This window comes from Polaromonas sp. DSP2-3-2b2, assembly GCF_049895905.1.
In the GTDB taxonomy this organism is placed as follows: domain Bacteria; phylum Pseudomonadota; class Gammaproteobacteria; order Burkholderiales; family Burkholderiaceae_C; genus Polaromonas.
In genome coordinates this window covers 56,762-99,701 of sequence record NZ_JAFCTH010000014.1, presented here as the reverse complement: position 1 = coordinate 99,701, position 42,940 = coordinate 56,762, and the positions used below count along the sequence as shown (strand labels likewise).

The 42,940-nt window shown below is 63.3% G+C and carries 36 protein-coding genes, 2 pseudogenes and 1 riboswitch (1 of these 39 only partly in view); of the genes and pseudogenes, 11 read left to right on the top strand and 27 right to left on the bottom strand.

What is annotated here, in order from left to right:
• Positions 1-104: pseudogene (locus ACP7AD_RS12965) on the top strand (IS1595 family transposase); the annotation flags it as partial.
• A 91-nt stretch (positions 105-195) separates the two neighbouring features.
• On the opposite strand, the gene ruvB reads toward ACP7AD_RS12965, so the two are convergent.
• The 3 genes from ruvB to ruvA form a co-directional block, all read right to left on the bottom strand.
• The gene (gene ruvB / locus ACP7AD_RS12960) at positions 196-1,263 is read right to left on the bottom strand and encodes a Holliday junction branch migration DNA helicase RuvB (protein ID WP_426147988.1); all 1,068 of its coding nucleotides are present in this window, start codon (positions 1,261-1,263) and stop codon (positions 196-198) included.
• 10 nt (positions 1,264-1,273) lie between these two features.
• Positions 1,274-3,220 carry a GmrSD restriction endonuclease domain-containing protein gene (locus ACP7AD_RS12955; RefSeq protein ID WP_426147987.1) on the bottom strand — a complete coding sequence of 649 codons (1,947 nt, stop codon included), beginning with the start codon at positions 3,218-3,220 and terminating at the stop codon, positions 1,274-1,276.
• Positions 3,221-3,299: 79 nt separating this feature from the next.
• Positions 3,300-3,872: a Holliday junction branch migration protein RuvA gene (gene ruvA, locus ACP7AD_RS12950; protein ID WP_426147986.1), complete on the bottom strand. Its 573-nt coding sequence runs from the start codon at positions 3,870-3,872 to the stop codon at positions 3,300-3,302.
• 93 nt (positions 3,873-3,965) lie between these two features.
• Between ruvA and ACP7AD_RS12945 the strand changes: the two genes are divergently transcribed.
• Both ACP7AD_RS12945 and ybeY read left to right on the top strand, forming a co-directional pair.
• Complete coding sequence (locus ACP7AD_RS12945; protein WP_426147985.1) at positions 3,966-4,976, top strand: PhoH family protein; 1,011 nt, start codon at positions 3,966-3,968, stop codon at positions 4,974-4,976.
• A complete protein-coding gene (gene ybeY / locus ACP7AD_RS12940) occupies positions 4,966-5,421 on the top strand; it encodes an rRNA maturation RNase YbeY (RefSeq protein ID WP_426147984.1) in 456 nt (151 codons plus the stop codon). Before ACP7AD_RS12945 ends, ybeY begins: the two co-directional genes overlap by 11 nt.
• Positions 5,422-5,501: 80 nt before the next feature.
• Here ybeY and dtd read toward each other — a convergent pair whose 3' ends face one another.
• Positions 5,502-5,966, bottom strand: coding sequence for a D-aminoacyl-tRNA deacylase (gene dtd, locus ACP7AD_RS12935; RefSeq protein WP_426147983.1), 465 nt, complete (start codon positions 5,964-5,966; stop codon positions 5,502-5,504).
• A 19-nt stretch (positions 5,967-5,985) separates the two neighbouring features.
• Positions 5,986-7,218: a tyrosine--tRNA ligase gene (gene tyrS, locus ACP7AD_RS12930; RefSeq protein ID WP_426147982.1), complete on the bottom strand. Its 1,233-nt coding sequence runs from the start codon at positions 7,216-7,218 to the stop codon at positions 5,986-5,988.
• A gap of 255 nt (positions 7,219-7,473) precedes the next feature.
• On the opposite strand from tyrS, the gene ACP7AD_RS12925 reads away from it, so the two are divergent.
• On the top strand, positions 7,474-8,844 hold the full coding sequence (locus ACP7AD_RS12925) for a peptidoglycan DD-metalloendopeptidase family protein (protein ID WP_426147981.1): 1,371 nt from the start codon (positions 7,474-7,476) through the stop codon (positions 8,842-8,844).
• Positions 8,845-8,875: 31 nt separating this feature from the next.
• Positions 8,876-10,015 (top strand): anhydro-N-acetylmuramic acid kinase, encoded by a 1,140-nt coding sequence (locus ACP7AD_RS12920; protein ID WP_426147980.1) that lies wholly within the window; start codon positions 8,876-8,878, stop codon positions 10,013-10,015.
• Between the two features lie 103 nt (positions 10,016-10,118).
• On the opposite strand, the gene erpA is transcribed toward ACP7AD_RS12920, so the two are convergent.
• The 3 genes from erpA to rplM all read right to left on the bottom strand — a co-directional run bounded on the left by erpA (position 10,119) and on the right by rplM (position 11,480).
• The gene (erpA, locus tag ACP7AD_RS12915) at positions 10,119-10,484 is read right to left on the bottom strand and encodes an iron-sulfur cluster insertion protein ErpA (protein WP_036806313.1); all 366 of its coding nucleotides are present in this window, start codon (positions 10,482-10,484) and stop codon (positions 10,119-10,121) included.
• Positions 10,485-10,635: 151 nt separating this feature from the next.
• Entirely contained in the window at positions 10,636-11,028 is a 393-nt protein-coding gene (gene rpsI, locus ACP7AD_RS12910) for a 30S ribosomal protein S9 (protein WP_196863961.1), read from the bottom strand.
• Positions 11,025-11,480: a 50S ribosomal protein L13 gene (gene rplM, locus ACP7AD_RS12905; RefSeq protein ID WP_426147979.1), complete on the bottom strand. Its 456-nt coding sequence runs from the start codon at positions 11,478-11,480 to the stop codon at positions 11,025-11,027. Before rplM ends, rpsI begins: the two co-directional genes overlap by 4 nt.
• A 206-nt stretch (positions 11,481-11,686) precedes the next feature.
• Between rplM and ACP7AD_RS12900 the strand changes: the two genes are divergently transcribed.
• From ACP7AD_RS12900 to ACP7AD_RS12890, 3 genes are all read left to right on the top strand, one after another.
• Positions 11,687-12,703, top strand: a complete 1,017-nt coding sequence (locus ACP7AD_RS12900) for a 23S rRNA (adenine(2030)-N(6))-methyltransferase RlmJ (RefSeq protein ID WP_426147978.1) — start codon at positions 11,687-11,689, stop codon at positions 12,701-12,703.
• A 94-nt stretch (positions 12,704-12,797) separates the two neighbouring features.
• Complete coding sequence (locus tag ACP7AD_RS12895) at positions 12,798-13,073, top strand: type II toxin-antitoxin system Phd/YefM family antitoxin (RefSeq protein ID WP_426147977.1); 276 nt, start codon at positions 12,798-12,800, stop codon at positions 13,071-13,073.
• On the top strand, positions 13,070-13,519 hold the full coding sequence (locus tag ACP7AD_RS12890) for a putative toxin-antitoxin system toxin component, PIN family (RefSeq protein WP_426147976.1): 450 nt from the start codon (positions 13,070-13,072) through the stop codon (positions 13,517-13,519). Before ACP7AD_RS12895 ends, ACP7AD_RS12890 begins: the two co-directional genes overlap by 4 nt.
• Here the strand turns inward: ACP7AD_RS12890 and ACP7AD_RS12885 are convergent.
• The 7 genes from ACP7AD_RS12885 to ahcY form a co-directional block, all read right to left on the bottom strand.
• Complete coding sequence (locus ACP7AD_RS12885; RefSeq protein ID WP_426147975.1) at positions 13,516-14,547, bottom strand: cytochrome d ubiquinol oxidase subunit II; 1,032 nt, start codon at positions 14,545-14,547, stop codon at positions 13,516-13,518. The genes ACP7AD_RS12890 and ACP7AD_RS12885 overlap by 4 nt on opposite strands.
• A complete protein-coding gene (locus tag ACP7AD_RS12880; RefSeq protein ID WP_426147974.1) occupies positions 14,540-15,964 on the bottom strand; it encodes a cytochrome ubiquinol oxidase subunit I in 1,425 nt (474 codons plus the stop codon). The genes ACP7AD_RS12885 and ACP7AD_RS12880 overlap by 8 nt, the downstream gene beginning before the upstream one ends.
• A gap of 2 nt (positions 15,965-15,966) precedes the next feature.
• Complete coding sequence (locus ACP7AD_RS12875; protein WP_426147973.1) at positions 15,967-16,590, bottom strand: GbsR/MarR family transcriptional regulator; 624 nt, start codon at positions 16,588-16,590, stop codon at positions 15,967-15,969.
• A 167-nt stretch (positions 16,591-16,757) separates the two neighbouring features.
• A complete protein-coding gene (locus tag ACP7AD_RS12870; RefSeq protein ID WP_426147972.1) occupies positions 16,758-17,219 on the bottom strand; it encodes a septal ring lytic transglycosylase RlpA family protein in 462 nt (153 codons plus the stop codon).
• 245 nt (positions 17,220-17,464) lie between these two features.
• A complete protein-coding gene (metF, locus tag ACP7AD_RS12865; protein ID WP_426147971.1) occupies positions 17,465-18,295 on the bottom strand; it encodes a methylenetetrahydrofolate reductase [NAD(P)H] in 831 nt (276 codons plus the stop codon).
• A 10-nt stretch (positions 18,296-18,305) separates the two neighbouring features.
• Positions 18,306-19,358: a TlyA family RNA methyltransferase gene (locus ACP7AD_RS12860; protein ID WP_426147970.1), complete on the bottom strand. Its 1,053-nt coding sequence runs from the start codon at positions 19,356-19,358 to the stop codon at positions 18,306-18,308.
• 163 nt (positions 19,359-19,521) lie between these two features.
• Positions 19,522-20,958 carry an adenosylhomocysteinase gene (gene ahcY, locus ACP7AD_RS12855; protein ID WP_426147969.1) on the bottom strand — a complete coding sequence of 479 codons (1,437 nt, stop codon included), beginning with the start codon at positions 20,956-20,958 and terminating at the stop codon, positions 19,522-19,524.
• Between the two features lie 100 nt (positions 20,959-21,058).
• Positions 21,059-21,133, bottom strand: a riboswitch (S-adenosyl-L-homocysteine riboswitch).
• Between the two features lie 73 nt (positions 21,134-21,206).
• Between ahcY and ACP7AD_RS12850 the strand changes: the two are divergent.
• Positions 21,207-22,028, top strand: a pseudogene (locus ACP7AD_RS12850) (HAD-IIB family hydrolase).
• Positions 22,029-22,032: 4 nt separating this feature from the next.
• Here the strand turns inward: ACP7AD_RS12850 and ACP7AD_RS12845 are convergent.
• Positions 22,033-23,010, bottom strand: a complete 978-nt coding sequence (locus ACP7AD_RS12845) for a Bug family tripartite tricarboxylate transporter substrate binding protein (RefSeq protein ID WP_426147968.1) — start codon at positions 23,008-23,010, stop codon at positions 22,033-22,035.
• 298 nt (positions 23,011-23,308) lie between these two features.
• Here ACP7AD_RS12845 and ACP7AD_RS12840 point away from each other — a divergent pair, with 298 nt between their 5' ends.
• Together ACP7AD_RS12840 and ACP7AD_RS12835 are read left to right on the top strand one after the other, a co-directional pair.
• Positions 23,309-23,716 (top strand): hypothetical protein, encoded by a 408-nt coding sequence (locus tag ACP7AD_RS12840; RefSeq protein ID WP_426147967.1) that lies wholly within the window; start codon positions 23,309-23,311, stop codon positions 23,714-23,716.
• Positions 23,713-24,720: a CapA family protein gene (locus ACP7AD_RS12835; RefSeq protein ID WP_426147966.1), complete on the top strand. Its 1,008-nt coding sequence runs from the start codon at positions 23,713-23,715 to the stop codon at positions 24,718-24,720. Before ACP7AD_RS12840 ends, ACP7AD_RS12835 begins: the two co-directional genes overlap by 4 nt.
• A gap of 183 nt (positions 24,721-24,903) precedes the next feature.
• Here the strand turns inward: ACP7AD_RS12835 and uvrA are convergent, their stop codons facing one another.
• From uvrA to ACP7AD_RS12780, 11 genes are all read right to left on the bottom strand, one after another.
• Positions 24,904-31,068, bottom strand: a complete 6,165-nt coding sequence (gene uvrA, locus ACP7AD_RS12830; RefSeq protein ID WP_426147965.1) for an excinuclease ABC subunit UvrA — start codon at positions 31,066-31,068, stop codon at positions 24,904-24,906.
• Between the two features lie 161 nt (positions 31,069-31,229).
• Positions 31,230-31,733 carry a hypothetical protein gene (locus ACP7AD_RS12825; RefSeq protein ID WP_426147964.1) on the bottom strand — a complete coding sequence of 168 codons (504 nt, stop codon included), beginning with the start codon at positions 31,731-31,733 and terminating at the stop codon, positions 31,230-31,232.
• 300 nt (positions 31,734-32,033) lie between these two features.
• Positions 32,034-33,695 carry an MFS transporter gene (locus ACP7AD_RS12820; protein ID WP_426147963.1) on the bottom strand — a complete coding sequence of 554 codons (1,662 nt, stop codon included), beginning with the start codon at positions 33,693-33,695 and terminating at the stop codon, positions 32,034-32,036.
• Positions 33,696-33,875: 180 nt separating this feature from the next.
• Entirely contained in the window at positions 33,876-34,526 is a 651-nt protein-coding gene (locus tag ACP7AD_RS12815; protein WP_426147962.1) for a 2-hydroxychromene-2-carboxylate isomerase, read from the bottom strand.
• 89 nt (positions 34,527-34,615) lie between these two features.
• Complete coding sequence (locus ACP7AD_RS12810; protein ID WP_426147961.1) at positions 34,616-36,787, bottom strand: exonuclease domain-containing protein; 2,172 nt, start codon at positions 36,785-36,787, stop codon at positions 34,616-34,618.
• Entirely contained in the window at positions 36,784-37,158 is a 375-nt protein-coding gene (locus ACP7AD_RS12805; RefSeq protein ID WP_426147960.1) for a response regulator transcription factor, read from the bottom strand. Before ACP7AD_RS12805 ends, ACP7AD_RS12810 begins: the two co-directional genes overlap by 4 nt.
• Positions 37,155-39,914, bottom strand: a complete 2,760-nt coding sequence (locus ACP7AD_RS12800) for an ATP-binding protein (RefSeq protein WP_426147959.1) — start codon at positions 39,912-39,914, stop codon at positions 37,155-37,157. Before ACP7AD_RS12800 ends, ACP7AD_RS12805 begins: the two co-directional genes overlap by 4 nt.
• A complete protein-coding gene (locus ACP7AD_RS12795) occupies positions 39,911-40,129 on the bottom strand; it encodes a hypothetical protein (RefSeq protein WP_426147958.1) in 219 nt (72 codons plus the stop codon). Before ACP7AD_RS12795 ends, ACP7AD_RS12800 begins: the two co-directional genes overlap by 4 nt.
• Before the next feature lie 181 nt (positions 40,130-40,310).
• A complete protein-coding gene (locus tag ACP7AD_RS12790) occupies positions 40,311-41,084 on the bottom strand; it encodes a YbaK/EbsC family protein (RefSeq protein WP_426147957.1) in 774 nt (257 codons plus the stop codon).
• Positions 41,085-41,086: 2 nt separating this feature from the next.
• Entirely contained in the window at positions 41,087-41,995 is a 909-nt protein-coding gene (locus ACP7AD_RS12785; RefSeq protein ID WP_426147956.1) for a hydroxymethylglutaryl-CoA lyase, read from the bottom strand.
• 117 nt (positions 41,996-42,112) lie between these two features.
• On the bottom strand, positions 42,113-42,940 hold the 3' end of the coding sequence (locus ACP7AD_RS12780) for a putative nucleotidyltransferase substrate binding domain-containing protein (RefSeq protein ID WP_426147955.1). 1,005 nt of this gene lie beyond the right edge of the window; 828 of the gene's 1,833 nt are visible here — the last part of the coding sequence; its start codon lies off the right edge, out of view; its stop codon occupies positions 42,113-42,115.

The following is a 42,940-nucleotide window of genomic DNA, read 5'->3' as shown; positions in this document are numbered from 1 at the left end:
ATACGTTCTATCTGCATCTGAAAGAGACGGAGTACCGCTTCAATCACCGCCATCAAAGCCTTTATCATGCCCTGCTGACCTTGCTCAGAAGCAACCCGCTTTAATCGCCTCTGCTTCCTAAGCCCCTTATTTAATAGCTACCCAAACAAGCAAGTCGTGCACTACAGGCCTATTTTATGTAAAAAATCGCGCCCGTCACTCGCCAAACAAACCGTTGCCCGACTGCGGCGGCGCCACGCCCAGGTGCCGGTACGCGGCCAGCGTGGCAATGCGCCCGCGCGGCGTGCGCTGGATAAAGCCCTGCTGGATCAAATACGGCTCGATCATGTCCTCGATCGTGCCGGGCTCCTCGCCAATGCTCGCGGCGATGTTGTCCAGCCCGACCGGGCCGCCGTCGAAGCGGTGAATCAGCGCTTCCAGGAACTTGCGGTCCATCAAATCAAAACCCAGCGGATCGACGTCCAGCATGGCCAGCGCCCGATTGGCAATGTCCAGCGTGATGGTGCCGCTGCCCTTGACATCGGCATAGTCGCGCACCCGGCGCAGCAGGCGGTTGGCGATGCGCGGCGTGCCGCGTGAACGGCGGGCGATCTCGAAGCCGCCCTCCTCGTTCATGGGGGCGTTGAGCAGGCCGGCGCTGCGCTTGACGATGCGCGCCAGCTCCTCGGACGTGTAGAACTCCAGCCGCGCGACGATGCCGAAGCGGTCGCGCAGCGGGTTGGTCAGCATGCCAGCGCGCGTGGTGGCGCCGACTAGCGTGAACGGCTGCAGGTCGAGCTTGATCGAGCGCGCCGCCGGGCCTTCGCCGATCATGATGTCGATCTGGTAGTCCTCCAGCGCCGGATAGAGGATTTCCTCGACCACCGGGCTCAGGCGGTGGATTTCGTCGATGAACAGGACGTCGTTCTTTTCCAGGTTGGTCAGCAGCGCCGCCAGGTCCTTGGGCTTTTCCAGCACCGGGCCAGAGGTCTGGCGCATGTTCACGCCCAGTTCGTGCGCAATGATGTGGCTCAGCGTCGTCTTGCCCAGCCCTGGCGGGCCGAACAGCAGCACATGGTCGAGCGCCTCGCCGCGCTTGTTGGCCGCGCCGATGAAGATTTCCAGCTGCTCGCGCGCCTTGGCCTGGCCGACGTAGTCGTCGAACAGCTTGGGGCGCAGCGCGCGCTCGATGGCTTCCTCTTTCGGCGAGGCCGGGGCGCTGGAGAGCATGCGCCGGGCCGGCGGCAGGTCGGACATGTCGAAGTCGTCGGTCTGGATGGTCATGGCATGTGATCTATGTCGATGCGGACAGCGCTTCAGGGGAAACCAAAATGTATTCTTCGTCCTCCTCGTCCATATCTACATCGATATCCGACTGCGCACTCGCCAACAACTGAGAAACCAACACAGGTTTGCCCGTAGCAGCTTCTATCAACTTACCTAAAACTGCTTTGCGCGCTTGGTAAAAACCTTCGAAATCATCGTTTCGCAGGTGAACAGGATCAATCAAGTGAGTTCGAAGGATGTCATCAAGATGGGAGCTGTTGAGCTTGTGCTTTTCCTCAATGCGTTTTAAGTACACAGATGGCGCATCTCCGCCAATAGCTCGATTAGAGGCAGCGGAAATCGGCGTCTTGTTGACGATGGCGTTGAATCTGCTTGGAAGAATGCCCTTCTTTTCACACCAGCGTTTTGGAAAGATATGATGAATATCCATAGGATCGGCGTAGAAACTTGCTAAATGAGCACTCTGACCATTGATGAAATCACGGCAGCCGTGGCGCAGCATCAAGGCATGCACGGCTTTGTAAGCAGCAGCCAAGCGGCTGCGCAGGGTATCGAGCCGGTCAGCCTGGAATAGCGTTTCTTCCACCGTTCTTGGCACTGGACCAGAACCGCCTATCCACGCGAGCAACTCAGGCACATCGCGGGCAATCTTGGTCTCAGTCGATGAACTGTAGGCTTCATCCAGCGCTACGCACCAAAACCACTGCCGCAGTTTTGCCTTGGCAGGCTCAGCCACGGTCACGCCTTCAAGAGCCGCAAAGACCGTTGCCAGCGTGACTAGCTGGGGCGGATAGGGCAGCTCTCTGTGGCGCAACACCATGTCCTGATTGACAAACTTGGAGGCAGCGATAAAACCACGCTGTACCCGGTCGGCATAGCCAATGTAAGACTGAAGGGGAAGGTCAAGCAGATCCTCGTGCTTGCAAGTGATCGCTGGCAAGTCCTTGCCTTTCTTATTGGCGACTTCTGCCTGCTTGCGTAGTTGCATGGTATGAAGCAGCAACGCGGGCTGCATGAACTCGGTGCTGGCCAGAGCCTTGAGCACGCCGTCCAAATGCCCAGTAGCGCGCAACATAGTTTGACGGCCGATTTTTTTTCCAACCTCTGGTGTCGGTTTCTGCCCATACCAGTCGGCTCGCAGGTCAAATGGTTTGCTATTTGGCAACGGCTCGGCCGCGTACATAGCTGTGAGCAGTTCAAAAGCATCCAGCTTTTTTCCACCCGTATTCACCTTTTCAAAAATGGTGCAGACCGCCCGTCGGCCATTGTCCTTGCTGAGCTGGATATAAGGCATTGAGTACTGGTTCACGCGACCAATCAAGGCCAGCAGTTCCTGCACTGGCACGTCTTGGGGCGCAGCATGCTTTTGCCAAAACGCCTGCCAACCGCCAAGCCAGTTGAAAAAGTTAAATATTTGATTCAGAGGAAACAAATGGCTTTCGTATTCTTTTTGGGGAGTGCTCACATCAAGCAGAGTCTTGCGATAAATAACGTCATAGATCACGCGTGATGCAGGCACCGGCACCACACAGGTTTCGGTGATAGGTTCGCCAGACAGCGCTTTGCCTATGTCCAAATACAGGAATCTTTCCTGCGGCTTGCCGCGGCGGTCATTGCAGACCATAGACTGCGTGGACAACAAGGTCTGGTAAAGCGACGTGCTGCGCTGCTGCCCATCGAGCAAGAGCAAGTCAGGCTTAGGCACAGGCCCTTGATGCAGGACTGCACGTTCGCGCTCGACACCCTCCAAAGCACGCGGCTGAAACTGCACTTCGCCTCCGGTCTCAAGCGTCAGCAAGGCGCCCACCGGATAACCGTTGAGCACGCTGGCAAGCAAGCTGCGGATGTTTTCTTCATCCCATACCCAGGAACGCTGAAAGTCTGGCAACTGAATAGCACCAGTGTGAAGCTTGTCTAAAAAAGGCTTCAAAAGAATTTTGTCACTTAGAAACATTGTTTTCCTGATGTTGAGCAGTTATCGCCGTATCACCTGCCAAGCAACCCAAGCGAAGTCGCTTGGCAGAATTTATTCTTTACTTCGCCAGCGCCTTCAGCGCCAGCTTGATGCCGTCGCTCACGCCCACATCCTGCGGCAGCGCCTTGAGCGCCAGCGCCGCATCCTTGTCGCTGTAGCCCAGCGCCACCAGCGCCTGCAGGATGTCGAGTTGCGCCTCGTTGCTCACGCTGGCCTGCGCGCCGATGTCGGCGCCGAGCTTGCCCTTGAGTTCGAGCAGCAGGCGCTCGGCAGTCTTCTTGCCGATGCCGGGCACCTTGATGATGCGGCCGGTTTCCTGCAGCGTGACGGCCTGCGCCAGGTCGGCCACGCTCATGCCGCTGAGCACGCTGAGCGCCATGCGCGGGCCGATGCCGGTGATCTTGATCAGCAGGCGAAAGGCGGCGCGCTCGGTCGTGCTGCCAAAGCCGTAGAGCAGCTGCGCGTCCTCGCGCACGATGAAATGCGTGAACAGGCTGACTTTTTCGCCCAGCCCCGGCAGGTTGTAGAACGTGCTCATGGGCACCAGCACCTCGTAGCCGACGCCATGGCAGTCCAGCAGGATTTCGGGCGGGTTTTTTTCGGCCAGCTGGCCAGTGAGTCTTCCTATCATGGCCAAATCTTAGCAGCCGGGTGGCCGCCCCGATTTAGGCAGACAATCGCTTTTCCGCCCTTTGCCCTGCCCCATTTCAGGAAAACCCACGCCTTGATGCTTCGCCACACCTTCACGCCGCCCAACAACACCCGCATGGCCAACCTGTGCGGTCCCATGGACATCCACATCCGCACCATCGAGGCAGGCCTGCAGGTGACGATTGCGCACCGCTTTGAGCAGTTCAAGATCGACGGCGCCAAGCTGCGGGCCACCCAGGCGCTCGAAGTGCTGCAGGCGCTCTACGAAATCGCCCAGCGGCCGATCGAGCCCGAAACCGTGCAGCTGATGCTGGCCGGCGACATGGCGCTGAACACCACCGAAGGCGGAATAACGCTGACGACGCGCCGCGCCGACCTGCGCGCGCGCACCGTCAACCAGGGCACTTACCTGGAAAACATCGCCGCGCACGACATCACCTTTGGCATCGGCCCGGCCGGCACCGGCAAGACCTACCTGGCGGTGGCCTGCGCGGTCGATGCGCTGGAACGCAGCACGGTGCAGCGCATTGTGCTGACGCGACCGGCGGTCGAGGCCGGCGAGCGCCTGGGCTTTTTGCCGGGCGACATGGCCCAGAAGGTGGACCCGTATTTGCGCCCGCTTTACGACGCACTGCATGAGCTAATGGGCTTCGAGCGGGTGCAAAAGGCCTTCGAGCGCCAGCAGATCGAGATTGCGCCGCTGGCCTTCATGCGCGGCCGAACGCTCAACCATGCCTTCGTCATCCTGGACGAGGCGCAAAACACCACGCCCGAGCAGATGAAGATGTTTTTGACGCGCATCGGCTTTGGCTCCAAAGCGGTGGTGACCGGCGATGTGAGCCAGGTCGATCTGCCGCGTACGCAGCTCAGCGGCCTGGTCGATGCCGAGCGCGTGCTTAAGCGCGTCCAAGGCATTGCCATCACGCGGCTGACCAGCGCGGACGTGGTGCGCCATCCGCTGGTGGCGCGCATTGTTGACGCCTACGACAAGACACCGAGCAACCGCGACGACGCCCAGGACGCTATTGATTTGGTAGCTGCTCCGGCCCGCAAGACAAGCGCCAGGAGTCGAAATGGCTCTTAATTCACTGAGTTTGTCGCTGCAGTTCGGAAAATTCCCCGACGCCGCCCTGCACCGCGCCGCCTTGCCGCGCCACAGCGTGGCGCGCTGGATTCGCCATGCGCTGCAAAGCGACGCCGAAATCACCGTGCGCATCGTCGGCGCCGAAGAAGGCCAGACGTTGAACCGCGACTACCGGGGCAAGGACTACGCGACCAACGTGCTGACCTTTGACTACACCCAGGCGCCGTTTGTGACCGCCGACCTGGTGCTGTGCGCGCCGGTGGTGGCACGGGAAGCCGAAGAAAACGGCAAGACGCTGCAGGCGCATTACGCGCACCTGCTGGTGCATGGCACGCTGCATGCCCAAGGCTGGGACCATGAAACCGGCGAGCAGGACGCCGAGGAAATGGAAGCGCTGGAAATCGAGATTCTGGCCGGCTTGGGCTTCGACAACCCTTACCGCTGACAGTTTATGCACCAAATACGGCCCTTGCGCAATAGGGACGGGTGCAAGCAGCTATTTAAACCATAGCACTTACCAGCTACTCAAGCATCGGGCGCGATGCGCAGCGGAATCGTCACCGGCCCGTCGTTGACCAGATGCACCTGCATGTCGGCGGCGAACTGGCCGGTTTCGACCTGCGGGTGCGCCGCGCGCGCCTGCGCCACGAAGTAGTCGTACAGCCGCAGCCCCTCGTCGGGCGCGGCCGCGCCGGTAAAGCTCGGCCGGTTGCCGCCCGAGACATCGGCGGCCAGCGTGAACTGGCTGACAACCAGCAGCCCGCCGCAAGCGCCCTGCGCGTCGATGTCCTGCACGCTGCGGTTCATTTTGCCGGCGTCGTCCGAAAAGATGCGCAGCTTGAGAATCTTGGCCAGCAGCTTGCCGGCTTGCGCTTCGGTGTCGCCGCGTTCGGCGCAGACCAGCACCAAGAGGCCCCGGCCAATCCGGCCAACGGTTTCGGCGGCAATGACGACGCGGGCCTCGGACACGCGCTGCAGCACGGCTTTCATGAACGATGGACCCGGCGCATCAGCTCAGCGTGACACGCGCGAACTTGCGCTTGCCGACCTGTACCACGTAAATTCCGGCCGGCAGCTTCCGCGCCTTGTCACTCACCACGCTCGAATCGACGCGAACGCCGCCGCCGTCGATCAGGCGGCTGGCTTCGCTGCCCGACGGCGCCAGGCCGGCCGCCTTGAGCAACGCGCCAATGCCCAGCGGTGCGCCTGAGAGCGAAACTTCGGGAATCTCGTCGGGCACGCCGCCCTTGCTGCGGTTGATGAAGTCCTGTTCGGCGGCATCGGCGGCGGCGGGTGAATGGAAACGCGCCGTGATCTCTTTCGCGAGCGCCACCTTCGCATCCTTCGGGTTGCGGCCGCCTTCAATTTCGGCCTTGAGCGCGGCGATGTCCGCCTCGCTCTGAAACGACAGCAGCGTGTACCACTTCCACATCAGCACGTCGGACACCGACAGCACCTTGGCGAACATGCTGTTCGCGTCCTCGGAAATGCCAATGTAGTTGTTCTTGCTTTTCGACATCTTCTCGATGCCGTCCAGCCCTTCGAGCAGCGGCATGGTCAGGATGCACTGCGGCTCCTGGCCGTATTCCTGCTGCAGGTGCCGGCCCATCAGCAAATTGAATTTCTGATCAGTGCCGCCTAGCTCCAGGTCGCTTTTCAGGGCCACCGAGTCGTAGCCCTGCATCAAGGGGTACAAAAACTCGTGTACGCTGATCGACTGGCCAGCTTTGTAACGATCGTGAAAATCATTGCGCTCCATCATTCGGGCCACTGTGTAGCGCGAGGCGAGCTGGATCATGCCGCGCGCGCCGAGCGGGTCGCACCATTCGCTGTTGTAGCGAATTTCGGTTTTGGCAGGGTCCAGCACCAGGCTGGCCTGGCGGTAATAGGTTTCGGCGTTGACCTTGATCTGCTCGGGCGTGAGCGGCGGGCGCGTGCTGTTGCGCCCGGACGGATCGCCGATCAGGCTGGTGAAATCGCCAATCAGGAAGATCACGGTGTGGCCCAGATCCTGCAGCTGGCGCATCTTGTTGAGCACCACGGTGTGGCCGATGTGGATGTCGGGGGCGGTCGGGTCCAGCCCGAGCTTGATGCGCAGCGGCACGCCAGTGGCTTCGCTGCGAACCAGTTTTCGGGCCCATTCGTCCTGCGGAATCAGCTCGTCGCAGCCCCTCAGGGAGACGGCCAGCGCCTTCCGGACACGGTCAGACAAGGGGGTTTTTGTAACAAGCTCTTGATTCATAAGGGTTTTTCTTGGGACCGGTTATTGTCCGACAGATATAATTCTGACTTTCCTACGTCGGGCCCTCATTTTAGAGGCGCTACTGTCCCCTGGCGAGGAAGCCAAAATTTTCGAGTTCGATGCTCCCTCGCGCTGACAAAACGCCTGGGCTAGGGCATCGATTGACCTGTCATCGCTGTCCGGCCGCTCCTGAGAGCACGGCGCACTTTTGTTGGGATTTACGTTTTGCGCCTGCCCGTCGCCGCCCATACACCCTTGAGCCTTTCCCGCGTATTGACCGCCGTTGGCGAAAGCCTGCGCCGCCACCCCCGGCGCATCACCGGCAGCTTGGCCGTGCTGCTGCTGGGGACCGGCGTGACGGCGTTCGGTGTTGCGCCGCTGGCGCCCGACGCCGCCGATCTGCCGGTGCGCCAGGTGCTCGAAGCCATTGAGCCGCTGGCGCCCCAGTCGGCGAAGGCACAAACCGAGGCGCTGGCCGACTTCAGCTTCAAACTGTTCCGCACCGAGGCCACGCGCAGCAGCGACACGGCTGCCTCGCTGCTCAGGCGCCTCAACCTCGACGACGCGGCAGCCGATGCCTTTTTGCGCAGCGACGCCAATGCGCAACTGATTCTGGCCGGACAGCCGGGCAAGAACGTTACCGTTGAAGCCAGTGAGCGGCAGCAACTGCTCAAGCTCAACATGCGCTGGGCGACCGATGACGAACAGATGTTCCAGCGCCTAGTCATCGAGCGCAGCGCCGGTAGTGCCGGCTTCACGTCGCGCATCGAAACCGCGCCCTACATCCGCTCGGCGCAGCTGGCCAGCGCCGCTGTCCAGACCACGCTGTTTGCCGCCATCGACGATGCGCGCATTCCCGACGGGGTCGGCGTGCAGATCGCGGAAATCTTCTCGACCGACATTGACTTTCGCCGCGCACTGCGCAAGGGCGACCGCTTCAACGTGGTTTACGAAACCCTGGAAGCCGATGGCGAAACCATGCGCGCCGGCCGCGTGCTGTCGGCCGAGTTCGTCAACGGCGGCAAGACCTTCCAGGCGATGTGGTTCCAGCCGCCCGGCCAGGATGCCGCAGGCGCACCGCTCAAGGGCGGCTACTACACGCTGGACGGCCAGAGCCTGCGCCGCTCCTTCCTGAGCTCGCCGGTCGAGTTCTCGCGCATCAGCAGCGGTTTCTCGATGCGCTTTCATCCGGTGCTGCAAACCTGGCGCGCCCACAACGGCACCGACTTTGCCGCCACCACCGGCACGCCGGCCCGGACCATCGGCGATGGCGTGGTCGAGTTCGCCGGCGTGCAGAACGGCTTTGGCAACGTGGTCTTCGTCAAGCACCGCAACAACATGGAAACGGTCTACGCCCACCTGAGCAAGATCAATGTGCAGGTCGGCCAGGCCGTGACGCAGGGCCAGACCATCGGCCTGGTCGGCGCCACCGGCTGGGCTACCGGCCCGCACCTGCATTTCGAGGTGCGCATCAACGGCGTGCAGCAAGACCCGATGACGGTTGCCAAGCAAAGCGACGTGGTGCCGGTGCCGGCCGCCGCGCTGCCGCAGTTCAGGCAACTGGCCAATGGCTTTCGCAACCAGCTGCAGGCCGCCGCCACCATCGACCAGACCCGCGCCGAATAACTCGCTGGCGGCGCTGCGGCAAAATCGCGGCATGCACGACTATTTCATCGGCCTGATGTCAGGCACATCCCTTGACGGCGCCGACGGTGTGCTGGTCGATTTCTCCGGCGACATGCTGCGCGTCATCGCCAGCGCCAGCGACCCGTTTGCCGAAGGCTTCCGGGCCGAACTGCTGGCGCTGAATGCGCCTTCGCACAATGAACTGCATCGCGCCGCGCTGGCAGGCAGCGAGCTGGCGGCGGTGTATGCGCGCGTGGTCGCCGCCTTGGTGCAGCAGGCAGAGGCGCAGGGCATCAGCGCCGCCCAGATCCAGGCGATTGGCGCGCACGGGCAAACGGTGAGGCATCAGCCCTTGCGAACGTCCACAGCGCCTTCAGGCGTCGGCTACACGCTTCAGCTCAACAACCCCGCCCTGCTGGCCGAACTGACCGGGATCGATGTGGTGGCGGATTTCCGCAGCCGCGACGTGGCCGCAGGTGGCCAGGGCGCGCCGCTGGTGCCGGCCTTTCACCAGGGTGTTTTTGGCAACGGCGATAGCGGTGTGGCAGTGCTGAACCTGGGCGGCATTTCCAACCTCAGCGTGCTACCGCCGTCCGGTTCGGCGGCTGCGGTTCTGGGTTTTGACTGCGGGCCGGGCAATGCGCTGATGGATGCCTGGTGCCTTCAGCACACCGGCCAGCCGTTCGACGCCGGCGGCGCCTGGGCGAAAAGCGGCCGGCTGGTTCCGGCAATGCTGGCCAGCCTGCTGGACGAGCCCTACTTTGCGCAGCCGATTCCCAAGAGCACCGGCCGCGATTTGTTCAGCCTGGCGTGGCTGGCCGGAAAGATCCAGCCCTTTGCCAGCGAACGCCCCGAGGACATTCAAAATACATTGACCGAATTGACGGTTTGCGCATGTGCTGCGGGCGTCAACAGCTATGGAAAAAATAGCATCGAGATGATTGTTTGCGGTGGCGGCGCTTTCAACCTGCATCTGCTGGAGCGCCTGCAGGCGGCTTTGCCCTGGCTGCGCGTCAGCACCTCGGACGCGCACGGCCTACAGCCGCTACAGGTCGAGGCAGCCGCCTTTGCCTGGCTGGCCCGCCAGATGCTCAGGCGCCAGCCTGGCAACCTGCCCGGCGTGACCGGGGCGGCGGGTTTGCGCGTGCTGGGCGCGCTGTACCCGGCCTGAACCGGCTTCGGGTCGCCAAGAGAAATTTTCGCGAACATTAAAAAAGCCGCCTTGAGGGCGGCTTGTGCGCAAAGGCAGCGTGAACGGCCTTTACGTCGCCCGCTCAGACCGAGAAACTCGAACCGCAGCCGCACGAACTGCTCGCATTCGGGTTCTTGATCACGAACTGCGCGCCTTCCAGATCGTCCTTGTAGTCGATTTCTGCACCGACCAGGTACTGGTAGCTCATGGCATCAATCAGCAGCGACACGCCGTTCTTGGTCATGGTGGTGTCGTCGTCATTGGTGATTTCATCGAAGGTGAAACCGTACTGGAAACCCGAGCAGCCGCCGCCCTGTACGAACACACGCAGTTTCAGGTCGGGATTGCCTTCCTCGGCAATCAGCTCGGCCACCTTGGAAGCCGCGCTGTCGGTAAACACAAAGGGGGAAGGCATTTCAGTCTGGATATTTTCAGCAACTGCACTCATGGGGAACTCCGTTAATCAGTAAGCAATGGGATAAATAGTACAGTAAATCAATCAACCATACAGGCTGCGCGTCTTACCGTCAGGGAGACTTTCCATAAAAAAAGCCGCCAGGCGAACCGGGCGGCTTTTTTGCAAGGCAGGGAAGCGAAAATTAACGCTTGCTGAACTGCTTGCGGCGGCGGGCTGAGCGGAAACCGACCTTTTTACGTTCGACTTCACGCGCATCGCGGGTAACAAAACCGGCCTGGCTCAATGCTGGCTTGAGCGTTGCGTCATAGTCGATCAGGGCGCGGGTGATGCCGTGGCGCACTGCGCCGGCCTGGCCGGACTCGCCGCCGCCGTGGACGTTGATCATGATGTCAAACGTCTCGACGTGGTTCGTCAGGAACAGGGGCTGGCGGCAGATCATGATGGAAGTCTGGCGACCGAAGAACGCCTGGATGTCCTTGTCATTGACCGTGATCTTGCCAGTGCCTTTTTTCAGAAACACGCGGGCGACGCTGGATTTGCGACGGCCGGTGCCGTTGTTCCATTCACCGATCATTTGGCTGACTCCCGTGATATGCCTGCGATGTCCAGCACTTTAGGCTGTTGTGCGGTGTGCGGATGCTCTGCACCGCCGTACACCTTGAGTTTCTTGATCATGGCGTAACCGAGCGGGCCCTTGGGCAGCATGCCCTTGACGGCTTTTTCCAGGGCGCGGCCCGGGAACTTGGTTTGCATGTCGCGGAAATTGGTAGCCGTGATGCCGCCTGGATAACCGGAATGGCGGTAGTAAATCTTGTCGGTCGACTTGGCACCGGTCACGCGCAGCTGGGCTGCGTTGATGATGATGATGAAATCACCGGTGTCGATGTGAGGCGTGTAAATGGCCTTGTGTTTGCCGCGCAAACGGAGAGCAACTTCGCTGGCTACTCGTCCGAGGACCTTGTCGGTCGCGTCAATCACAAACCACTCGTGCGTCACATCAGCGGGTTTGGCGCTGAAGGTTTTCATGAGTTTTCTTTTTGAAAAAAGGGTTTGTCGGGTTCTTTTCCACGGTCGGCGTTCCTCTGGTGAGAACCTCTTAGGTGGTCATTTGCCTTTTCAGGCAACCCTGCCGCGGAACCACATGTGCGCTGCAGAGCCCAAGATTATATGAAGAATCAAGCGCTTGCGCCAATTTTTCAGAAGCTTTGCCTTCAAGAAGGTACGATAGAGGGATGTTTTCCTACCGCCACGCCTTCCATGCAGGCAACCATGCCGACGTTCTCAAGCACACTTGCCTGATTGCGTTGATGAAGTACCTGACCCAGAAAGACACGGCGCTGACCGTGATCGACACCCATGCCGGCGCCGGACTGTACCGCCTCGATGGCGACTACACCGAGACAAGCGGCGAAGCCAGTGAAGGCATTTTCAAGCTGATTTCGGCATCAAAAACCCCTCCTCCGCCCGATGCTCGTGCAGTTACAGCTATCAAAAAAGTAGCACCTGATACCAAGACCACGGCAGTGCAAGCCGAGGCTGCCTCGCCGGCCGCCGCCGGTTACGCATGGGCACCCGCCCTGCTCGACTACCTTGAACTGCTGCGCGGCCTGAATCCGCATTTCGCCCAGACCGGCGACACGGCGCACCTGAAGATTTATCCGGGCTCGCCTTTCATCGAACAGAAGTTCCTGAGCGGGCGCGACAAGCTCAAACTGTTCGAGCTGCACCCGACCGATTACAAGTCGCTTTCCGGCAACATCGAGCAACTCGGCGTCGGCCGCCAGGTCGTGGTGGCACGCGAGGACGGCTTCGAGGCGCTGAAAACGTTTTTGCCGCCGCCGGCCCGGCGCGCCATGGTGCTGTGCGACCCGAGCTATGAAATGAAGAGCGACTATGCCCGGGTTGCAGCCACCATGGCCGATGCCGTCAAGCGCTTTGCGACCGGTACCTATGTGGTCTGGTATCCGATCATTCCGCGCCCCGAGGCGCACGACCTGCCGCGCAAGCTCAAGACCCTGGCGGTCAAGGCGCACCGCCCTTGGCTGCATGCCACGCTGACGGTCAAGTCCAGCAAGCTGACCACCGACGCCGAAGGCGAAGTCGTCCGCCCCGGCCTGCCGGCCAGCGGCATGTTCATCATCAACCCGCCGCACACGCTGAAGGCCGAACTGAACGCCGCCCTGCCGCAAATGGTCGCCCTGCTTGGGCAGGATCGCAATGCCGGTTTTACGCTGGAACACGGCGGCTGAATTCAGCGGCCCCACACTCATCCAGTTGAAACGCGATCTGTCACCTAAAACTCCATCTATACTGTACAAGTTAGCTAGTTTTCAGGAGTAACCCATGATCACCGTCACCTCTGTTGAAGCCCAAAACCGCTTTGGCCAGCTTCTGGACACCATTCTTCGCGAGCCGGTCAGCATTACCCGGCATGGGCGGGCTGCAGCTTTCATTGTGTCGCCGCAAGACATGGCGGAACTGCTGGACGCGCGGCGCAAGCGCGGCAAGGCGCTCGCCGCTTTTGAGGACTGGAGCGCCACCGCTTCAAAACACGCGACACCTGCAGCTGCCGAGTTGACGGATGAAGAGGTCAATCGCCTGGTTCGTGACGCCCGATGAGCGTGCTTCGGCGGGTGGTGCTCGATACCAGCACCTTGGTCAGTGCTGCGCTGCGTATTGGCTCGGTCCCTCACCAAGCGCTTTTGAAAGCACTGGGCTCCTGTGAGATTTGCGCCTCAAGCGCCACGCTCAATGAGTTGGAGCAAGTACTCCGACGCGACAAGTTTGACCGCTACCTGGACGCACAAACCCGGCTTTCGTTTGTGGCGCTGGTTCGTCAACATGCCCACCTTTTCGGCGTGCTGGAGTCCGATGAGTTGAGCGTTCAGCCGGCTTGCCGCGACCCGAAAGACAACAAATTTCTGGCCCTGGCGCTGGTTTTCGAGGCTGACGCCATCATCAGCAGTGACAACGATTTACTGGTGTTGAGTCCGTGGCGCTCGATACCGATTCTGACGCCAGCCGGCTTTGTCAGCCTGAACCCTCATCACCCCAGCCCCGGCTAATACTTCAGCGCCGTGCTCTTGCCCCAGAACACACGGTAGGCAAACACCGTGTAGCCGATGATCATCGGCAGCACGACGGCGGCTCCGGCCAGGATGATGCCCATGGACTCCGGCGCGATGGCGGCCTGCCAGATGGTGATCCGGTCGATCACCAGCCATGGGAACAGGCTGTAGGCCAGGCCGTAGAACGCCAGCAAAAACACCCCGATGGTCCCGCCAAACGGCACCCAAGCGCCGTATTCGTTGCCCTGCGCCAGCCGCGTGGGCAGGCGCTGCAAGCTGCGGTAAATGACCCAAAACAGCACGGTGGTGGCGGCGGGAATCGGCAGCAGCAGCACGATGTTCGGAAAGCTGAACCACTTGTCGAAGATGCTCTGGCTCACCAGTGGCGTGGCCACCGAAATCGCGGCAATGCCCGCCATGGTGAAAAACAGGCTGGACCGCGCCCAGCGCACCGCCTGCAGCTGCAACTCGCCCTCGGACTTGATGATCAGCCAGCCGGCGCCCAGCAGGCAGTAAGCTGCCACCAGCGCCGCGCCAATCACCGCGTTGAAGGCGATGATCCAGCCACCTGAGTCAAAGCCGGTGATCAGCGAGCCGAGCATGTAGCCTTGACTCCAGCTGGCCAGCACCGAGCCGGCAAAAAAAGCGCGGTTCCACAGCGGCTTGAGCGATGCACGCGCCTTGACGCGAAAGTCAAACGCCACGCCGCGCAGCGTCAGGCCGATCAGCATCATCGCCACCGGCAGGTAGAGCGCGCCCAGGATCGCCCCGTGCGCCATCGGAAACACGGTGAGCAAGATGCCCACGCCCAGCACCAGCCAGGTCTCGTTGGCGTCCCAGAAGGGGCCAATGCTGGCGATCATGCTGTCCTTGTCGTCGTCGCTGGCGCGATTCATCAGCACACCCACGCCTAGGTCATAGCCGTCGAGCACCACATAGGCCAGCATCGCCAGGCCCATCACCGCCAAAAATACCATCGGCATCCAGCCGGCGGCTTGCGTCAGGTCAGGGGCCAGGTCAAGCATGGGAGGCTCCTGCGGGGTTGACTTTGCGGGCGGCTTTGGGGTCCGGGTAGTTCACCGGATTGAGCGTGTCCTCCATGCCCGCCTCGAAAGGCTTGTCGGCATGCGTGCGGTGGCGCGCCAGGTAAAACACCACCGAGACATAGGCCACAATCAGCGCGGCATACAAGGTCAGGTAGAGCGCCAGCGTCAGCGCAATTTTAGGCGCCGCCACTTTCGAGGCTGCATCGGCGGCGGTCAGTACGCCCGACACCAGCCAGGGCTGGCGGCCGATTTCGGTGGTGTACCAGCCGGCAATCAGGGCCACCCAGCCGGCAAAGGTCATGGCCACCAGCGCCCTGGCCTGCCAGGTCCTGAGCGTGCGCGTCGGATCTTTCTTCCATGGGGCCAGCTGCAGCACGCTGGTCCAGCTCACGGCCAGCATCAAGAGGCCCATGCCGACCATGATGCGAAACGCCCAGAACACCGGCGCCACGGGCGGATGCTGGCCCTCGAACTCGTTCAGGCCCTTGACCTCGCCGTCCAGGCTGTGGGTCAGGTAAAGCGATGCCAGCTTCGGGATGCTGATTTCGTAGCGGTTTTCGCGCGTCTTTTCATCGGGCAGCGCAAACAGCACCGCCGGAACGCCTTTTTGCGTCTGCCAGATGCCTTCCATGGCGGCCAGCTTGGCCGGCTGGTGCTCCATCGTGTTCAAGCCGTGAAAGTCGCCGGCAATGATCTGCAGCGGGATCAGGAAGGCGGCTAGGTAGATGCCGGTCTTCAGACCGGCCATGACTTCGGTGGCGCGGTCCTGGCGAAGCCAGCGGTAGGCGGAAATGCCCGACACCAGAAAGGCCACCGTGAGGCCTGACGCCAGCATCATGTGCGTGAAGCGGTAGGGAAACGACGGGTTGAAGATCACTTCCAGCCAGCTGGTGACATGCGCCTGGCCGTTGATCATTTCAAAGCCGGCCGGCGTGTGCATCCACGAATTGAGCGCCAAAATCCAGAACGCCGACAGCGTGGTGCCGCCGGCCACCAGCAGCGTGGCGATGGTGTGCATGCGTTCGCTGACGCGGGCACGGCCGAACAGCATCACGCCGAGCATGGTGGCTTCTAGAAAAAACGCGGTCAGCACTTCATAGGCCAGCAGCGGTCCGGCCACGTTGCCGACGGTTTCCATGAAGCCCGGCCAGTTGGTGCCGAACTGGAAACTCATGGTGATGCCGCTGACCACGCCCAGCGCAAAGGTCAGCGCAAAAATTTTCACCCAGAACTGGTAGGCGTCCATCCAGTGCTGCTGGCCGGTCCTGACGAAGCGCAGTTTGAAAAACAGCAGCACCCAGGCTAGAGAAATGCTGATGGTCGGGAACAGGATGTGAAAGGTCATATTGGCCGCGAACTGAATCCGGGCCAGCAGGAATGCGTCAAGTCCGTCCATGGTCAACTCCTGTCGTTGTCTGCCAGCGCGGCGGCTGGCAATGCGGCCGGGGCCGGCGAAGCCAGCCCTTTGAAACCGGCCTTTACCGTGCTGGCGACCTTGTCCTTGGCCTCCAGCAGTTTTTGCACCTTGGCGCCCATCTTCATCAGGCTAGCCAGCGTGGCCGAGTCCATCTTTTGCACGTCGGCCAGCCAGCTGGTCATGAGTTCGATCAGGTCGTGCATCTGCCGCATGCGCGCCTGGGCATGGGTGTCGTCGGCGCCGCTGGGCTGCTCCATCAGCGCATCGCGCAGCATCGACAGCGTCGGGTCAATCTCGCGCTTGCGCCGCTCCTCGGCCAGCGTGCGGAAAATCGCCCACACGTCTTCGGGCGCCTGGAAGTATTCGCGCCGGTCGCCCGGCAGGTGCTGCAGCCGCACCAGGTTCCACGACTGCAGTTCCTTCAGGCCCATGCTGACGTTGGAGCGGGAAAAGGCCAAAGCGTCGCCGATGTCGTCGGCGTTTAGCGCCCGGGGCGAGACATAAAGCAGGGCATAAATCTGCCCCACGGTGCGGTTGATGCCCCAGCGGCTGCCCATCTCGCCAAAATGCAGGACAAAACGCTGGGTCAGGGGGGCAAGGTTCATGGTGCGCAATCTACTGAAGTTTCAGGAATTACTGAAATTCTAGTAAACACGCAAACGACATGTTGGCGGTTTTTTTTTGCCCTTTCAGGCAAAGGGGCAAGCTGGCAAGGCTGCCCATGCTTAGCGCCATCCATGCGGTGGCTGGCGGCCATCGGACGGCCGAAATCCTAGTGTCGGTACGGGTCCGCAGGCTTGGCCGCCGTGCGGCGCAATGGTTTTTTGCGGGAACGGGACGGCTGTTGCGTGTCGCCCAGGCTGTCAGCCACGTTCAGCGACACCTCGGCGACGCCAGCGCCCATCAGCCCCAGCGCCTCGGCGGCGGCCTGGCTCACGTCAATCACCCGGCCCGGGGCAAACGGCCCACGGTCGTTGATGCGCACATCGACCTCGCGCCCTAGCTTCAGGCTGCGCACCCGGACGATGGTGCCGAAAGGCAGCGTCTTGTGCGCCGCCGTCAGCGCGTATTTGTCGTAGTTCTCGCCGCTGGCGGTGCGCCGGCCATGGAACTGCCCGCCGTACCACGATGCATGGCCGCGCTCCAGTTCGCGGGCGGCCTCGCCGGTCAGCTGGTATTTTTCATCAACGGGTGCATCGGCCGGCACCAAGGCTTGCGCTTCGACCGCAGGCACGGGGGACTCGATTTTCCTGCGCAGACGCCTGGCAATGAAATCCGCCAGGCGTGACGGCGGTTGCGTATCAAGGGCAGGGGCCGATGGAGGCACTGCCAGGGTCGATTGCGCTGGTGCTGGAGAAGCTAAAACCAGTGCCGGATCAGACGGCGCTGGCGGCGTGGCGCAGCCTGCCAGCAGCCCGAAAAGGCCAGCCGCAAGCCAGCGCGAGAGCCCGCCCCGGGCAGCAACAAGCAGCCCCGCCATCAGGCCGGATTCAACCGGCGAATGATCTCGGACGTCGCTGCCGCCTGGTTCATCGTGTAAAAGTGGATGCCCGGCGCGCCGGCCATGCTCAACTGGTCGCACAGGTCGGTGATCACGTCCAGGCCAAAGCTCCTGATCGATGCCGTGTCGTCGCCAAAGCCCTGCAGGCGCAAGCGAATCCAGCGCGGAATCTCGGCGCCGCAAGCATCGGAAAAACGCATCAGCTGGGCCCCACTGGTGATCGGCATGATGCCCGGCACCACCGGAACGTCGGCGCCCAGGTGATAGACGTCATCGACAAAACGAAAATAAGCGTCGGAGTTGAAAAAATACTGGGTGATGGCCGAATTGGCACCAGCCTGAACCTTGGCCGCAAAGGCCTGCAGGTCGGCTTCGGCCGATTTGGCCTGCGGATGAATTTCCGGGTAGGCGGCCACCTCGATGTGAAAGGCGTCGCCGGTCTCATGCCGGATGAAGGCCACCAGATCGCTGGCGTAATGAAACTCGCCGCCCGCGCCGTAGCCGCTGGGCAGGTCGCCGCGCAGGGCCACCAGCCGCTGGACACCCATGGCGCGCAAGGCGGCCAGCTGTTCGCGCACCGTCGCCTTGGTGGCGCCAACGCACGAGAAATGGCTGGCGGCGGCCATGCCTTCGTCAAGAATGGCCTTGACGGTGCTGAAGGTGCCCTCCTGCGTCGAGCCGCCGGCGCCAAAGGTGACCGAGCAGAACTCGGGCTGGTGCGCGTACAGCGCCTGGCGCGTGGCGCGCAGCTTGTCGGCGCCTTCAAGCGTCTTGGGCGGGAAAAATTCAAAACTGACCGGAATGCTCATCACAGGCCTTTTAATCGCTGGTGGAGTTGTCGTCGGATTTTTTGCCGCGCCGCTTGGCCGGACCGTGCTGGCCGGCATGCGCGGCCTCGGCGGCCTCGGAGTCTTCGTGCGGCTCGCGGGAAGCGCGCATTTCGCTGCGCGGAATCCGCTTGGCGGCCTGGCGTTTCGGCGCAGCGGCCAGTGGCTGGTCTTCGCCCTGCACTTCATGGCCTTTCTGGGCATGAATGAAGAATTCGCGGTTGCCGTCACCGCCGGCAATCGGCGAGGCCAGCCAGGCCTTGACCTCCAGCCCCAGGCCGGCGCAGGTGTCGCGCAGCCGCTTTTCGACGAATTCAAAATGCGCCGCGTCGCGCACGATGCCGCCCTTGCCGATCTGGCCGGGCTGCAGTTCGAACTGCGGCTTGACCAGCATCAACAGCTGGCCGTCGGCCTTCAGCAGCCGCACCACGGCGGGCAGCACCAGCGTCAGCGAGATGAAGGACAGGTCGCCGGTCAGGAAGTCAAACACCGGGTTGAAGCCGTCGCCGTTTTCGTCTTCACCGTCGTCGCCTTCATCCTCGTCGTCAAAATCCTCGAAATCGTCTTCGCTGCCGCTGCTGATGTGCAGCGCGCGCCGATAATGCGACGCCAGTTCCCCGGCCGTCAGCGAACGCGCGTTCACGCCCTCGATGCAGACCACGCGTTCGTCGCTGCGCAGGCTGTCGTGCAGCTGGCCATGGCCGACATCGACGCCCACGACCTGCGCGGCGCCGTGCTGCAGCAGGCAGTCGGTAAAGCCGCCGGTGGACTGGCCGATGTCCAGGCAGCGCAGGCCGGCCACGTCCAGGCCGGTGGCGTCAAGCGCGCCTTCTAGCTTGAGGCCGCCGCGCGAAATGTATTTCGCTTCGGTGGTGTCGAGCAGCTGCAGCTCGGCATTGGCGGGAATCTCGTCGCCGTTCTTGGCGATTTTTTTCCACGCCACCGCCTCGTCCACGCGCCAGTGCACGCCCGAGGCGATCAGGCGCTGGGCCTGGGAACGGGTGGTGGCATGGCCATGTTCGACAAGAAATAGATCAGCGCGCATAAGTCAATGGAGTTCTGTTGGTTTTCACTCCCTCCCCCACTGGGGGAAGGGTTGGGATGGGGGCCGGGTTCAGGCACACGGTTGATTTGCGGCACAAAAGCCAGCGAAGCGGGGAGGCCCCCATCCCTGCCTTCCCCTAAAAGGGGAAGGAGCAAGGCAAAACTCAATACCGATAGGTATCGGCCTTGTAAGGACCGGCTTTGGACACGCCAATATACGCGGCCTGCTCGTCGCTCAACTCGCTCAGCATCGCGCCGACCTTTTTCAGGTGCAGGCGCGCGACTTTTTCGTCGAGGTGCTTGGGCAGCACATAGACCTTGCCGGCGTCGTATTCGGCCTGCTTGGTGAACAGCTCGATCTGGGCAATCGTCTGGTTGGCAAAGCTTGACGACATGACAAAGCTGGGGTGGCCGGTGCCGCAGCCCAGGTTCACCAGCCGGCCCTTGGCCAGCAAGATGATGCGCTTGCCGTCGGGGAAGATCACATGGTCCACCTGCGGCTTGATTTCTTCCCAGGTGCAATTTTCCAGCGACGCGACATCAATCTCGTTGTCGAAGTGGCCGATGTTGCAAACGATAGCCTGGTCTTTCATGGCCGCCATGTGCGCGTAGGTAATGACGTTCTTGTTGCCGGTGGCGGACACGAAGATGTCGCACTTGTCGGCGGCGTACTCCATGGTCACGACCTTGTAGCCTTCCATCGCGGCCTGCAGCGCGTTGATCGGGTCGATCTCGGTGACCCAGACCTGGGCCGAGAGGGCGCGCAGCGCTTGGGCCGAGCCCTTGCCGACGTCGCCATAGCCGGCGACCACGCAGACCTTGCCGGCAATCATCACGTCGGTGGCGCGCTTGATGGCGTCGACCAGCGACTCGCGGCAGCCGTAGAGGTTGTCGAACTTGCTCTTGGTCACCGAGTCGTTGACGTTGATGGCGCGAAACGCCAGCGTGCCCTTGACCGACATTTCATTCAGGCGCAGCACGCCGGTGGTGGTTTCTTCCGTCACACCGATGATGTTGGCCAGGCGCCGGCTGTACCAGGTCGGGTCTTGCGCCAGCTTGGCCTTGATGGCGGTGAACAGGCAGGTTTCCTCTTCGCTGCCGGGGTTTTCGAGCAGGCTGGCATCGGTTTCAGCCTGGGTGCCCAGGTGCATCAGGAGCGTCGCGTCGCCGCCGTCGTCCAGGATCATGTTCGGACCTTCCTCGGGCGTGCCTTTGGCGCCGGTGAACTCGAAAATGCGGTGCGTGTAGTCCCAGTAGTCGGCCAGCGTTTCGCCCTTGATGGCGAACACCGGCGTGCCTTCGGCGGCAATCGCGGCGGCGGCATGGTCTTGCGTCGAGAAAATGTTGCACGACGCCCAGCGCACCTGAGCGCCCAGTGCCTGCAGCGTCTCGATCAGCACGCCGGTCTGGATGGTCATGTGCAGCGAGCCGGTGATGCGCGCGCCCTTGAGGGGCTGGGCAGCGGCGAATTCCTGGCGCATCGCCATCAGGCCGGGCATTTCGGTCTCGGCAATCTTCAGCTCCTTGCGGCCCCAGGCGGCCAGCGTCAGGTCGGCAATGATGTGGTCGGTGTTCAGCATGGTCTTCAAAACGGCGTTCATTGGGGAATCTCCAAAATCAGGATCAAGCGGGCAAAATGGCCACGACCGCAGGGACTGTGAAGGGAAGTGTGGAATTCACTCACCCGGCGTCAAAAGCGCCTGCGGGTGAGCGTGGTTGCAAGAAAAAGTCCTGAGCCTAGACCACATGCCGTGGGTTGCAACGCTCCTCAGGAGAGCAGCATTGTACAGAACACACCCAAAGACAGTTCTGGCAAAAACCCCTTTCAGGGGTATGCGAAAATTTTCCGATGCAAGCTTTTGAAGACTGGCCCCTGGCCGCGCGCCGCCGAGTCGGCGGCATCCTGACCGACATCGACGACACCCTGACCACCGAAGGCGCCATCACGCAAGATGCGCTGGCAGCTCTCGCCGCCCTGAAAGCGGCCGGCCTGGACCTTATCGCCATCACCGGCCGGCCGGTGGGCTGGAGCGAGCCGTTTGCGCGGAAATGACCCGTCAATGCCATCGTGGCGGAAAACGGCGCCGTGGCGCTGATCTCAAGCGAAAAAGGCTTTTCACGCATATCCGGCGGGCATATGCAGCTATCAAAACAATACTAGCTCGACGCCCAGGCCCGCGCCTGCAACATGGCGCGCATGCAAGCCGTGCTGGCGCGCATCGAGCGCGAACTGCCGGGCGCGCGCCGCGCCACCGACTCGCCCGGGCGTGAAACCGACATCGCCATCGACCACAGCGAGTTCGCGCACCTCAGCCCCGCACAAATTGCGGACGTGGTGCGCATCCTGCGCAGCGAAGGCATGAACGCCACCGTCAGCTCGATCCACATCAACGGCTGGTTCGGCAGCCACAACAAGCTGCAGGGCGCGCGCTGGATCGTTCGCGAACTTTTCGGCCGCAACCTCGACGCCGAAATGGACCGCTGGCTTTTCGTCGGCGACTCGACCAACGACCAGCTGATGTTCGAGGCCTTCGGCAACAGCATCGGCGTGGCCAATGTGCGGCGCTTTGAAGCGCAGCTGAGCCACCTGCCGCGCTACATCACCCGGGGCGAGCGCGGCGCGGGCTTTGCCGAAGTGGCGGCCGCCGTGCTGGCAGCGCGCGCCGGCTGACGCGTCAGGACGGCTTGCCCAGCCCGAGCTTTTCGACCAGCGCTTTTTCCTTGAGAAAAGTTTCCTGGGCGAACTTGCTGTAGTCGGCCGTGCCCATGTAGTTGGGCAGCATGTCGTAGCGGCTAAGGGCGCTCACGTAGCTCGGTTCTTCCATGGCTTTCTTGAACGCGTCGTGCAGCCGCTTGACCACTTCAAGCGGCGTACCCTTGGGCGCGCCGATGCCGAAGGGCGAGTTCTGCACGATGTCGTAGCCCAGTTCCTTGAGCGTCGGCGCGTCGGGAAACTTGTCCAGACGCTTGTCGCCCCAGGTGTTGAGCACGCGCAGCTTGCCGGCCGCCACCTGCGGCGCAAAGCCGGTGCTGTCGGACGCCGCCATGAGCTGGCCGCTGACCACCGCCAGCATCAGGTCGGCGCTGCCCTTGTAGGGAATGTGCTGCAGTTCGATGCCGGCCTTTTGCGCGATCAGTTCGGTGGTCAGGTGCGGGCTGGTCAGCGTGCCGGTCGAGCCGTAGGTCAGGCGGCCGGGATTGGCCTTGGCATAGGCAACAAAGTCGGCCCAGGTCTTGAACGGCGAGTCAGCCGGCACGACGATGCCGAAGGCGTAGCCGGTCACGTTGAGCACGTAGCTGATGTCCTTGACCGGGTCCCAGTTGATCTTGGTGGTGTACGGCAGGCGGAACACGCCCAGCGGAATCTGCGCCAGCGTGTAGCCGTCAGGCTGCGAGGTCTGCAACTGCTGCGCCGGCAGCGTGCCGCCCGCGCCGGGCTTGTTGTCGATGATGATCGGCTGGCCGAGGATTTTCGACGCGTTGTCGGCTAGAGCGCGCATGGTGATGTCGGTCGGCCCGCCCGCCGGAAAAGCCACGATGAGCTTGATCGGGCGGGCCGGAAAGCCCTGGGCCTGGGCGAAGGCGGCGCCCAGCGAACCCAGCGCGGGAACGGCCAGAGCGGCGGCGGACTGGAGCAGTTGGCGGCGTTGCATAAAAGCGTCTCCTGAAAGGTCTGGCGGTTGGCAAAACGCCATGATGTGCCGCCCCGCCCCCCGGCCACATCAGGGCAACACCTGAAGGGCTGTCGCCATGGCGTCAGCCGGTTTTCCAAGCCTTTCAGCGGTCTTGCGCAATCTCTCAGGGCGCCTTCAGCCATGTATTTCATGGCGTAAATGCCGTTTACGCACGCTGCCATTGCACAAGCAGCTATTATAAAAATAGCATAAAAACACTGGCTGACAAACTTGCGGACTGATTGCCAGCGCAGTGGCAGCGCGCAAAATACCCGCCATGGATTACCCACGCCTCACTGCTTTTGCCCTGGCCGGACTGGCCACGCTCTTGCACCCTGCGCTTGCCGCACCGCTGCTGCGCTGCAGCGTGACCTATGCGGGCGCCACCCAGGTGGTAGAGGCCGTGCCGGTGAGCGATCCTTATCCGGTGCCCTCCGTGGACATAGCCGGGCGTTTTCGCTTCAAGGCGGTGATGGTCGGCAGCGATGCGCGGATTGACCGCGTCGTGCTGTACGCCTACCTCGATGCCGGCGCCCAGCCGGTGCTGGTGCAGCAGGCCAAGTTCCTGCCGCCCTTTGCGGCCTCGGCCGCGCCCTACCCGCTCACCGGCGAGCAGCGCCTGTACGCCGGCCCGGCGGAGCGCGAGCTGATCTACAGCTGCACGCTCGAAGGCGTCCAGCCATGAAGGCCGGTTTTTTCCGCTTTTGGATGTGCGCGTGGTGCCTGGCCTGGTGTCCGCTGGCGTTTACCGCCCAAGAGCCGGGTAAGGCGGGCGAGGCGGGAGAGGTCAGCCTGGTGTTTGCCGGCGACATCGTGCTCGACGACACGGCCGGCGCCATGATAGCGCGCGGAGAAGACCCGTTCTCTGGCCTGGCGGGCGTCTTCGCCAGCGCCGATATCCGCCTGGGCAACCTCGAATGCGTGATTGCCACCACCGGCTCGGCGGGCGACAAGAACTACACCTTTCGCGCGCATCCGCGCAGCCTGCCAGTGCTCAAGCGGCATTTTGACGCGGTCGCGCTGGCCAACAACCATTCCGGCGATTACGGCCGCGAGGCGTTTGCGCAAATGCTCGGACTGCTCAAGCAAGCCGGCCTGGCGCAGTTCGGCGGCGGGCATGACCTGGCCGAGGCCCACACCCCGCTCATCATCGAGCGCAAGGGCCTGCGCATTGCGCTGCTCGGCTACAGCGAGTTCATGCCGCGCAGCTTCGAGGCCGACTACAACGCGCCCGGCATTGCCTGGAGCGAGGACGAGCAGGTCGTGGACGACATCCGCAAGGCGCGCGCCGTGTACCAAGCCGACCTGGTGATTCCGGTGATGCACTGGGGCTGGGAAAACGAGCCGGTCTCGAACGCCCGGCAGCGCCAGCTGGCCCGGCTGATGATTGACGCCGGCGCCGATGCGGTGATTGGCGGGCACCCGCACGTCACCCAGGACATTGCCCATTACCAGGGCAAGCCCATCATTTACAGCGTCGGCAATTTCGTGATGAAGGAAACCGACAACCCCAGCCAGCGGCGCGGCTGGCTGCTGCGGCTGCAGCTGGACGGCCAAGGCGTGAAAAGCTTTGACACCGTCGATGTGCAACTCGACCTGGAGGGCATTCCGCAGCGCAATCGCGAGGCGGCCAGCCCGTGCTGGCGCCGGGGGGACGCCGACGTGGGCTGGTGCCGCCCGGCGGACTGAGCAGGACTGCCCGGCCAACGCCGCCAATGGGCGAAGATTTCAAGCCAAACCGACCTCTTGCGCTTTATCCACCAGCGCATACAGCTATTATTTAATAGCAAATACCGCTGTTGGCGCAGGAAAAAGCCGAAGCCGGGGAGCCCTCACCCCTGCCCTCTCCCAAAGGGAGAGAGAGCCAAAAAATCAGCGCTGGCGCGCCAGGACGGGCGCCAGCGCCTTGCCGGTCGGCGTTCCGAGCGCCACCACCGCTTCGGGCGGGGCGGACGCCACGACCATGCCGCCCGCATTGCCGCCGTCCGGCCCCAGGTCGATCACCCAGTCGGCCTCGGCAATCACGTCGAGGTCGTGCTCGATGACGATCACGCTGTGGCCGCCGTTGACCAGCCGGTGCAGCACATGGATCAGCTTTTCAACGTCGGCCATGTGCAGGCCGACGGTCGGCTCGTCAAGCACATACAGCGTGTGCGGCGCCTTCTGGCCGCGCCGGGTGATGTCGTCGCGCACCTTGCTCAGTTCGGTCACCAGCTTGATGCGCTGCGCCTCGCCGCCCGACAGCGTCGGCGACGGCTGGCCGAGCGTGAGGTAGCCCAGGCCCACGTCTTTCAGCAGTTGCAGCGGATGGCCGATGGCGGGCATCGACGCGAAGAAGTCCACGGCTTCATCGACTTCCATCTTCAGCACGTCGCCGATACTTTTCCCCCGCCAGGTGACGGCCAGCGTCTCGGGGTTGAAGCGCGCGCCGTGGCAGGTTTCGCACAGCACCTTCACATCGGGCAGAAAGCTCATGCCGATGGTGCGCACTCCCGCGCCTTCGCAGGTCGGGCAGCGGCCTTCGCCGGTGTTGAAGGAAAAGCGCCCTGCTGCGTAGCCGCGTGCGCGGGCTTCGAGCGTGTCGGCGAACAGCTTGCGCACCGTGTCCCAGAAGCCGATGTAGGTCGCCGGGCAGGAGCGCGGGGTCTTGCCGATGGGCGTCTGGTCGACTTCGAGCACGCGGTCCACGACGCGGTAGCCTTCGATGCGTTCGCAGCCGGCCCAGGCCGCGTGCTGGCCGATGTCATCGGCGTCGCGTCCGGCCCGGGTCGAGCGCTGCGTGACGCTGGCGTGGACGCTGGCCAGCAGCACGTCGCGCGCCAGCGTCGATTTGCCCGAGCCCGAGACGCCGGTGACGGCGACGAGGCGGTAGAGCGGGACCTCGACCGAGACGTTTTTGAGGTTGTGCAGGGACGCATTGACGACGCTGAGCCAGGAGGTGTACGGGCTGGCGGCGGCCGGGGCGGCGTTGTGCAGGGCGCTGGCCTGGGCGGCTGCGGCTTTGAGGGCCTGGGCTTTTTGGGCGGCTTGTTTGGCTTTGCTCAGGGGTTTGGCGGCGGGCGCGCCCAGGGCCGCTGAATCGGAAATCGGGGAGCCCCTACCCCCGCCCTCCCCCAGAGGAGGAGGGAGCAAGTCAGAAGAAGCAGCCGGGAAGTCCGCATCACTCCCTCCCCCGCTGGGGGAGGGTTGGGGTGGGGGCAGCTTCGTCACACGCCGCGCATGCAAAGGATGAATCAACGGGTTGGCCAGATAACGCCCGGTCAGCGATTCCGGCACGCTAGAGAGCTGCGCCGCCGTGCCCTGCGCCACCAGCCGGCCGCCGCGCTTGCCGGCGCCGGGGCCGATGTCGATGATGTTGTCGGCGCGGCGGATCGTGTCCTCGTCATGCTCGACCACGACCAGCGTGTTGCCGCGTTCGCTGAGCTTGCTTAAAGCGCCCAGCAATATCTGGTTGTCGCGCGGATGCAGGCCGATGGTCGGCTCATCGAGCACGTAGCACACGCCCTGCAAGTTGGAGCCGAGTTGCGCCGCCAGCCGGATGCGCTGCGCCTCGCCGCCCGACAGCGTGGGCGCGCCCCGGTCGAGTGTGAGGTAGCCCAGGCCCACGTCTTCGAGGAATTCGAGCCGGCTCTTGATCTCGGGAATCAGGTCTCTGGCAATGCCGGCTTCACGCCCGGTCAGCGCCAGCGTGTCCACCCAGGCGCGGATGGCGGTGACGCTCAGGCGGGCGATGGCGGTGATGGGCCAGCCCCGGCCCGTACCATCGTCCAGCAACGCCAATTCCTGCTCAAAATAGGCTTTTCCGCTTGATGCACGGGCGTCATTAGCTATCAATTTTGAAAAACCGGCGCCAAAGCGCACCGCCCGCGCCGTGGCATTGAGCCGCGTTCCCTGGCAGCCGGGGCAGACCGTGTCCAGCACGTCGTCGGTTTCGGGCTCGCCGAAGGTCTGCTCGCGGCCCTTGTTGTCGTCGGTGCCGAGCACCGAATCGTCGAAGGCCTGGCGCTGGTCCTTGGTCAGCTTGACGCCGGTGCCGACGCAGTCCGGGCACCAGCCGTGCTTGCTGTTGTAGCTGAACAGGCGCGGGTCGAGTTCAGGATACGACGTGGCGCAGACCGGGCAGGCGCGCTTGGTCGAGAAGGCTTCGAGCTTGCCAATCGCCTGGGTGCTGGCGCCGGCCAGCATCGCCTCGTGCAAGCCGTCGAGCGTCGCCAGCACATGCACCACGCCCTTGCCATGCTCCAGCGCGGTCGCCAGCGCCATGCGCAGGGCGGCTTCGTTGTCGGGCGTGACGTGGATGTCGGCAATTGGCAACTCGACCGTGTGCTCCTTGAAGCGGTCGATGCGCGGAAACTTCGTCGTTGGCAGGAATTCGCCATCGACGCGCAAATGCGTGTAGCCGCGCGGCCGCGCCCAGTCGGCCAGCTCGGTGTAGACGCCCTTGCGGTTCATGACCAGGGGGCTAAGCAGGCCGATGTGCTGGCCGCGATAGGTTCTGAGCAACTGCGCGGCGATGGCGTCAAGGCTTTGCGGCATGACCGCCGCGCCGTCTTTGGTGCAATGCTGGATGCCGAGCTTGACGTAGAGCAGGCGCAGAAAGTGCCAGACCTCGGTCGTCGTTCCGACGGTGGACTTGCGCCCGCCGCGCGACAGCCGCTGCTCGATCGCCACGGTCGGCGGAATGCCGTACACCGCATCGACCTCGGGCCGGCCGGCCGGCTGCACGATGCTGCGCGCATAAGCGTTGAGCGACTCCAGGTAGCGGCGCTGGCCTTCGTTGAACAAAATGTCAAAAGCCAGCGTCGATTTGCCCGAGCCGCTGACGCCGGTCACCACATTGAACTTGCCGCGCGGAATGTCGACCGACAGGCTTTTGAGGTTGTTTTCCCTGGCGTTGACGATCTGGATCAGGTTGGACGAAGCGGGCCGGGTCTTCCACGCCCTGGGCCGCTGCTCCTGAACCTGGTGCGTCTGGTTCATGGTCTGCTCGTACTCGCGCAGCGCCAGCGCGGTGTGCGACGTGGGATGCTGGCGAACGATTTCCGGCGGCCCCTCGGCCACCAGCAGGCCGCCGGCTTCGCCGCCTTCTGGGCCCAGGTCAATCAACCAGTCGGCCGAGCGGATCACGTCCAGGTTGTGCTCGATGACGATCAGCGAATGGCCGGCCTCCAGCAGCCGGCGCAGCGCGCGCATCAGCTTGGCGATGTCGTCGAAATGCAGGCCGGTGGTCGGCTCGTCGAACAGGAACAGCGTGCCGCGATGCGGCCGCATCAGCGCCAGCCCCTGCCGGCTCAGGCTGGGCTTGGGCGCCGACTTGCTGGCGCCGGCCAGGAAGCCGGCCAGCTTGAGCCGCTGCGCTTCGCCGCCCGACAGTGTGGGCACGGGCTGGCCGAGCTTGACGTATTCCAGCCCCACATCGACGATGGGCTGCAGCGCGCGCACGACTTCGCGGTCTTGCGCAAACAGTTGCACGGCTTCGCTCACGGTCAGGTCCAGCACATCGGCCACGTTCAGCAGCCGGGACTTGACGTCGCCAATTGCCTTGCGCTCGATGGTGACTTCAAGGATTTCGGGTCGGTAGCGCTTGCCGTCGCAATCGGGGCAACGCAGGTACACGTCGCTCAAAAACTGCATCTCGACATGCTCGAAGCCCGAGCCGCCGCAGGTTGGGCAGCGACCGTCGCCGTTGTTGAAGCTGAATTTCGTCGCGGTGTAGCTGCGCTGCTGCGCCAGCGGCGACTGGGCAAACAAGTCGCGCACGGCATCCCAGGCGCCGACATAGCTGGCCGGATTCGAGCGCGCGGTCTTGCCAATGGGCGACTGGTCGACAAACACCACATCGGTCAGGTGGTCGGCGCCCATCAGCCGGTCGTGCAGCCCCGGCGTTTCGGTTGCCTTGCCGAACTGGCGCAGCAGCGCGGGCGCGAGGATGTCCTGCATCAGCGTCGATTTGCCCGAGCCGCTGACGCCGGTCACGCAGACCAGGCGCTGCAGCGGAAACTCGACCGTCAGATTTTTCAGGTTGTGGTCGCGCGCGCCTTCCAGGATCAGGCGTGGCGTGCTTTCCGTCACCGCGCGCTTCAGGCCCATGCCGACCTGCTTGCGCCCGCCGAGGTAGGCGCCGGTCAGCGTGTCGGCATGCCGGACGTCTTCGGGCGGGCCGTCGAACACGATCTGCCCGCCCCGCTCGCCCGGCCCGGGCCCCATGTCGATCATGCGGTCGGCCGCCAGCATGACCGCCGGGTCATGCTCGACCACGACCAGCGTGTTGCCGGCATCGACCAGCCGGCGCATGGCCTGCGTGATGCGGTTCATGTCGCGCGGATGCAGGCCGATGGACGGCTCATCTAAAACGAACAGCGTGTTGACCAGCGAGGTGCCGAGCGCGGTCGTCAGGTTGATGCGCTGCACCTCGCCGCCCGAGAGCGTGCGGCTCTGGCGGTCCAGCGTGAGGTAGCCGATGCCGACGTCGCACAGGTATTTCAGACGGGTTTGGATTTCCTCGAACAGCGACTTCAGCGCCTTGGCTTCGCCGGATGTTGCTCCTTCCCCCGCTGGGGGAAGGTTGGGATGGGGGCTCGACGCTCCCGCCCCAGGCTGCCCCCACCCCAGCCCTCCCCCAGCGGGGGAGGGAGTGAAGCCGGGGGCGGCGAAGAATGCCTTTAACCTGTCAATCGGCAAGCGCATCAGGTCGTGCAGGCACAGCCCGGGCATCGCTTCTAGCTGCTCGCGCGTCCACTGCACGCCCACGGGCGTGAAGCGCTCGGCCGGCGGCAAGACCGCGTCGGCGGCATCCTTCGTGCCCAGCCGCCACTGCAGCGATTCGAGCTTCAGGCGCGCGCCGCCACAGGTCTCGCAGGTGGTGTAGCTGCGGTACTTGGACAGCAGCACCCGGATGTGCATCTTGTAGGCCTTGCTTTCTAGGTAGGCAAAAAAACGCTTGATGCCGAACCAGTGCTTTTCCCATTTGCCCTTCCAATGCGGCGAGCCGTTGATGACCCAGGCCTGCTGCCCGGCCGTGAGCTTGCGCCAGGGCGTGTCGCGCGGAATGCCTTCGGCTTCGGCATGGCGCATCAAATCGTCCTGCGCTTCCTTCCAGGCCGGCGTCTGCATCACCTTGATGGCGCCGGCACGCAGCGTGAGCTTGTCGTTCGGAATCACCAGCCCGTAGTCGACGCCAATCACGCGGCCAAAGCCCTTGCAGGTCTCGCACGCGCCCATGGCCGAGTTGAAGGAAAACAGCGAAGGCGTGGGTTCCGTGTAGCGCAGGTCGCTCTCGGGGCAATGCAGGCCCGTCGAAAAGCGCCACATTTCCTCGGCAGCACCTTCTTCAATGTTCTGAACATAGACATTCAGGCGGCCGCCGCGCTTCAGGGCGGTTTCAATCGCCTCGATGGCGCGGATCTTTTCAGTCAGGTGCAGGCGAAAACGGTCGGCCACCACGTCGAGCAGCTTGTGCGGGCCGGCCGGGGTGCCGATGTCGCGCTCGGCATGGACGCGGGTGAAGCCGCTGGCCGACAGCCACTGCGCCACTTCATCGGCGCTGGTGTTGCCGGGCAGCTCGACCGGGAAGGTCATCACGATGCGCGGGTCGTTGTCCAGGGTCCGCGCCATCAGTTCGGCATAGATGGATTCGGGCGAATCGTGCCGCACGGGCTGCGCCGTCTGCCGGTCAAACAACTGCGCGGCACGGGCGTAGAGCAGCTTCAGGTGGTCGTTCAGTTCGGTCATGGTGCCGACGGTCGAGCGCGACGAGCGCACCGGATTGGTCTGGTCGATGGCAATCGCCGGCGGCACGCCTTCGACCTTGTCCACCGCCGGCTTGTCCATGCGGTCGAGGAACTGCCGGGCATAGGCCGAGAAGGTCTCGACATAGCGGCGCTGGCCTTCGGCAAACAGCGTGTCGAACACCAAGCTGGATTTGCCCGATCCGCTCGGGCCGGTGACGACCGTCAGTTCATTGGTACGGATGTCCAAGTCGATATTTTTGAGGTTGTGCTGGCGCGCGCCGCGAATGCGGATGGTTCCCTGGGGCATGGGTAGAGGTCTTTCCTGAAAAGGTCGGACATTCTAGGCAGAGCCCCTGCGGATGGCTGGCCCGGGATTGAAAGGCCCTTGATGGCATCTGTCTGGTGCGGGCGTTGGCGGCGGCAGCCGGGGTACTTTTACTGCGTTGTGGCCGCTGGCGAAAAACGGACTCAGTAGTACAGCGCGTTTTCAAGCTCAAGAAACTTTTCAGGCCCCACCGCCTCCCTGATTTTGGGGGCCAGTTCCTTGAGCTTGTCGATGTCGCCCGCCGCCTCAACGGCCAGGTTGAGCCTGAAACCGCGCAAGCCCAGGCGGGCCGTCAGCCGCGTGGCGATGGGATAAGCCTTTGAATAATGGGCCTGGGCGCTGACCGTCGGCAGGCCGTCGGCATTGACGGAAAGCGCGGCCGACGACGGCACGCCTGCTCCAGTTTTGTCTGCATTCGCGCCGGGAACCGACATGGCGGTGGCTCCGGTTACCGGCGCCAGCAGACCCAGGGACTCCAGATGGCTCACATCGTCCGGCGTGACACCCAGCCCGGCCGTCGCCTTCAGGACTTCATGGATCTCGCGTTTTCCATCGAACAGGATGAAGGCCGAGCGCTGGCGTGGCGTCAGCGGGACTGATCGACTTTGCAGGGCGGATTGACCCAACAGCGTTTTTGAATAAATCATCGGCAGGGCTTCCTTCGACTTCCGCCGCCCGGGTGGCTGCGCACAGTCATTGTTGTTTCATTGTTAACAAAGTTTTTACATTTTCAGAAAATTTTTCTGGTTGTCAATGCGCGTTAATCCGGACGAGCTGATGCGGATTTGCTGCCATGACGGTGCGCGGGAAGGCGGCTCAATCCGGCCTCTGTTTTCCACGCAGCCCGCCTGCATGAAACAAAAGGCTCCCGCCATATGACAGGAGCCTTCAGGATTTATGAAAAGCCCGGCTTGCAGCACGCCAGCGGGGGCGGCCGAACCGCTTGCTCAGTCGTTGGCATAAATGTCGACGTCCTTGGTTTCCCTGATAAACAGCGTACCGATCACAAACGTCATGCCCGCGATGATGATCGGATACCACAGGCCGTTGTACATATTGCCGGTTTGCGCCACGATGGCAAACGCCGTGGTCGGCAACAAGCCGCCAAACCAGCCGTTACCGATGTGGTAGGGCAGGCTCATCGATGTGTAGCGGATACGGGTGGGGAACAGTTCGACCAGCATGGCGGCAATCGGGCCATAGACCATGGTCACCAGCAGCACCAGGTAGAACAGGATCAGGGTGACCGTGAACTTGTCCACCTTGGCGGGGTCGGCCTTGCTCGGGTAACCCGCCGTCTTCAAGGCATCGGCCACGGCCTTTTTGAAGTCAACGTCTTTTTTCTTCGCCTCGTCGGCTGACAGGCCCTTGGCCGTGTAGCTGGCGATTTCGGTTGCACCGATCCTGATGATCGCGGGCGCGCCTGCCGCACCGGCGGCATTTTCATAGCTCACCGACGCGCTGGCCAGCACCTGCTTGGCAATGTCGCAGGAACTGGTGAACTTGACGGTGCCGGTCGGATTGAACTGGAACGAGCATTCCGAAGCGTCGGCGGTCACCACCACCTGGTTGGCGGCCTGCGCGGCGGCCAGGTCGGGGTTGGCGGCCTTGGTCAGCGCGGTGAACACCGGAAAGTAGGTCAACGCGGCCAGCAGGCAGCCGGCCATGATGATCGGCTTGCGGCCGATCTTGTCTGACAGCATGCCGAAGACCACAAAGAAGAGCGTCCCCAGAATGAGCGAATAGGCGACCAGAATGTTGGCCGTCGGGCCATCGACCTTGAGCGCCTGCGTCAGGAAAAACAAGGCGTAGAACTGGCCCGAGTACCAGACCACGGCCTGGCCGGCGGTCAGGCCGATCAGCGCCAGAATCACGATTTTCAGGTTTTTCCACTGGCCAAAGGACTCGGACAGCGGGGCTTTGGACGTCTTTCCCTCAGCCTTCATTTTCTGGAAGGCAGGCGATTCGTTCATGGACAGGCGGATGTACACCGACACCGCCAGCAACAAGATCGAAACAAGGAACGGAATGCGCCATCCCCAGTCGGCAAATGCAGCTTCGCCGACGGCGGTTCGCACGCCCAGGATGACCATCAGACTCAGGAACAGGCCCAGCGTCGCCGTGGTCTGAATCCATGAGGTGTAGGCCCCGCGCTTGTGATGGGGTGCATGCTCGGCCACATACACCGCCGCGCCACCGTACTCGCCGCCCAGCGCCAGGCCCTGCAGCATGCGCAGGCCAATCAGGATGACCGGTGCGGCCACACCAATCGACGCATAGTTGGGCAGCAGGCCCACGATGAAGGTGGACAGGCCCATGATGACGATGGTGACCAGGAAGGTGTACTTGCGGCCGACCATGTCCCCCAGGCGGCCAAACAGCAACGCGCCGAAGGGCCGGACGATGAAACCGGCGGCAAAAGCCAGCAGTGCAAAAATGAAGGCCGAGCCGGCGTCGAGTCCGCTGAAGAATTGCCTGGCAATGATGGCCGCCAGCGAGCCGTACAGGTAAAAATCGTACCACTCGAAAACCGTGCCCAGCGAAGAGGCGAAGATCACCTTCTTCTGCTCCGCTGACATCGGCCTGTTGTCGATTGCGGGTGTTGCCATTGTCTTGTCCCCTAATAATTAATGCCTCCGAACTGGAGGCTATAAGTAGTATTTTGGAGACGCCTGTCACAAGTCTGACGTGAAAATAACAGGGCCTTTCAGCAGACTTTCACCAGACTGACAAGTCAAGGGCTAACCCTTGGGCTATTTTTCAGCATGTGAAGCACCTGCGTACAAACCCTAGCGGCGACGCACGACGCCTGAAGAAACCGCGCTGACGCTGTCCCAGTCCGGCCCATCAAACCAGGCGCTGCCCGCTAGGTAACCGCGCAGCATGGGAAGCGCGTCCAGCCCCCAGAAAAGCCTGCCGTCAACGGCGAAGGTGGGCACGCCAAAAACGCCCTGCGCGATGGCGGCGTCAGTGTTTTTTTTCAGCTGCGCCTTGACGGCATCGCTGCCTGGCGACTGCTTGGGCACGAGTTGCATCGCCAGCGCCTCCAGCCGCCGCGCATCGACGGCTTCGGCGCCGCCGCACCAGACATGGCGAAAAATGGTTTCGCAGACATAGCGGTTGGGCGCTTGCGGCGTCGCCTCGGGACTGCAGGCCAGCGCCAGCCGCAGCAGCGGCAGGGGATTGAACGGATGGCTGGCGGGCATCTCCAGGTCAACGCCTCGGCTGTGCGCCAGCCACAGCACCTGGCGGTAAGTCCACTCGCGCTTGGACGCGATCTCGGCCGGTCCCAGCTGGCCATGTTGCTTAAGAAGGCCGGCGAACAGTACCGGCGTATGGCTGACGCTGTAGCTCACGCCCGCCAGGGCCTCGGGCAGGGCTTCAAACGCCAGGTAGGCATAAGGCGAGATGAAGTCGAGATAGAAGGTGATGTGTTTCATGCAGACGCTTGCTTTGATAAATTGCTATGAATTAGATAGCTGCTTACGCAGGCAACTATTGCGCAAAAACCGTTTTTTACTTAAAAAACTCAATACTTGAGGCGCGCATAGTAAGTCGCCTGCGCCGCCTCCCGCGCCTGCCGCAAGGTGTGGATGCCCATGCCCTGCAAGAGCGGCAGCAGGCGCAGCAGCACTTCGGCCGTCACCATGGCATCGCCCAGCGCCGTGTGCCGGCCCAGCACGGTGATGTTGAAACGCTCGGCAATGGCTTCGAGCCGGTGCGATTCCTGGTTCGGATGCACCACCGCCGACAGCAGCAGCGTGTCCAGCACCGGCTGGTGAAAGGCCACGCCGGTGTGCTCTTCCTGCAGCTTCAAAAACTTCATGTCGAAGGCCGCGTTGTGCGCCACCAGCACCGTGTCCTGCGCAAAGGCGTGGAAGGCGGGCAGCACCTCGGCAATCGTCGGCTTGCCCCTGACCATGTCCTGCGTGATGCCGTGAATCGGGATTGACGCGGCTGAAATCAGCCGGCCCGGGTCCACCAGCTGCTCGAACGACTCCTGGCGCAGCAGCTTGCCGTTGACGATGCGCGCCGCGCCGATCTGGATGATCTCGTCGCCTTGCGACGGATTCAGGCCGGTGGTTTCGGTGTCGAACACGGTGAAGGACAGCGACGACAGCGGCTGGTCGTCGAGCGCGCTGGCCTGTTCGCTGACCTGGAACAGGTCGAAATCGTAGTACTCGGGCCGGCTCTCATTCTGCATGATCTGAGAGGCTTCGAGCTGCTCCTGCTCGCTGGCCAGCGGCAGCAGGAATCGGAAAAAAGCCTGATGCCGCACACGCTCGCGTTCGAACCACATCTCGCCGCCGTGGCGCTCGACCACGTCGCGCACCGTCAGCGGCGTGCTCTGGGTGCCAAAACGCATCGGGTCCATTTCCCAGGTCATAACGGTTTCGGTGCTCATCACCTGGCCGGACCAGATCAGGTCGAGCTGCGCGCGCTGGCCGACCTGCTGCAGCCGCAGCTGCAAAAACTTCACATCGAACTCGTCGACCAGCCGGCTGGCCAGGTAGGTCAGCACCTGCAGCAGCGTGAAGCTTTCGACCTTGAGCCACAGGGTAGCGTCGGCGCCTTCGACCGCCACGCCGCGCTGGCAATGGCTTTCGATCTGGCGCTGGGCGGCGGTGACAAAGTCGGTGCCGAGCATTTCCTCCAGCGGCCAGCGGGTCTTGAGCCCCTGGGTCGAGCGCTGCACCAGGTCGGTGATGCGCCCGCTCATGGCGCTCACTTCCTCGCGCACCACGCGCAGGAAGCGCTCGCGCATCTCGGGCTCCAGGTCGGCGTAACCGAGCATGTCCACTGCCGCCTGCATGTTGGCCAGCGACGAGCGGCTGCCCTCGGTCAGGCCGTGCAGCAGCTGGTCGCGCACCGTCGCTTCCTCGAAGCTCTGCGTCACGTTGTCGAGCATCAGCACAAAGCCGCTGATGCCGGCCCCCGGCTCGGCGTTGAAATCCTGGTCACGCACCGGCGCCATCTGCACGCGGATCAGCTGGCCGGAGCGCGTCGTGGTGACAAACTGCGCCGACGGACTGGCCGCACCCCGGCGCAGGCGCTGGTGAATGGTTTCCAGCGCATGCGCCACCAGCTGGCGGTCGAACACGGCATAGATTGAGCGGCCGATGCCCATCAGCTCGGCGCCGTCGGCCAGCGCGGGCGCCTGCGACAGGGCGCGAAACTGCAGCCGGGCGCGGCTGTTGTAGAGCAGGATGCGGCCGTCGAGGTTGCACACCACGACGCTCTGGGTCAGCTCGGCCATCAGCGCGGCCAGGCGGTTTTTTTCCTGCTGCACGCTGCGGCTGGCCAGCGCGATCTGCTCGGCCATGTCCTCGCGCAGGCGGTCGCGCTGGGCTGCCAGTTCGTTGATGCTGCCGGCCAGCGCGCGCAGCTCTGGGCTGCCGTGGGGCGTGAGCTGCTGCGCTTCGCTGGCGGCCAGCAGCACGCGGGTTTGCTCCAGCAGGCGCGCCGGGGCGCTGGCGTAGCGCAGGTAGAGCCGATGCAGCCCATACGCCACGCCCGCCAGCGCCGCCGCCCAGCTCATGCCGAGCAGGGCGATGCGCGGCCGCAGCACCGCGCCCACGGCGTCGCGCTCGGCGGACGCCAGCGTGGACCAGACCAGCGCCCCGCTCAGGACCATCCAGGCGGCCAGGGCCAGCCCGACGGCGGCAATCGCCAGGATCAGCCGTCGATCAGGCTGCTTCATGGCTGCGCGCCGAGCATTTCAGCCACCTTCTGCACCAGCTCGCGGGTGGAAAACGGCTTGGTCATGTAGGCGTCCGCGCCCAGCGCCAGGCCCTTGGCCAGGTCGGTGTCGCGGCCTTTGGCCGTCAGCATCAATATCTTGGTGGACTGCAGTTCCTCGCTGGCGCGCACCGCCTGGCAGACCTCGAAGCCTGATTTTTTCGGCATCATCACATCGAGCAGCACCAGGTCGGGCCGGTCACGCGCAATCATGTCCAGCGCTTCCTGGCCGTCTCTAGCCACCAGCACGGTGTAGCCTTCGCGCTTCATCAGGTATTCGATCGAGATCACGATGTTCGGCTCGTCATCGGCCACCAGGATTTTTTGGCTCATGTTTTGTCTCCTTTTATAGTTTGCGCCTGCGGCACGGGCGCGTTCCAGGGCAGGTGAAACGCAAAGCAGGCGCCCTGCCCGTTGCCGGCTTCCAGCCCTAGGTGCCCGCCGAAATGCTCGACGATCTGGCGGCTGATCGGCAGGCCCAGGCCGGTACCCTGCGGCCGGCTGATGCCGTCGCCGCCCTGCCGGAAGCGCTCAAAAATCAGGCTTTGCTGGTCGGCCGGCACGCCTGGCCCATTGTCCTGCACCCGCACTGTCAGACCGCTGACATCGCTGGCCAGGCTGACCACCACCCGGCCTCCGGGCACCGGGACAAACTTGACGGCGTTCGACAGCAGGTTCAGCACCACCTGCATCAAGCGGTCCGGGTCGGCCCGGAGCAGCAGCGCTTCCGGGGACAGGTGCAGCCGCACCTCGCACTGGCGTTCGCGGAACATTTCGGCGGTGGTCTCGACGGCCCGGGACAGCAGCGCGCGCAGGTCCACCTCGCTGTTGTGCCACTCGGCGTTGCCTGACTCGATCTTGGCCATGTCCAGTACTTGGTTGACCAGGCGCGTCAGACGCTCGGTTTCCGAGACGATGATCACCATGAAATGCTGGCGCTGCGCCAGTTCCATGCCGGCGTCGTCGCGGATCAGCTCGGCGAGCGCGCGGATCGAGGTCAGCGGCGTGCGCAGTTCATGCGTGACCGAGGACATGAAATCGTCCTTCAGCCGGTCCAGACTCTTGAGCTGCTCGTTGGCCTGGCGCAACTCGGCCGTCGCGCGCTCCAGCGAATGCGATTTTTCCTCCAGTTCACGCGAATAGGCGCGGATTTGCGACGATTCATCGAGGATGCGCATCACGTCCTCGGGCGTGAGCACTTCTTCTTCGGCCACCGAGGCCACCAGCACCCGCGCCGAAGCGCTGCCGACCGCGCCGGCCAGCTGGGTTTCGACAAACTGCACCAGCCGGGCATCGGGCCGGATGCTCTCGACCTGGCGCACGCCGACCTGGCGCGCATAAGACTCGAACAAGGCCCGGGCCTTGGCAGCGCCCATGAAGCGCTCGCACAGGCGCAGCAAATCGGGCACGTTGGCCTGGCCGCGCCAGAACACCGGGCTGGATGCGGCGGTGCGGTGGAATACATCGACAAACAGCAGCGCCTGGCTGGCTTCCTGCCCCGACGGCGCGCGCCACAGCGACAGGCCGACATAGGCGCTCACATTGACCAGCAGGCTCCAGAACAGCGCGTGCGTGAGCCCGTCCAGTCCCTGCAGGCCGAGCAGCTGCTCGGGCCGCAGCAGCGCGATGCCCCAGGGCCCCAGCGTCAGGAAGTCGGTGCCCAGCCAGCCGGACTTGGCAATCGACGGCAGCATCAGCGTGTAGGCCCACATCAGGAACCCGGCCAGCAGGCCGGCCAGCGCGCCGCGCCGCGTGCCGCCCTTCCAGTAGAGACCGCCCAGCACCGCCGGCGCGAACTGGGCCACGGCGGCAAAGCTGATCAGGCCGATGCTGACCAGGGCATAGGCCTCGCCGGCCAGGTGAAAGTACACATAGCCCAGCACCAGAACGCCCAGGATGGCGGCGCGCCGGATGCCCAGCAGCAGCCGGCTCAGGTCATGCCCGGCGCCGCCGTGAAAGTGCCGCGAGCGCAGCAGCAGCGGCAGCACCAGCTCGTTGCTGACCATGGTGGACACGGCGATGGTTTCGACGATCACCATGCCGGTCGCCGCCGACAGGCCGCCAATGAAGACGAACAGCGCCAGCGCGTGTTGGCCGGCGGCCAGCGGCAGCGACAGGACGAAGTTCTCGGGATTCATCGTGCCGGCGCCAAAGTACAGCAGCCCGCCCAGCGCAATCGGCAGCACGAACAGGTTGATCAAGAGCAGGTAGAGCGGAAACACCCAGACGGCGCGGCGCAGGTGGCTTTCGCGAACGTTTTCCACTACCATGACCTGGAACTGCCGGGGCAGGAACAGCACCGACAGCATGGACAGCAAAATCAGGGCGAACCACTGCGTCCACGCAAAAGTGCCGCCCTGCTCCAGCCGCACCAGGCTTCGCAGTGCCGGAACAGCCTGGGCGCGGGCGGACAGGTCGCCCAAGCCGTCGAACAGGCCATAGACCACGAACAGGCCCACCGCCAGGAAAGCCACCAGCTTGACCACTGACTCGAAGGCAATCGCCGCGACCATGCCCTCGTGCCGCTCGGTGGCATCCAAGTGCCGGGCGCCAAACATCATGGTGAAACCGGCCAGCACCAGCGCGACATAAAAAGCGCTGTCCTTCATCCAGGGCAGCGGCCCTTGCGCAACCGCGCCAGCAGGCGCTGTCAGCAAGCCATAACCCGCCGAAACGGCTTTGAGCTGCAGGGCAATGTAAGGAACGATGCCGACCACCGCAATCAGCGTCACCAGCCCGGCCAGCAGCGGGCTCTTGCCGTAGCGGCTGCCGATGAAATCGGCAATCGAGGTGATGCGGTAGGCCTTGGCGATGCGGATCATCTTGCGCAGCACCATCCAGCCCAGCACCATGGCCAGCGTCGGCCCGAGGTAGATCGGCAAAAACCACACTCCGCCGGACGCTGCCCGGCCGACGCTGCCGAAATAGGTCCAGGCGGTGCAATACACGCCTAGCGACAGGGCGTAAGTCCAGGGATTGGCGATGATCGAGCGCCCCTCGGCAGCCCGCCGGTCGCCGTACCAAGCTACCCCAAACAGCAGCAGCAGGTAGGCCAGCGAAGCGCCGATGACCACGGCGGGAGAGATCATGCCGGGTCGTCCTGATGAGGCTGCCCGGGCCGCTCCATCAGCCATGCCAGCAGGGCAATCACCAGCGCCCAGAGAATGAACAGGGCCGCCGGGAACAATGGAATGCCAAGCAGCGTGGCGTCCCGGTCCCACAGGCCCAGCAAGGGAAAGTTAAACAGCAGCCAGCTGCCCGCGAAAAGTGCCAGCAGCCGTTGCGCACCCAGTCCTTTGAACATTGCGCCTCCTTGGTGAGGGTCCCTGAATGCTACCGAATTCATAGCTGCTTGCACATACCCAGAAAGCGGAAACGCCAGTTTTTATCTAAAAGTTCGTCATTGCCAAGGCCGCCATGGCCTGGGCAACCGCCTCACGCCTTTTCCCGCTCGAAAAAGGAGTCATTTGGTCAGGCAATGCGGTTCACACCCCCGGCCGTGCCACGGACCGCGCACCATCCAGGTCATCCATGCGTTCGTCGATCACGCGCCAGATATGGCGCTTGCCTGCATCGCCCGCGCTGCTCCAGGCGGCAATCTCGCCCCGCGTGCGAAAGCAGCCCTCGCACAGATCCGTTACGGCATTCATGCGGCAGATGGAAATGCAGGGCGATGGCACCTCGGCGGCGCTGTCCACGGTTTGCGAGCGCTGGCGAACCAGGGCAATAGCATGCTGCAAGGCCAGGCTTTCAGCACTGTCGTTCACCGCCAGATCGGCCACCGCTGCACCCGTCAGGTGCGCAAGCGCCTGCGGCGACAGCTTGAACACCGCATGCGGATGGCCGGCAGCGGCCCACAGTTCATCAAACCGGAACAACGACCGGTCGATCAGCACGAGCACCGGCGCGGCATGGGCGAGCGGCGCCACGCCGCCAATCGAAAAGCCGGTTTTTGCCTTGACGAACGCCGCATCGGCCCGCCCGAGCCGTTTGCCGCCTACCTGCGCCTCGACTTTTTTCTCGTCCACGCGCTGGTCGCCGGATGTCACCACCAGCACGGCGGCATCGTCCGACTTGCGGTGAAACACAATGCTCTTGGCAATCTGGCCGACCGCTACGCCCAGCGCATCGGCCGCCTGTTGCGCGGTTCGGGCGGCATCATCGAGCATGACGGGGGAGTGGGGATGCCCGCTGGTTTGCAGCAGGGCAGCGACACGTTGCACACCTTCGGGAAGCGTGATGACTTCAGCACCGCACATGCTCAAGCCGCCCGCTTGTTCAGCAAGGCCGTGGCGGCGCGGGAGCCGGACTTGCGGCCGAGGAAATCGCTGATGAACTGGCCGGCGTCGATCAGCTTGTCCAGGTCAATGCCGGTGGCTATGCCCATGCCATGCAGCAAATAGACCACGTCTTCGCTGGCCACATTGCCAGTCGCGCCCTTGGCATAAGGGCAGCCGCCCAAACCCGCAACAGACGTATCAAACTGCCAAATTCCCATTTCCAGGCTCGCCAGGGTGTTGGCCAGCGCTTGCCCGTAGGTGTCGTGGAAGTGCCCGGAGATGTCGTTGATGTCGAAGTGGCGCAGGGTCGCTTCCAGCGCGCGCTGCACTTTCAGGGGCGTGCCGACGCCGATGGTGTCGGCCACGCCAACATGCTGCACACCAATGCCCTTCATCAGACGCGCCAGCATTTCCACCCGCTCGGGCGCAATCTCGCCCTCGTAGGGGCAGCCAACAGTGCAGGACATCGCACCGCGAACATGAATGCCCCGGGCGCGCGCGGCCTCGACCACCGGGCGGAAACGTTCGATGCTTTCGGCAATCGAGCAGTTGATGTTGCGCTGGCTGAAGGCCTCGCTGGCAGCGCCAAACACCACGATCTCGTCGGGGTGCGAAGCCAGCGACGCCTCGAAGCCCTGAAGGTTGGGCGTCAGCACCGAATAGCACACGCCGGGCTGGCGGCGGATGCCGGCCATCACTTCCAGGTTGTCGGCCATCTGCGGCACCCACTTGGGTGACACGAAGCTGGTGACTTCGATGTTTTTCAAGCCTGCGTCCTGCAGGCGGTGAACCAGTTCGATCTTGATGGCGGCGGGCACCGGCTGCTTTTCATTTTGCAGGCCGTCACGCGGGCCGACATCGACGAGTTTGACATGCGCAGGGAGTTTCATGGGAGGTTCCTTCTAGTCTGAAGTATCGCAAAAACCGGTCCCGCGATGAAGGCGGCTCGCCTATCCAGGACAGGCCGCAGGGCCGGCGAATTTTTTTATAGCCTGCAAAAAAAGGGTTCAGGTTGCCAGCTTGTAGCGCAGTTGCAGGAACAGCCTGAAGCGCTTGATGATGGCCAAAGAGTCTTTCAGCAGGTCACGGTCAAGCGTTCCCAGGCTGGAGAAATGCGACAGGTTGTCCAGCGGCTGCTCCAGTTGCTTTTGCCGCAGGTTGCTCCTGAGCTTGACGCCCATCAAAAAATGCAACGCGTCGATCAGGTCGCGGGCCAGGTCTGACGGAATATGCCTGCGGCTCACCAGCACCTGCAGGCGCGCCGCCGTGCCGACCTCGTCGAGCCGATGCTCCAGCGCCAGGGAACGCACACCATGCACGATGGGAAACGTGCCGAGCTTCTTGAGGTCGAACACCTGCTCCTCGCGGCCGCGCAGCGTGGCCAAGCGCGCCCACCAGCCGCCGGGTTCGCTGAACTGGTCAATGGCGGCGGCGAAACGGGCAAAAAACGCATCGCTGCCGGCCATGATGTGGTGGGCATAGTCCCGGGCCTGCCTGAGCAGCGCTGCGTCTCCCGCCACCGCGCGGGCATCCATGAAGATCGCCAGGTTCATCGGTCCGTCCGCATCGGCGCCATAAAGCCATCCCAGGATGCTGTCCTGAAAGCCGGCCAGCGGCTGGCACCACCGCGGATTGGTCACCATGATGTTGCCCGGACAGGGCGGGTAGCCAAACTCGGTCAGGGCCTGGTTGAAACGCTGCACGCTCTGCTGCAGTTCGGCGCCCGCATAACCGTCGCGCAGCAGCAGGGCATTGTCCTGGTCGGTCTTGAGAATCTGCTCGCCGCGCCCTTCGCTGCCCATCACGATCAGGCAGCTGTTGGCCACCAGTTCGGC

Bases quoted from the DNA above. Each gene is read 5' to 3' on its own strand.
- ACP7AD_RS12875 (WP_426147973.1), bottom strand. From the start codon at position 16,590: ATGAACCTTGCCCCCCTGACCCAGCGTTTTGTCCTGCATTTTGGCGAG.
- ACP7AD_RS12825 (WP_426147964.1), bottom strand. From the start codon at position 31,733: ATGATTTATTCAAAAACGCTGTTGGGTCAATCCGCCCTGCAAAGTCGA.
- uvrA (WP_426147965.1), bottom strand. From the start codon at position 31,068: ATGCCCCAGGGAACCATCCGCATTCGCGGCGCGCGCCAGCACAACCTC.
- ACP7AD_RS12815 (WP_426147962.1), bottom strand. From the start codon at position 34,526: ATGAAACACATCACCTTCTATCTCGACTTCATCTCGCCTTATGCCTAC.
- tyrS (WP_426147982.1), bottom strand. From the start codon at position 7,218: ATGAATCAAGAGCTTGTTACAAAAACCCCCTTGTCTGACCGTGTCCGG.
- metF (WP_426147971.1), bottom strand. From the start codon at position 18,295: ATGAGCATTCCGGTCAGTTTTGAATTTTTCCCGCCCAAGACGCTTGAA.
- ACP7AD_RS12795 (WP_426147958.1), bottom strand. From the start codon at position 40,129: ATGTTCAAAGGACTGGGTGCGCAACGGCTGCTGGCACTTTTCGCGGGC.
- ACP7AD_RS12840 (WP_426147967.1), top strand. From the start codon at position 23,309: ATGGATTACCCACGCCTCACTGCTTTTGCCCTGGCCGGACTGGCCACG.
- ACP7AD_RS12785 (WP_426147956.1), bottom strand. From the start codon at position 41,995: ATGAAACTCCCTGCGCATGTCAAACTCGTCGATGTCGGCCCGCGTGAC.
- ybeY (WP_426147984.1), top strand. From the start codon at position 4,966: ATGGCTCTTAATTCACTGAGTTTGTCGCTGCAGTTCGGAAAATTCCCC.
- ahcY (WP_426147969.1), bottom strand. From the start codon at position 20,958: ATGAACGCCGTTTTGAAGACCATGCTGAACACCGACCACATCATTGCC.
- ACP7AD_RS12895 (WP_426147977.1), top strand. From the start codon at position 12,798: ATGATCACCGTCACCTCTGTTGAAGCCCAAAACCGCTTTGGCCAGCTT.
- ACP7AD_RS12820 (WP_426147963.1), bottom strand. From the start codon at position 33,695: ATGGCAACACCCGCAATCGACAACAGGCCGATGTCAGCGGAGCAGAAG.
- ACP7AD_RS12810 (WP_426147961.1), bottom strand. From the start codon at position 36,787: ATGAAGCAGCCTGATCGACGGCTGATCCTGGCGATTGCCGCCGTCGGG.
- ruvA (WP_426147986.1), bottom strand. From the start codon at position 3,872: ATGATAGGAAGACTCACTGGCCAGCTGGCCGAAAAAAACCCGCCCGAA.
- ACP7AD_RS12880 (WP_426147974.1), bottom strand. From the start codon at position 15,964: ATGGACGGACTTGACGCATTCCTGCTGGCCCGGATTCAGTTCGCGGCC.
- rplM (WP_426147979.1), bottom strand. From the start codon at position 11,480: ATGAAAACCTTCAGCGCCAAACCCGCTGATGTGACGCACGAGTGGTTT.
- rpsI (WP_196863961.1), bottom strand. From the start codon at position 11,028: ATGATCGGTGAATGGAACAACGGCACCGGCCGTCGCAAATCCAGCGTC.
- ACP7AD_RS12835 (WP_426147966.1), top strand. From the start codon at position 23,713: ATGAAGGCCGGTTTTTTCCGCTTTTGGATGTGCGCGTGGTGCCTGGCC.
- ACP7AD_RS12805 (WP_426147960.1), bottom strand. From the start codon at position 37,158: ATGAGCCAAAAAATCCTGGTGGCCGATGACGAGCCGAACATCGTGATC.
- ACP7AD_RS12860 (WP_426147970.1), bottom strand. From the start codon at position 19,358: ATGCGCGCTGATCTATTTCTTGTCGAACATGGCCATGCCACCACCCGT.
- erpA (WP_036806313.1), bottom strand. From the start codon at position 10,484: ATGAGTGCAGTTGCTGAAAATATCCAGACTGAAATGCCTTCCCCCTTT.
- ACP7AD_RS12920 (WP_426147980.1), top strand. From the start codon at position 8,876: ATGCACGACTATTTCATCGGCCTGATGTCAGGCACATCCCTTGACGGC.
- ACP7AD_RS12890 (WP_426147976.1), top strand. From the start codon at position 13,070: ATGAGCGTGCTTCGGCGGGTGGTGCTCGATACCAGCACCTTGGTCAGT.
- ACP7AD_RS12900 (WP_426147978.1), top strand. From the start codon at position 11,687: ATGTTTTCCTACCGCCACGCCTTCCATGCAGGCAACCATGCCGACGTT.
- ACP7AD_RS12955 (WP_426147987.1), bottom strand. From the start codon at position 3,220: ATGTTTCTAAGTGACAAAATTCTTTTGAAGCCTTTTTTAGACAAGCTT.
- ACP7AD_RS12800 (WP_426147959.1), bottom strand. From the start codon at position 39,914: ATGATCTCTCCCGCCGTGGTCATCGGCGCTTCGCTGGCCTACCTGCTG.
- ruvB (WP_426147988.1), bottom strand. From the start codon at position 1,263: ATGACCATCCAGACCGACGACTTCGACATGTCCGACCTGCCGCCGGCC.
- ACP7AD_RS12790 (WP_426147957.1), bottom strand. From the start codon at position 41,084: ATGTGCGGTGCTGAAGTCATCACGCTTCCCGAAGGTGTGCAACGTGTC.
- ACP7AD_RS12885 (WP_426147975.1), bottom strand. From the start codon at position 14,547: ATGCTTGACCTGGCCCCTGACCTGACGCAAGCCGCCGGCTGGATGCCG.
- dtd (WP_426147983.1), bottom strand. From the start codon at position 5,966: ATGAAAGCCGTGCTGCAGCGCGTGTCCGAGGCCCGCGTCGTCATTGCC.
- ACP7AD_RS12845 (WP_426147968.1), bottom strand. From the start codon at position 23,010: ATGCAACGCCGCCAACTGCTCCAGTCCGCCGCCGCTCTGGCCGTTCCC.